Source organism: Streptomyces sp. NPDC100445 (assembly GCF_044759735.1).
GTDB lineage: Bacteria > Actinomycetota > Actinomycetes > Streptomycetales > Streptomycetaceae > Streptomyces.
This window is the reverse complement of record NZ_JBIVZV010000012.1, coordinates 68445-125173: the sequence shown is the minus strand read 5'-3', so window position 1 is coordinate 125173 and position 56729 is coordinate 68445. Positions and strand designations below refer to the sequence as shown.

Annotated in this window: 48 protein-coding genes and 2 pseudogenes (1 of these 50 only partly in view); 16 read left to right on the top strand and 34 right to left on the bottom strand. The window is 72.6% G+C overall.

Going from position 1 to position 56729, the window contains the following annotated elements:
• The 4 genes from ACIQVT_RS26510 to ACIQVT_RS26495 form a co-directional block, all read left to right on the top strand.
• Positions 1-1033: the 3' portion of a nitrate- and nitrite sensing domain-containing protein gene (locus tag ACIQVT_RS26510; RefSeq protein WP_403759009.1), read on the top strand. Its footprint begins 2309 nt before the window's first position; 1033 of the gene's 3342 nt are visible here — the last part of the coding sequence; its start codon lies beyond the left edge, outside the window; it ends in the stop codon at positions 1031-1033.
• Between the two features lie 10 nt (positions 1034-1043).
• Entirely contained in the window at positions 1044-1457 is a 414-nt protein-coding gene (locus tag ACIQVT_RS26505; RefSeq protein WP_030948713.1) for a roadblock/LC7 domain-containing protein, read from the top strand.
• A 96-nt stretch (positions 1458-1553) separates the two neighbouring features.
• Positions 1554-2117, top strand: coding sequence for a DUF742 domain-containing protein (locus tag ACIQVT_RS26500; RefSeq protein ID WP_403759006.1), 564 nt, complete (start codon positions 1554-1556; stop codon positions 2115-2117).
• Complete coding sequence (locus ACIQVT_RS26495) at positions 2098-2679, top strand: ATP/GTP-binding protein (RefSeq protein ID WP_029183992.1); 582 nt, start codon at positions 2098-2100, stop codon at positions 2677-2679. Before ACIQVT_RS26500 ends, ACIQVT_RS26495 begins: the two co-directional genes overlap by 20 nt.
• 148 nt (positions 2680-2827) lie before the next feature.
• Here ACIQVT_RS26495 and ACIQVT_RS26490 read toward each other — a convergent pair whose 3' ends face one another.
• The 4 genes from ACIQVT_RS26490 to ACIQVT_RS26475 all read right to left on the bottom strand — a co-directional run bounded on the left by ACIQVT_RS26490 (position 2828) and on the right by ACIQVT_RS26475 (position 7662).
• A complete protein-coding gene (locus ACIQVT_RS26490; RefSeq protein ID WP_403759003.1) occupies positions 2828-3022 on the bottom strand; it encodes an acyl-CoA carboxylase subunit epsilon in 195 nt (64 codons plus the stop codon).
• Between the two features lie 57 nt (positions 3023-3079).
• Positions 3080-4675 carry an acyl-CoA carboxylase subunit beta gene (locus ACIQVT_RS26485; RefSeq protein ID WP_403759000.1) on the bottom strand — a complete coding sequence of 532 codons (1596 nt, stop codon included), beginning with the start codon at positions 4673-4675 and terminating at the stop codon, positions 3080-3082.
• 154 nt (positions 4676-4829) lie between these two features.
• Entirely contained in the window at positions 4830-7139 is a 2310-nt protein-coding gene (locus ACIQVT_RS26480) for a polysaccharide lyase 8 family protein (protein WP_403759464.1), read from the bottom strand.
• A 25-nt stretch (positions 7140-7164) separates the two neighbouring features.
• Positions 7165-7662 (bottom strand): hypothetical protein, encoded by a 498-nt coding sequence (locus tag ACIQVT_RS26475; RefSeq protein WP_403758997.1) that lies wholly within the window; start codon positions 7660-7662, stop codon positions 7165-7167.
• Positions 7663-7878: 216 nt separating this feature from the next.
• On the opposite strand from ACIQVT_RS26475, the gene ACIQVT_RS26470 reads away from it, so the two are divergent.
• Positions 7879-8490 carry a YceI family protein gene (locus ACIQVT_RS26470; RefSeq protein ID WP_403758994.1) on the top strand — a complete coding sequence of 204 codons (612 nt, stop codon included), beginning with the start codon at positions 7879-7881 and terminating at the stop codon, positions 8488-8490.
• Between the two features lie 136 nt (positions 8491-8626).
• Here the strand turns inward: ACIQVT_RS26470 and ACIQVT_RS26465 are convergent, their stop codons facing one another.
• The gene (locus ACIQVT_RS26465) at positions 8627-9046 is read right to left on the bottom strand and encodes an ATP-binding protein (RefSeq protein ID WP_403758991.1); all 420 of its coding nucleotides are present in this window, start codon (positions 9044-9046) and stop codon (positions 8627-8629) included.
• A 112-nt stretch (positions 9047-9158) separates the two neighbouring features.
• Here ACIQVT_RS26465 and ACIQVT_RS26460 point away from each other — a divergent pair, with 112 nt between their 5' ends.
• Positions 9159-9965 carry a helix-turn-helix domain-containing protein gene (locus ACIQVT_RS26460; protein WP_403758988.1) on the top strand — a complete coding sequence of 269 codons (807 nt, stop codon included), beginning with the start codon at positions 9159-9161 and terminating at the stop codon, positions 9963-9965.
• The gene (locus tag ACIQVT_RS26455; protein ID WP_403758985.1) at positions 9962-10204 is read left to right on the top strand and encodes a DUF397 domain-containing protein; all 243 of its coding nucleotides are present in this window, start codon (positions 9962-9964) and stop codon (positions 10202-10204) included. Before ACIQVT_RS26460 ends, ACIQVT_RS26455 begins: the two co-directional genes overlap by 4 nt.
• 5 nt (positions 10205-10209) lie before the next feature.
• Here the strand turns inward: ACIQVT_RS26455 and ACIQVT_RS26450 are convergent, their stop codons facing one another.
• Positions 10210-10803, bottom strand: coding sequence for an NAD(P)H-dependent oxidoreductase (locus ACIQVT_RS26450; RefSeq protein WP_403758982.1), 594 nt, complete (start codon positions 10801-10803; stop codon positions 10210-10212).
• A gap of 116 nt (positions 10804-10919) precedes the next feature.
• On the opposite strand from ACIQVT_RS26450, the gene ACIQVT_RS26445 reads away from it, so the two are divergent.
• Both ACIQVT_RS26445 and ACIQVT_RS26440 read left to right on the top strand, forming a co-directional pair.
• Positions 10920-11357, top strand: coding sequence for an SgcJ/EcaC family oxidoreductase (locus ACIQVT_RS26445; RefSeq protein WP_403758977.1), 438 nt, complete (start codon positions 10920-10922; stop codon positions 11355-11357).
• Positions 11358-11424: 67 nt separating this feature from the next.
• A pseudogene (locus ACIQVT_RS26440) lies at positions 11425-12017 on the top strand (transposase).
• 21 nt (positions 12018-12038) lie between these two features.
• Here the strand turns inward: ACIQVT_RS26440 and ACIQVT_RS26435 are convergent.
• Complete coding sequence (locus ACIQVT_RS26435; protein ID WP_403758974.1) at positions 12039-12512, bottom strand: MarR family transcriptional regulator; 474 nt, start codon at positions 12510-12512, stop codon at positions 12039-12041.
• Between the two features lie 70 nt (positions 12513-12582).
• Between ACIQVT_RS26435 and ACIQVT_RS26430 the strand changes: the two genes are divergently transcribed.
• Positions 12583-13455 carry an alpha/beta fold hydrolase gene (locus ACIQVT_RS26430; RefSeq protein WP_403758971.1) on the top strand — a complete coding sequence of 291 codons (873 nt, stop codon included), beginning with the start codon at positions 12583-12585 and terminating at the stop codon, positions 13453-13455.
• An 85-nt stretch (positions 13456-13540) separates the two neighbouring features.
• On the opposite strand, the gene ACIQVT_RS26425 is transcribed toward ACIQVT_RS26430, so the two are convergent.
• Both ACIQVT_RS26425 and ACIQVT_RS26420 read right to left on the bottom strand, forming a co-directional pair.
• The gene (locus ACIQVT_RS26425; protein WP_403758968.1) at positions 13541-14929 is read right to left on the bottom strand and encodes a hypothetical protein; all 1389 of its coding nucleotides are present in this window, start codon (positions 14927-14929) and stop codon (positions 13541-13543) included.
• 65 nt (positions 14930-14994) lie between these two features.
• On the bottom strand, positions 14995-18006 hold the full coding sequence (locus tag ACIQVT_RS26420; RefSeq protein WP_403758965.1) for a glycoside hydrolase family 3 protein: 3012 nt from the start codon (positions 18004-18006) through the stop codon (positions 14995-14997).
• Between the two features lie 124 nt (positions 18007-18130).
• Between ACIQVT_RS26420 and ACIQVT_RS26415 the strand changes: the two genes are divergently transcribed.
• Both ACIQVT_RS26415 and ACIQVT_RS26410 read left to right on the top strand, forming a co-directional pair.
• On the top strand, positions 18131-19996 hold the full coding sequence (locus ACIQVT_RS26415; RefSeq protein ID WP_403758962.1) for a ricin-type beta-trefoil lectin domain protein: 1866 nt from the start codon (positions 18131-18133) through the stop codon (positions 19994-19996).
• A gap of 100 nt (positions 19997-20096) precedes the next feature.
• Positions 20097-20702 (top strand): GPP34 family phosphoprotein, encoded by a 606-nt coding sequence (locus ACIQVT_RS26410; RefSeq protein WP_403758959.1) that lies wholly within the window; start codon positions 20097-20099, stop codon positions 20700-20702.
• A 21-nt stretch (positions 20703-20723) separates the two neighbouring features.
• On the opposite strand, the gene cimA is transcribed toward ACIQVT_RS26410, so the two are convergent.
• From cimA to ACIQVT_RS26350, 12 genes are all read right to left on the bottom strand, one after another.
• Positions 20724-22334 carry a citramalate synthase gene (gene cimA, locus ACIQVT_RS26405; protein WP_403758956.1) on the bottom strand — a complete coding sequence of 537 codons (1611 nt, stop codon included), beginning with the start codon at positions 22332-22334 and terminating at the stop codon, positions 20724-20726.
• A gap of 286 nt (positions 22335-22620) precedes the next feature.
• Complete coding sequence (locus ACIQVT_RS26400) at positions 22621-23928, bottom strand: MFS transporter (RefSeq protein WP_403758953.1); 1308 nt, start codon at positions 23926-23928, stop codon at positions 22621-22623.
• A 38-nt stretch (positions 23929-23966) separates the two neighbouring features.
• Entirely contained in the window at positions 23967-24584 is a 618-nt protein-coding gene (locus ACIQVT_RS26395) for a TetR/AcrR family transcriptional regulator (protein WP_403758950.1), read from the bottom strand.
• Between the two features lie 133 nt (positions 24585-24717).
• Entirely contained in the window at positions 24718-25761 is a 1044-nt protein-coding gene (locus tag ACIQVT_RS26390; protein ID WP_403758947.1) for an agmatine/peptidylarginine deiminase, read from the bottom strand.
• Between the two features lie 15 nt (positions 25762-25776).
• On the bottom strand, positions 25777-27501 hold the full coding sequence (locus tag ACIQVT_RS26385) for an urease subunit alpha (protein WP_403758945.1): 1725 nt from the start codon (positions 27499-27501) through the stop codon (positions 25777-25779).
• On the bottom strand, positions 27498-28208 hold the full coding sequence (gene ureA / locus ACIQVT_RS26380; protein ID WP_403758942.1) for an urease subunit gamma: 711 nt from the start codon (positions 28206-28208) through the stop codon (positions 27498-27500). Before ureA ends, ACIQVT_RS26385 begins: the two co-directional genes overlap by 4 nt.
• Positions 28209-28386: 178 nt before the next feature.
• Positions 28387-29475 carry a branched-chain amino acid aminotransferase gene (locus tag ACIQVT_RS26375; protein WP_403758939.1) on the bottom strand — a complete coding sequence of 363 codons (1089 nt, stop codon included), beginning with the start codon at positions 29473-29475 and terminating at the stop codon, positions 28387-28389.
• Between the two features lie 240 nt (positions 29476-29715).
• Positions 29716-30759: a 3-isopropylmalate dehydrogenase gene (locus ACIQVT_RS26370; protein ID WP_403758936.1), complete on the bottom strand. Its 1044-nt coding sequence runs from the start codon at positions 30757-30759 to the stop codon at positions 29716-29718.
• A gap of 125 nt (positions 30760-30884) precedes the next feature.
• On the bottom strand, positions 30885-31013 hold the full coding sequence (locus tag ACIQVT_RS26365; protein WP_121786747.1) for a hypothetical protein: 129 nt from the start codon (positions 31011-31013) through the stop codon (positions 30885-30887).
• Between the two features lie 329 nt (positions 31014-31342).
• Entirely contained in the window at positions 31343-31876 is a 534-nt protein-coding gene (locus ACIQVT_RS26360; protein ID WP_403758932.1) for a GNAT family N-acetyltransferase, read from the bottom strand.
• Between the two features lie 92 nt (positions 31877-31968).
• Positions 31969-33600 (bottom strand): L-glutamate gamma-semialdehyde dehydrogenase, encoded by a 1632-nt coding sequence (pruA, locus tag ACIQVT_RS26355; protein WP_403758929.1) that lies wholly within the window; start codon positions 33598-33600, stop codon positions 31969-31971.
• Positions 33601-33639: 39 nt separating this feature from the next.
• Positions 33640-34566: a proline dehydrogenase family protein gene (locus tag ACIQVT_RS26350; protein WP_403758926.1), complete on the bottom strand. Its 927-nt coding sequence runs from the start codon at positions 34564-34566 to the stop codon at positions 33640-33642.
• 163 nt (positions 34567-34729) lie between these two features.
• On the opposite strand from ACIQVT_RS26350, the gene ACIQVT_RS26345 reads away from it, so the two are divergent.
• A complete protein-coding gene (locus ACIQVT_RS26345) occupies positions 34730-36040 on the top strand; it encodes a PucR family transcriptional regulator (protein ID WP_403758923.1) in 1311 nt (436 codons plus the stop codon).
• A 31-nt stretch (positions 36041-36071) separates the two neighbouring features.
• Here the strand turns inward: ACIQVT_RS26345 and ACIQVT_RS26340 are convergent, their stop codons facing one another.
• Complete coding sequence (locus tag ACIQVT_RS26340; RefSeq protein ID WP_403758920.1) at positions 36072-36656, bottom strand: TetR/AcrR family transcriptional regulator; 585 nt, start codon at positions 36654-36656, stop codon at positions 36072-36074.
• Between the two features lie 96 nt (positions 36657-36752).
• Here ACIQVT_RS26340 and ACIQVT_RS26335 point away from each other — a divergent pair, with 96 nt between their 5' ends.
• Entirely contained in the window at positions 36753-38285 is a 1533-nt protein-coding gene (locus tag ACIQVT_RS26335) for an MFS transporter (RefSeq protein WP_403758916.1), read from the top strand.
• A gap of 66 nt (positions 38286-38351) precedes the next feature.
• On the opposite strand, the gene serA is transcribed toward ACIQVT_RS26335, so the two are convergent.
• The 6 genes from serA to ACIQVT_RS26305 all read right to left on the bottom strand — a co-directional run bounded on the left by serA (position 38352) and on the right by ACIQVT_RS26305 (position 48415).
• Complete coding sequence (gene serA / locus ACIQVT_RS26330) at positions 38352-39953, bottom strand: phosphoglycerate dehydrogenase (RefSeq protein WP_403758913.1); 1602 nt, start codon at positions 39951-39953, stop codon at positions 38352-38354.
• A gap of 225 nt (positions 39954-40178) precedes the next feature.
• Positions 40179-41177: a ketol-acid reductoisomerase gene (gene ilvC / locus ACIQVT_RS26325; RefSeq protein ID WP_403758910.1), complete on the bottom strand. Its 999-nt coding sequence runs from the start codon at positions 41175-41177 to the stop codon at positions 40179-40181.
• Positions 41178-41297: 120 nt separating this feature from the next.
• On the bottom strand, positions 41298-41822 hold the full coding sequence (gene ilvN, locus ACIQVT_RS26320; RefSeq protein WP_403758907.1) for an acetolactate synthase small subunit: 525 nt from the start codon (positions 41820-41822) through the stop codon (positions 41298-41300).
• A 28-nt stretch (positions 41823-41850) separates the two neighbouring features.
• Entirely contained in the window at positions 41851-43701 is a 1851-nt protein-coding gene (locus tag ACIQVT_RS26315) for an acetolactate synthase large subunit (protein ID WP_403758902.1), read from the bottom strand.
• 367 nt (positions 43702-44068) lie between these two features.
• A complete protein-coding gene (locus ACIQVT_RS26310; protein ID WP_403758898.1) occupies positions 44069-47053 on the bottom strand; it encodes a putative bifunctional diguanylate cyclase/phosphodiesterase in 2985 nt (994 codons plus the stop codon).
• 384 nt (positions 47054-47437) lie between these two features.
• Positions 47438-48415, bottom strand: coding sequence for a 2-hydroxyacid dehydrogenase (locus ACIQVT_RS26305; protein WP_403758895.1), 978 nt, complete (start codon positions 48413-48415; stop codon positions 47438-47440).
• A 75-nt stretch (positions 48416-48490) separates the two neighbouring features.
• On the opposite strand from ACIQVT_RS26305, the gene ACIQVT_RS26300 reads away from it, so the two are divergent.
• Positions 48491-49489, top strand: a complete 999-nt coding sequence (locus ACIQVT_RS26300) for an aldo/keto reductase (protein ID WP_403759463.1) — start codon at positions 48491-48493, stop codon at positions 49487-49489.
• A gap of 65 nt (positions 49490-49554) precedes the next feature.
• On the top strand, positions 49555-50748 hold the full coding sequence (locus tag ACIQVT_RS26295; protein ID WP_403758892.1) for a PQQ-dependent sugar dehydrogenase: 1194 nt from the start codon (positions 49555-49557) through the stop codon (positions 50746-50748).
• A 192-nt stretch (positions 50749-50940) separates the two neighbouring features.
• On the opposite strand, the gene ACIQVT_RS26290 is transcribed toward ACIQVT_RS26295, so the two are convergent.
• The 6 genes and pseudogenes from ACIQVT_RS26290 to ACIQVT_RS26265 form a co-directional block, all read right to left on the bottom strand.
• Positions 50941-51210: a DUF6191 domain-containing protein gene (locus ACIQVT_RS26290; protein WP_403758889.1), complete on the bottom strand. Its 270-nt coding sequence runs from the start codon at positions 51208-51210 to the stop codon at positions 50941-50943.
• 38 nt (positions 51211-51248) lie between these two features.
• Entirely contained in the window at positions 51249-54293 is a 3045-nt protein-coding gene (locus tag ACIQVT_RS26285; protein ID WP_403758886.1) for an AAA family ATPase, read from the bottom strand.
• A 161-nt stretch (positions 54294-54454) separates the two neighbouring features.
• Positions 54455-54712, bottom strand: coding sequence for a hypothetical protein (locus ACIQVT_RS26280; protein ID WP_403758883.1), 258 nt, complete (start codon positions 54710-54712; stop codon positions 54455-54457).
• Positions 54713-54827: 115 nt separating this feature from the next.
• Entirely contained in the window at positions 54828-55433 is a 606-nt protein-coding gene (locus ACIQVT_RS26275; RefSeq protein ID WP_403758880.1) for a hypothetical protein, read from the bottom strand.
• Positions 55434-55468: 35 nt separating this feature from the next.
• Positions 55469-56044: a GNAT family N-acetyltransferase gene (locus ACIQVT_RS26270; RefSeq protein ID WP_403758877.1), complete on the bottom strand. Its 576-nt coding sequence runs from the start codon at positions 56042-56044 to the stop codon at positions 55469-55471.
• 463 nt (positions 56045-56507) lie between these two features.
• Positions 56508-56729, bottom strand: a pseudogene (locus ACIQVT_RS26265) (hypothetical protein); the annotation flags it as partial.

Genomic DNA, 56729 nt, shown 5'->3' with positions numbered 1-56729 from the left:
CCTGATGCGGGACGGGCGCCGCGCCGCCCTGGAGGCCCAGCCCCACGAGGAGCGCCCCGCCCAGCCGCAGCAGGAGGCGGCCGGTCTCGGGGAGCAGCGCTTCGAGGAGCAGCAGGCCTACCGGGAGCAGCCGCAGCGCTCGCCGTACGAGGAGTCCGGGTACGAGGAGCGGCAGCAGGCCGCCTACCCGGAGCAGCCGTACCAGGACCAGCAGCAGCCGTTCCAGGACCAGCAGTCGTACCAGGACCAGCCTTACCGGGAACAGCCGTACCAGGAGACGTACTCGGGGTCGTACGAGAAGCCGTACGACGAGCAGTACTACGCGCCGGACGGTGAGCGGCAGCAGGGCGACGGCTTCTCCCCGAACGGTGGCTACGCGGAGCCCGCGTCCGGCTATGCGGAACCGACTCAGGCCCCGTCCTACCAGGACGACTGGCCCGCGCAGGAGGGCTACCAGAACGGTTATCCGGCCCAGTACGCTCCGGAAACGGAAGCTCCGCAGGCGGCTGACGCGGGTGAGCGTGACCGCGTAGGCTTCGACCGTCCGGACACGGCCTCTTCCGCCGCGCCCCCGCTGACCGACGCCGGGCTGCCCCGCCGCGGCGGTTCGCCGGCGGGCGGCGCCCAGGGCGCCGGCCCCGCGAACGGTACGGCGCGGGTGCGGCAGGAGACGCCGGCTCCCGCGGCGGCCGACGCTCCGGGGGCTCCGGCGGCGGGCGGTCCCGGCGACTGGCGCTCGGCGAACGACGAGCGCTGGCAGCAGGCCGCGCAGCTGCGCAAGCCCAAGGCAGGTGGGGTCACCGCCTCCGGTCTGCCGCGTCGGGTGCCCAAGGCCAACCTGGTCGAGGGTGCCGCCGAGAACACCCCCCAGGGAGGCCCACAGGTCTCCCGCGCCCCGGAGGACGTCCGGGGCAGGCTGAGCAACCTGCGCCGGGGCGTCCAGCGTGGACGCAGCGCAGGCAGTGAAACGAACGGCCAGGCAACCACCGATCAGCACGGTGGCCCTGACAGCACCTACGACCAGGAGCGTTAGTGTGAGCCCGATGAGCCAGGCGGCACAGAACCTGAACTGGTTGATCACCAACTTCGTGGACAACACCCCTGGGGTGTCCCACACGGTGGTGGTCTCCGCCGACGGACTCCTTCTGGCGATGTCCGAAGGCTTTCCCCGCGACCGTGCCGACCAGCTCGCCGCCGTCGCCTCCGGTCTGACCTCGCTGACCGCCGGTGCCTCGCGCATCTTCGAGGGCGGCAGCGTGAACCAGACGGTTGTGGAGATGGAGCGGGGATTCCTGTTCCTCATGTCCATCTCCGACGGATCGTCGCTCGCGGTCCTGGCCCATCCGGAGGCGGACATCGGCCTCATCGGGTACGAGATGGCCCTGCTGGTGGACCGCGCGGGCACGGTCCTGACCCCGGATCTCCGCGCGGAGCTCCAGGGCAGCCTTCTCAACTAGTAATCGGACGGTGCGTTTGCGTGTCCCGGGGCCGTAAGGTTTCGGGACGCGGCTCCACAGTTTTTCGGGCGCCCGGCGCAGTAGGAGGAGGAGAAAGTGGCAACACCCCCAGGCAGTTCGTCTTCGGGCAACTGGTCGTACGGCCCTGCCCAGGGTCAGGGCGACGGCTCGGCGAACCGGTACAACTTCCCCTCCACCCCCAGCCACCGGCAGCCGTACGCCCCCCAGGGCCCGGGCCCGTCCCCGTACGACCAGCCGCCGGCCCCGCGCATCCAGCCGGTGCAGCCGCAGCGGCGCCCCGAGCCGGCCCCGGCGGCCAACAACCCCCTGGTGCGTCCGTACGCCATGACCGGCGGCCGGACCCGCCCGCGCTACCAGCTCGCCATCGAGGCACTGGTGCACACCACCGCCGCTCCGCACCAGATGCAGGGCCAGTTGCCCGAGCATCAGCGGATCTGCAACCTGTGCCGGGAGATCAAGTCGGTGGCCGAGGTCTCGGCCCTGCTGACGATCCCCCTCGGCGTGGCCAGGATTCTCGTCGCCGACTTGGCGGAGGCGGGCCTGGTCGCCATCCATCAGCCCGGCGGCGACGAGAACGCCGGTGGCCAGCCAGACGTGACACTGCTCGAAAGGGTGCTCAGTGGACTTCGCAAGCTCTAGCGGCGGTCCTTCCCGCTCCACCACCTCCGCGAAGATCGTGGTGGCGGGCGGCTTCGGCGTGGGCAAGACCACGTTCGTCGGTGCTGTCTCGGAGATCAACCCGCTGCGCACAGAGGCCGTCATGACGTCCGCTTCGGCCGGCATCGACGATCTCACCCACACCGGGGACAAGACCACCACCACGGTGGCCATGGACTTCGGCCGTATCACCCTGGACCAGGACCTGATCCTGTACCTGTTCGGCACGCCCGGACAGGACCGGTTCTGGTTCATGTGGGACGACCTGGTCCGCGGCGCGATCGGCGCCATCGTCCTCGTGGACACCCGGCGCCTCGCCGACTGCTTCCCCGCGGTCGACTATTTCGAGAACAGCGGCCTGCCGTTCGTCATCGCCCTCAACGGCTTCGACGGCAACCAGCCCTACTCGCCGGACGAGGTCCGCGAGGCCCTCCAGATCGGCCCCGACACCCCGATCATCACGACCGACGCCCGCCACCGCGCGGACGCCAAGTCGGCGCTCATCACGCTGGTCGAGCACGCGCTGATGGCGCGCCTGCGGTAGCGCTGCCGCTCGGTCGGTGGACAGAAGAAGGGGGGTGCCCTCTCCGATGTGGAGAGGGCACCCCCCTTCTTCTGTCGTTCGCATGTCGCCTCCGCACGCCGAAGGGGGCCCGCCCGGATGGGTGGGCCCCCTTCGGGGACGTACGGGCTCAGTGCCAGCTGTGCGGGGCGTGGAAGCCGGGTTCGCGTTCCAGGCGGCGCCAGCCGGCCCGGGCGCGGGCGCGGTGGGTGCGGGCCGACGGCTCGGAGCGGGCGGCGGCGCGGGCCATGAGGACGGCCGTGATGGCGGCGACCTCCTCGGGCTCGGCGTGGCCCTTCTCGACACGGATGTCAGGAGTGCTCATGGATGTCAGTCTCCGGGAGGAAGGGGTCCGCGGGGTCGCCGCGGCGGGTCCGCTGGGTCACTGCGGGGGGTTGCCGTGCTTGCGCGAGGGCAGGTCGGCGTGCTTGGTGTGCAGCATCGCCAGGGACCTGATCAGGACCTCGCGGGTCTCCGCGGGGTCGATGACGTCGTCGACCAGGCCGCGCTCGGCCGCGTAGTAGGGGTGCATCAGCTCGGCCTTGTACTCCTTGACCATCTTCTGACGCATGGCCTCGGGGTCCTCGGCCTCCGCGATCTGCCGGCGGAAGATCACGTTGGCGGCGCCTTCCGCGCCCATCACGGCGATCTCGTTCGTCGGCCAGGCGTAGGTGAGGTCGGCGCCGATCGACTGGGAGTCCATGACGATGTAGGCACCTCCGTACGCCTTGCGCAGGATCAGCGAGATCCTCGGCACGGTCGCGTTGCAGTAGGCGTACAGCAGCTTCGCGCCGTGCCGGATGATCCCGCCGTGCTCCTGGTCGACGCCGGGGAGGAACCCGGGGACGTCCAGGAACGTGACGATCGGGATATTGAAAGCGTCACACATCTGGACGAAACGCGCAGCCTTTTCGCTGGCCTCGATGTCCAGTACGCCCGCGAGGACCTGGGGCTGGTTGGCGATGATGCCGACGACCTGGCCGTCGAGGCGGGCGAGGGCGCAGATGATGTTGCGGGCCCAGCGCTCGTGGACCTCCAGGTACTCGCCGTCGTCGACGATCTCCTCGATGACCTTGGCCATGTCGTACGGCCGGTTGCCGTCGGCGGGGACCAGGTCGAGCAGGACGTCGCCGCGGCGGTCCTGCGGGTCGGAGGAGTCGACCCGGGGCGGGTTCTCGCGGTTGTTCTGCGGGAGGAGCGAGAGGAGGTAGCGCACCTCCGCGATGCAGGTCTCCTCGTCGTCGTACGCGAAGTGGCAGACGCCGGAGGTCTCCGCGTGGACGTCGGCGCCGCCCAGGCCGTTCTGGGTGATCTCCTCGCCCGTCACCGCCTTGACCACGTCGGGGCCGGTGATGAACATCTGGGAGGTCTCGCGGACCATGAAGACGAAGTCCGTCAGGGCGGGGCTGTAGGCCGCGCCGCCGGCGCACGGGCCGAGCATCACGCTGATCTGCGGGATGACGCCGGACGCCTTGGTGTTGCGCTGGAAGATGCCGCCGTAGCCGGCGAGCGCGCTGACGCCCTCCTGGATGCGGGCTCCGGCGCCGTCGTTCAGGGAGACCAGCGGGGCACCGGCCGCGATGGCCATGTCCATGATCTTGTGGATCTTGGTGGCGTGGGCCTCGCCGAGGGCGCCGCCGAAGATCCGGAAGTCGTGGGCGTAGACGAAGACCGTGCGGCCCTCCACCGTGCCCCAGCCGGTGATGACACCGTCGCTGTACGGCTTCTTGGCCTCCAGGCCGAAGCCGGTCGCCCGGTGCCGGCGCAGCTGCTCGACCTCCTGGAAGGACCCGGGGTCGAGGAGCAGCTCGATCCGCTCCCGCGCCGTCAGCTTGCCCTTGGCGTGCTGCGCCTCGGTCGCCCTCTCGCTGGGGCCGGCGACGGCCTGCGCACGAATCTCGTGCAGCTCGGCGACCCGTCCGCGCGCGTCCGTCGGCTCGCCGGTCGGCTCACCCGTCGTCTCTTCCAAAACGGTCATGTAGTGACCATACGAAGGAGTCCAAGGAAAGCGAGCCGTTGACTCTGTACAGTCTCCGGACCGTTTTCCTGGTACGAGTGAACAGAACCATCGCCGCGTGCAGCCTTTCCGACTGCTCAGGAGGCCGGACAGTTGTAGGTCTGCCACAAAGACGTCACCTGAGAGCCACCTCACATTCGTGGGTGGCACATGCCATCCCCGGAGTGACACGGAGCCTCAGACGGCCGTCCGCCGAAAGGACCTCGACGCCCTCGCCGGCCCGCAGGACGGCCCGTACCGGACGGTCCCAGACGAGTTCCAGCGGCACTCCGGTGCGGGGCGGCTCGCTGATGTGGAGGGTGGCCGTGCGGCCCCGGCGGACGGCGAGCACGCTCGCCCCGGCGGAGACGGTCAGCTCCCCCACCGTACCGGCTCGCCAGAAGGTGGCCGCGGTCAGCCCGAGACGGGGCACGGCGACGGCCTGGCGGACGGGGTCGTTGGCGAGGACGGACAGCCACCGGTGCGGGCCGGCGGCGCGGGCGGCGGTCTCGTCGCGGGAGGCGCCGGGCAGGACGACGTAGGCGTGGCGGGCGCCGGCCGGGTCGGTGCCGTGGTCGAGCCACAGGGTCTGCCAGCGCCGGGTGCGCCGCTCGTCGTCGCTGGTGGTGTTGATGTCGGACCAGGCGCCGGTGCGGTCCTCGCGCAGGGTGCGCAGGGAGGGTCCGTGGAGCAGGATCCAGCCGCCGTGGTCCTGAAGGTGCGCCCAGTTCCGACCGCGCACGAACCGCTGTGTGCCCCCCTCGCCCAGATTGCGGTTGTCCACGACCGTCTCGACCGGGACGCCGTCGGCGCAGCTGATCCCGGCGCCGAGGCAGACGACGGCGTCGGGCAGGAAGAACCAGGACTTTCGGACCTCCAGGGTGGAGCCGAGGCCCTTGAGGTGCTGTCCGACGGCCGCGTGCGTGCCGTCGGTGGTGCCGCCGACCCAGCGGACGTCCGGCCGGGGGGCGCCCCACTCGCCGCCGGCCCGGTCGGCGAGCCGCCGGGTCGACACGGTGGTGCCGGGCAGCCGGTACGGGTCGACGGTGGGCCAGTACCAGTCCGTGTACTGGTCGCCGGCGCCCCGCGGCCACCAGGAGAGCATGCCGGAGCCGGTGTGCCAGCCGCGCGGGTTCTCGCCGTTGCCGCACTCGTAGTGCGCGATGCGGTCGCTCGCCATGGCGAGGGCGGCGGTGAAGCGGGGGGCGCGGTGGACGGCGCGGTCCATGGCCGGGAACAGGCGGTGGCCGAGGGGTTCGGGGGTGGCGGGGCCGGGGGCTCGGGCGATGGCGTGCAGCCGCGCGAGGTCGGCCACCCCGAACTGGGGAGATGTCAGCAGCGGGGTGACGGTGTCCCGCCGGATCCAGCCCCGGACCAGACCGTGCCACCGTTCCCGTTCGGCCTCGCCCGCGCCGCCCGCGAGGAGGGCGACGGCGGCGATCAGGGCGTGCCCGTGGTAGTGGTCGCTGCGCATGATCCCCAGGTCGTCGCCGCGCGGCAGGCCGCGGCTGACGGCGCGGCCGTTGACGCAGTCCATCACGAGCCCGTCGTGGATCAGGGGGGCGTAGGCGTGTTCGACAGCGTCCAGGACGTTCCGCCGGGCGGGGTCCGTCACCTCCCAGTCCGAGCCGGCGAGCAGCGCGAACAGCCGCGCCAGGCCGTCCAGCAGGACCTGCCCGTAGGTGCCCGTGTAGGCGACCGAGGTGTGCTGGACGAAGGAGCCGTCGGCGTAGAGGCCGTCGCCCCGGGTGACGTACGGGAAGACCGGCGAGAGCGCGTCCCGGGCGAGGGAGATCCGGCCGGGGTCCCGGCCGAGGACGCCGCGCAGGGCGACCGAACGGCACAGGTCGACGCGGTTGGCGCCGGTGGAGGTGCCGGAGTAGTCGGTGAGCAGGCGGTCCGGCAGGAAGTGGTCGACGGCCGCGCAGGCCGCCGCGACACGGTCCGGGCCGAGCGGGTCGTGCAGGGCGGCCGCGATGTCCATCAGGAGGCGTGGGCTGCCGATCTGCCATTCCCACCAGTTGCCGTAGGGGGTGGTGCCGGGGTGGTAGACGGTGGCGGAGAGGTGGTCGAGGCCGCGGAGCACGTCGGCGAGGAGGCCGGGGTCGCCGGTGGAGCCGGTGCCGTCCTGTGCGTGGGCCTGCGCCATGGTCCACAGGCGGCCGTACGAGAAGGTGATGCCGGACGGCGGGTCGAAGGGGTGGCCGGGCCAGAGGGAATCCGGGGCGGGAGCCATGGTGGCCCGGAAGTCCCGCGCCCGCGCGCCGAGTTCCGCGAGCCGGGAGGCGTACGGCTCGGCGCCCGGGTCGTACCCCGTGCCGAGCGCGATGCCGAGCCAGCGGCGGCGCAGGTCGTCGTACGGGTCGCCGACCGCCGCCCGCGCGCCGGGCGCGGGGGCGGCGGCGAGGGCGGCGGCCAGCAGCAGTGCGCGCCGGGTCATGCCCATGGGGCCGGTCACCGCCCTCACCCGCTCAGCAGCCGCCGCAGTTGTAGTACAGCGCGTCCCAGTGGCTGCCCTCGTCGGCGTAGACGTTGCCGGAGCCGGACTGCCACTGCGGATAGCCGTCGCCGCGCAGCCCGATGTAGGTGAAGTTGTTCTTGATGTACGACGTCACGCACGTGTTCTTGCCGTAGTCGAGCTTGTAGCCGTTCCAGTGCGAGTAGGTGCCGGAGGCGTGGCCGGTCTCGGTGCCGCCGGTGATGTTGAGGGCGCAGCCGCTGGCCCCCTTGAGGGTCTGGGCGCCCTGGGCGGTGGCGAGGTTGAGCTGGTCGAAGGACGTACAGGTCGCGTTGTTCCGGTCGGAGCAGTTGCCGGAGGACGACCAGGTGATGCCGGCGCTGCGGAACATCTGGGTGGCGGTCGCCTGGCTGATCTTCGTGACGGCGAACGCGTCGCTCGCGGTGCCGAGGACGGCAACGCCGGGGGCGACGACGAGGGCGAGCGCGGTCAGGGCGGAGCGGACCTTCATGGGGGTGCCTTCCTGCGGTGGGCCGTTGCTTCCTGGGGGGCGGCATGTGCAGGTGGTGCAGCCAGATGGTGCCCGAGCGCTCCGGACCGCGCCAGAGGGCGTACACCCTCGCTCATCGCGTTCCGGCGAACACTTAGCGAAGAAGTTGAATTCTCAACGGAATGGGTCTACCTTCGGGGTAGTCAGTTAGTTCAATCTTCAACTAAGGAGTTCGTCATGGGTATCTTCAGCCGCAAGGCCACCGCCACCATCGCCGCGCCTGCCCCGCAGGCCACCGCCGGCGCCGACCTCACCGCGCTGAGCGGCGACTACACGATCGACCCGAGCCACAGCACGATCGGCTTCGTCGCCCGGCACGCCATGATCACCAACGTCAAGGGCGGCTTCCAGGACTTCACCGGCACCCTGCACCTGGACGGCGCCGACCCGTCCAGGTCCACCGCCACGCTCGACATCCGGATGGAGAGCATCGAGACCGGCAACGCCGACCGCGACGGCCACCTGAAGTCGGCCGACTTCTTCAAGATCGAGGAGTTCCCGGTCATGACCTTCCGCTCCACCAAGGCGGAGGCGCTGGGCGGCGACGACTACCGCGTCACCGGTGACCTCTCCCTGCTCGGCGTCACCAGGTCGATCACCCTCGACCTGGAGTTCAACGGCTCCGCCACGGACCCGTTCGGCAACGAGCGCGTCGGCTTCGAGGGCAGGACCGAACTGCTGCGCTCCGAGTGGGGCCTCACCTGGAACGCGGCACTGGAGACCGGCGGCGTCCTGGTGTCCGACAAGATCAAGCTGGCCTTCGACATCTCGGCCATCAAGAACGCCTGAACCTCCGGCGGCCCAGCCGACTTCGGAGCACTCGCCCCCTGAGCGCGCCCGCCCTCCACTCCCCCCAAGGAGAGGGCGGGCGCTCCGGCATGCCCGGCGACCGGAGCGTCCGCCCGGAAATCACGCGGCCCCCGGCTCAGGCGCGGCCGACCCGCACCTCGAACTCGCACCACACGACCTTGCCCGGGTGGCGCTCCCCCACCCCCCACTTGTCCGCCAGCGCCGCCACGAGCAGCAGTCCCCGGCCGCCCTCCGACTCCGGGTCCGCCTCACGCAGCCGGACGATGCCCGGGCCGCTGTCGTGCACCTCCATCCGCAGCCGGTCCTCACCGCGCGCGAGGTCGAACCGGACGGAGAAACCCCTGCCGGGTGGCACGCCGTGCAGCAGCGCGTTGGTCGCCAGCTCGCTCACGCACAGCAGCACGTCCTCCGCCCGCCGCCGCAGCCGCCAGTCCGTCAGCACCGCCCGGCTGAACTGCCGCGCCGACCCGACCGACCTGCGGTCCTTCCGGAAGAACGCCACGCGTGTCTCGAGGGGTTGTGTTTCCTGGTTCATGCGACGAGGGTCACGGTGCGTGACTACAGTGGGCCACTGGGTGAGGTCGTAGAGACGGGTTGTACGGCTCCACTACGAGGACGACCGTGGGGCACGGGGGAATGGCAGACGCATGCCCAAGAAAGTCAGTACCTGGCAGGCGGTCGGCGCGCTGGTCGCGCACTACCGGAAGAAGGCGCACCTCTCGCAGGAGGCGTTAGCCGAGCACGTCCACCTCCACGTCGACACCGTGGCCTCCATCGAGCAGGGACGGCTGGCCCTCCAACCGTACCGCGCCGAGCAGTTCGACGAGGTGCTGGAGACGGGCGGGGCGCTGACGGTCCTCCTGGAGAAACTGCCCGTCCGGGACCGGATCGTGCAGTTCGCGCAGGGGCTGGTGGATTATGAGCAGGAGGCGGTGAGCATCCTCTCGTACCAGAGCCTGGTGGTTCCGGGACTCCTTCAGACCAGGGACTACTGCCGCGCCGTATTCGACTACCGCTATCCGGCGCTCGGTAGCGAGACCGCCGAGCAGTGGGTGAGCGCTCGCATGGAACGGCAGTTGATCTGGCAGCGGGAACGGCCACCTGTCGGGCACTTCGTCCTGGAGGAGAGCATCCTGCGGCGAGGAGTCGGCGGTCCTGTAGTGATGCGAGAGCAAATCCGGCAGATCCTGGAGTACACCGAGCCCGTCAACATGAGCTTCCAGATCATGCCTGAGAACCGGACGCCGCACGCTTGTCTCGACGGACCCGTGGTGCTGCTGGAGACGCCCGAGTACGAGCGCCTGGTCTACCTTGAGGTGCAGCGCGCCAGTTTTCTGATCGTTGATCCCGATGAGGTCAGCGACTATCACCTCCAGTATGGAATGCTGCGGTCACAGGCCCTCTCACCGGACGAGAGCGTGCGCCTGCTGAACGGACTGCTAGGAGAGTCATGAACACCGCAGCATTGGCGTGGTTCAAGTCCAGCTACAGCGGCAGCCAGGGCGGCGACTGCCTCGAAGTCGCCTGCTCCTGGCGCAAGTCGAGCTACAGCAGCAACGAGGGCGGCAACTGCGTCGAGGTGGCCGCCCACCCCGCCGCCGTTCACGTCCGCGACTCCAAGGCCACCGCCGGTCCGGTCCTCACCCTCTCGCCCGCCACCTGGAGCGAGTTCCTGGGCGGCATCGCCCGCTGAGGCGGTCAGGCCAGCAGCGCGGCGGCTTCCCGGCGTGCCCGGCGCAGCCAGGACGCACGCGTTTCGTCGGCCGAGTCGGTGACCGTACGGAAGACGACTCGGCGGACGTCGGTGACACCCACGTACGGCAGGACGCAGGCCGCCCAGATCCTTTGCAGCGGGTCGCCGAACTCGCTCTCCTCGCGGTCGGCGGGAGTGTCGGAGGTGTTCAGGACGAGCGCCCGGCCGGCCTTCAGCAGCCCGGCGGGCTCTCCGTCCGCGGTGCCCAGCTTGTACGCGACACCGGGCGCCAGCACCCGCTGCACCCAGCCGGTGAGGACGGCGGGCGGCATGCCCCACCAGTTCGGATGGATCAGCACCAGGGCGTCGAGGGTGGCCACCTCGGACCGGTGCAGCTCCACCTGCGCGTCCCGGGCGGTGCCGGCCGAGAGGACCGTCCCCGTCTCGTCGGCGGTCAGCGCCGGGGCGAAGCCCTCGGCGTAGAGGTCGTGCGCGAGCACGTGGCACCCGCGGTCGCCGAGTTCCGCCACGACGGCATCGAAGACGGCGTGGTTGAAGCTGCCCGGACGCGGGTGCGCCAGGTAGACCCCGATGCGCATGGTCCCTCCCCTGATCAACGCCTTATCCTCCCCGATCGGCGCGCCGCCCGCCAGGTGATCGATTCCTCCCTTGGACCGGTCACTCTCTTGATCTCAACTGTGCTTGAGGTTGCAGCATGGTCCGCATGACCACGGAATCCACGGTGTACGCCGCAGACATCGAAGCCGTCAAGCAGGTCGTTGCCTCTGTCGAGCACTCCCAGCAGCGTAAGGACCCCGACGCATTCCTCGCCCTCTTCCACCCCGACGCGGTGTGGACCACGGCCCACGGAAAGGTTCTGATCGGCCTCGGCGCGATATCGGAGTTCACGCGCAAGGTGCTCCCCGCGGCCGACTGGGACGGCAAGGTCAGCTACGAGGTGGTCCACGTGCTCTTCATCCGCCCCGATGTCGCGGCGGTCAAGGTTCGTCAGCGCTACCTGAGCCCGGACGACGAGAGCGAGGGCGCCCCGCTGTACGTGATGACCAAGCAGGACGACGGCCGCTGGCTGCTGACCGCCTGCCAGAACACGGAAGTCGTCGCCGCGCGCTCACCGACCGCCTATGACCACTGACCCCTTGGAATCGGTCATCTGGGCCGCGTATCGAAAGTGGGTCTTGACCTACGAATGATCGTGTTTCATGGGGCCGAGAGATCTCACGGATGAACAGTGGGCAACGTTGGAGCCGTTGTTACCGGCGGGGACGAAGGTGGGGCGGCCGCCCGTCCGGCCACGGCGGCAGCTGATCGACGGCATACGGTTCCGGGTCCGGACCGGTGTTCCGTGGCGGGATGTGCCCGTCGAGTACGGGCCGTGGGGCCGGATCTACGACTTGTTCCGCCGGTGGCAGCGGGACGGCACCTGGCAGCGGGTCCTCACCCGGCTCCAGTGCCTGGCCGACGCGAAGGGCGCGACCACGTGGGACCTGAGTGTCGACTCCACGGTCTGCCGCGCCCATCAGCATGCGGATTCAAGAACCGCGCCTACCTGCGTGGACGAGGTATCCGCCGCACCATCCCGGACAGGGCCGACCATGCGCGGCACCGCAAGCAGCGCGGCTCCCGCGGCGGTCGGCCGCCGAAGTTCGACCCGGTCGACTACCGCGATCGCCACGCGGTCGAGTGCGGCATTGATCGCCTCAAAAGGCACCGCGCCGTGGCCACGAGATACGACAGACTCTCGGTTCGTTACGAGGCAACCCTCCTCGTCGCGGCCATCAACGAGTGGCTGTGACCAGCACGTGCGAAATACGGCCTAGACCGCTGCCTTCCGCATCCCAGCCAGAAAGTCCCTGATCGCAGCGAGTTCCCGCTCGTCGTATGCCCGCAGCAGGTCCACCACCCGATCGATGAGCGGTCCGAAGTGGGACCAGCCGAGGGCGACCGCCCGCTCGTCCACTTCGATGGTGACCTTGCGGCGGTCCCGCGCATCGCGCACCCGTCGCACATGCCCTGCCCGTTCCAGCCGGTCGACCAGTGCTGTGGTTCCCGCGGAGTTCAGCCCGAGGTTGGAGCCAAGGCGTCCGGCCGTGGTCTCCTCGCCGGCGCGGGCGGCGTCCATCAGGGCGATCAGCGCACGCACGTCGGTGGGGTGCATGCCGTTGCGCTGGGCGAACCGCGCACTGTGCTTCCCCAGGTCGACGACCACCGCGCGCAGCAGGTGGACGATCTCCATCTCAGGCCCCGACTCGACTGGTTCGACGAGTTCCTCACGCCCCTGGTCGGACATGGACCACCTCCACGTACCATCTCGCTCAACAAGTATCTTGCTGAGCGAGATGATAGAGGGGTCGCCGTTCATGAACGCTCGCGATACGTACGACGCCGACAACTTCCTCATGGCCTACGACAAGGTCATGGCCAAGTGGCCTGCCGCTCGCGAGACGGCGACTGTTCCCACCCCCTTCGGCACGACACACGTCAACGTGTGCGGCCCGGCCGACGGGCCCTCACTCGTCCTCCTGCCGGGCGGAGGGGGCGCGACCTCCGCGTCCTGGTACGCACAGGCTGCCGAACTGTCCCGCACCCACCGGGTGTTCGCCGTTGACCTGATCGGTGCCCCCGGACGCAGCACTCCCGACGGCGACCGCCGCCCCCATACGGTCGCCCACCTGTCGGCCTGGCTGGACGCGCTCCTCGACGGTCTCGGAGTGGCCGAGACTGACCTGGGCGGGCACTCGTACGGAGCCTGGATCGCGCTGCATCACGCCATACGCACGCCCGACCGGGTACGCCGCCTGGTCCTTTTCGACCCGACCCAGTGCTTCGCCGGGTTCAGCCCGTCCTACCTGCTGCACGCGCTGCCGTCACTGTTGCGGCCCACACCCCGCCGGGTCCGCGCCTTCCTGGAGTGGGAGACCAAGGGCTTTGCCCTCGATCCCGACTGGCTCGCCCTTCAAGAAGCAGCCGCTGGTTTCCCCTCCGTCCGGCCCGTAACCGGGCCGCGCCCGGCGCCGGACGCACTGCGCGGCCTGGGCCTGCCGGTCCTGTTGCTCCTCGCCGGAAGCGGCAGAACCCATGACCCCTCCAAGGTGGCCGCCCGCGCCGAGGCGCTCCTGCCACGCGTCGCAACGACCGTGCTGCCGGATGCGTCCCATCACGCGCTTCCGCACGCCATCCCGCCCGGGGCGAGCCGTCGCCTCTCCGACTTCCTGGAACGGTCCGGTGGCTGAGTCTCAGCCCGCCCCGGGCACCACACCCTGAATATCAACCCTCATTCAGCTCCGCTGACAGCACTTTCGGATGTCGATACACGGCCTAGAAGCCGCCGCCGAAGTCCCCTCCCCCGCCGCCACCACCGAAGTCCCCGCCTCCGCCGCCGTCGAAGCCGCCGCCGTCGCCGAAGCCGCCGCCGAAGTCACCGGGGTCGAAGTCGGTGCCGGAGACGTCGCCGCCCTGGTAGCCGCCGCCGTCGAACCCGCCGCCGCCGAAGTCGCCGTAGCCGGTGCCGTAGTCGGCGGCGTACGCGGGGCCGGCCATCATGCCGCCCAGCACGGTGCCGACGAGCAGGCCGGGCAGCAGGCCGCCACCGAAGTAGCCGCCCGCCCAGGGGCCGTAGGCCGGGCCCGCGTCCCAGTAGGGGCGGCGGCCGTACTCGGTGTCGACCTCGCGGACGGCGGGGTCCAGGCCGTCGGCCAGCCGGGTGGCGTCGGCCGCGCACACCGGGACCTGGCGGGGCGCGCCGCCGGGCGGGGTCCAGGTGGCGTCGGTGACCGAGGGGCCGTGGCGGGGGTCGAAGAAGCACGGCGGGCGGCGTTCGGGCAGGGGCCGGCCCTCGCGGCGGGCGGCCAGCCGGGCGAGGGAGAACCGGCCGTCCTCCAGGGCCTCGGTGACCGTCCGGACGTCCTCCGGGCGCCCGGCGGCGGCCATCCGCTGCTTCGCGGTCTCGTAGGCGTCCAGGGCGCTCGCGTAGTCGGCGCGCATCGCGTCGTCGGCGCCCGGTTCGGAGGGCTGGAAGTCCAGGCGGTCCAGTTCCTCGCCGAAGGCGGTGATGTCCTCGTCCACGACGACCCGGAGCCGGTCCAGCGCGGCCCGGCGCGCCTCCTCGCGGCGGCGGCGGTTGCGGCGGACCAGGGCGTAGGCGCCCGCGCCGCCGGCGACCACCAGCGCGCCGGCCGTGATCAGCCCGGTGTCGGAGACGCCACCGCCGTCCGTGCCGCCCCAGCTCTGGGGGGCGTGGCCGCCGATGTTGGCCAGGGCGCGGTCGGTGAAGTCGGTCAGCTGGGCCTTGGCGTCCTCGCCCTGGACGCTGGCGACGAGGTTCTCGCGGGCCGTCACCGACATGACGGACACGTCGGCGCGGGCGTCGAAGCGGTCGCCGAGGCGGACGCCGTAGAGGCCGGTGACGCCGGTCGCGGCGCGCAGGTGGGAGAAGAGTTTGTCGGTGCGGTAGCCCGCCGGGAGGACGGCGACGAACACGGGTTTGTCCGCGTGCTCGATCCGGCGGGCGAGGGTGTCGGCGTCCGCCGCGGACAGCTGGTCCCTGGCCGCCGGGTCGACGTAGACCGGGCTGTCGCGCAGGGCCCGGCCGATCGTGGAGATGTCGGTGTCCGCCCTGGCCCCGGGCGCGAACGTGGTCGCCACCACCAGGGCCAGGACGGCCAGCAGCAGGGCGGGGAGGCTTCGGGTCCGCAGCACGGCCTTCATACTCCGACAAGTACCCCGAAAGCACCCGAGGCCTCCCCGCACCTTTCATTCGTACCGCTGTGGCCTCACGCGGCGCGGTAGGCCTCCGCCAGTTTCTCCACCGCCTTCCCGTACCTGCCGGTCAGCAGCAGGTGGTCGGCGTCGGCGAACGGCGCGGCCACGGCCTGGGTGAGGTGACCGTCCGCCTTCCGCTGGACGAGCAGCCGGGCCGCGTCGACCAGGGCGCGGCCGGACCGGTCGTCGCCGTGGCGTTCGGCCGCCGCCGCGCGGGCGGCGAGCCCCCGCAGGGTGGCCGTGCCGCCGCCGGGGACGGGGGTGCGGGTGGTCAGGCCCCAGCCGTAGGGGTACTGCGGGTCGTACGACGCGTCACCGACGTTGATCGGCAGCTGCGCCTCCGACTTCGGCCAGGTCACCGGGAGCTGTCCGGTGAAGGGGCGGCGGCCGTAGAGCACGTCGGCGACACCCTCGCCCTCGGTGCCGGGCAGCCAGGAGGCGACCAGGGCGTCGATCCGGTCCAGCCGGTCGCCGAGGAGCTGCGGGCGGCCGGAGACGACCAGCACCACGCACTTCATGGCCGCGCATACCCTGTCCACGGCCGCCCGGTCGGCGGCGGACAGCCGCAGGTCGTGGCCGTTGCCGACGTCGCCGACGCCCTCCGCGTACGGGGTCTCGCCGACGACGACCACACCTACGTCGTAGCCGCCGGTCGGGGCCGAGGCGTCCTTGGAGTAGGTGACGTCCCCGCCCGCCGCGCGCATGCCCTGGAGGATGGTCGTGCCGGGCACGGTGTTCCCGGAGGCGCCCTGCCAGGTGAGGGTCCAGCCGCCGGTCTGGTTGCCGATGTCGTCGGCGTTGGCCCCGGCGACGTACACCCTCTGTGTCTTCCGCAGCGGCAGCAGCCCGCCCGCGTTCTTCAGCAGCACCTGCGACTCGGCGGCGGCCCGGCGGGCGACCTCCCGGTGCGCGGGCGAGCCGATGGCGGCGGCGCCGGACGTGTCGGCGTAGGGGTGCTCGAAGAGACCCAGCCTGAACTTCTGGGTCAGGATGCGGGAGACGGCGTCGTCGATGCGGGCGGTGCCGACCCGGCCGGCCCGTACCTCGTCGGCGAGGGTGGTGGTGAACTCCTTGTAGGAGTACGGCACCATCATCATGTCCAGGCCCGCCTCGACGGACGTGCGGACGTGGGACGCGTAGTTGCCGGGGAGCTGGTCGATGGCGTTCCAGTCGCTGATGACGAAGCCGTCGAAGCCCAGCCGGTCCTTGAGCACCCCGTCGATCATGTCGCCGCGGGCGTGCATCTTCACCGCGCCCTTGCCGTCGCCGGCGATGTCCAGGGAGGAGTACGACGGCATGACCGTGCCGACGCCACGCTCGACGGCGGTGCGGTACGGCGCGAGGTGGATGTCCGCCAGCTGCTCACGGGTGACGTGGGTGACGCCCTGGTCGGTGGTGTACGTCCCGGTGGTCGAGGAGCCGTACGCGGTGCCGCCGTCGGCCACGAAGTGCTTGGCCGTGGCGAGGACCTTGTCGTTCCGCTTCAGGTCGCTCCCGTCGGCGCGGCCCTGGAGGCCCTGGACGACGGTCTCCATGGACTCGACCAGCGCGGGGTCCTCGCCGAAGGACTCGTAGGCGCGGCCCCAGCGTTCGTCGCGGCTCACGCACAGGCAGGGCGCGAAGTCCCAGGGGATGCCGGTGGCGCGGACCTCGGCGGCGGTCACCGCGCCCGTCCGCCCGGCGAGCCGCGGGTCGCGGGTCGCGCCGATGCCGATGTTGTGCGGCATGATCGTGGCGCCGGACAGGTTGTTGTGGCCGTGCACCGCGTCGACGCCGTAGACCAGCGGGATCTGGAAGCGGGTCGCCCGCGCGCGCAGCTGGAAGCCGTCGATCATCCGGGCCCAGGCCGCGGGGGTGTTGGGCGTGGGCGTGGAGCCGCCGCCGGAGAGCAGGGAGCCGAGGGCGTAGGCGGCGACGTCGCCTCCCTGGCCCACCGCGCCGCGTTCGGCCTGCGTCATCTGGCCGACCTTCTCGGCGAGGGACATCCGGCCCAGCAGGTCCTCGACCCGCTCGCGCACCGGCAGCCGCTTGTCGAGGTAGGGCAGTCCGTGGGCGTCCACGACGATCTGCGGGGTCTCGGCGGGGGCCTTCGCGCCGGTGACGGTGAGCTTCAGGGGTACGGTCTCGGCGGGTTCGGCGGTCCGGTCCCGGCGGGTGGGCACCTCGACGGTCCGGGCGGTGCCGGACGCGGTGCCGGCCGGGAAGGTGAGGGTGCCGGAGACGGGCGGGTAGTCGGCGCCGGGGTCCGCGGTGCCGCCGCCGGTGGCGTAGGCGACGGTGACCGGGGCGGTGAGGGGCCCGGCGCCGGTGGTGGCCACGGTGACCTTCACCTTGGCGGTGGCGCCCTCCTTCACCGGGTAGACGGGCGCGTCGGTGGTGACGGCGGCGTTCAGCGACGGGTCGGCGGTGCCGTACAGCTCCACGTCGTCCAGGGCGAAGTCGCCCTTGGTGCCGGCCGGGAGGGTGACGGAGTAGCCCCACATCTCCTTGAGGCCGAGGACGTGGTCGATGCCGCCGACGGGCTGGTAGTCGGTGCGGTAGACGAAGTCGGAGAAGGGCAGCTCGACCTGTCTCCAGCCGGTGAAGTCGTCGGTGAAGGAGGTCGTCCACAGCTCGGAGGCCTCGCCGTGGGCGCCGCCGTCCTTGATCTCGAAGACGGTCTTCTTCCCGTTGTTCCGGCCGTCCCACCAGAAGCGGAGGCCCCGGTGGGCGGACCAGTCGTGGGCGGGCGCGGTGGCGGCGAAGTCGTGGGTGAAGCCGCCGTAGCCGCTGATGTCGTAGGTGCCGGTGAGGACCTTGCCGCCCTCGGGGGCGTCGGCGCGGTCGGTGAGCCGGAGGGTGGGCGGGTCGTCGGCGTCGCCGCCCCAGGTGAAGATGCCCTCGGCGGGCTGGGAGGCGAAGGGGACCTCGCCCTCGAAGCGGTCGACGGGGACGGGGGCCGGTTCGTCCGCGGCACGGGCGGTCGCCCAGGGCAGCAGACCCGCCAGGAGTGCGGCGGAGGCGAGCAGGGCGGTTCTTCGCATTTACCTTCCCTCGGCTCTCTGGTTCACTCAGGACTTAGATCACGCCGTGAGTTAACTAGGGGCCCCCAGCCCCGTCAAGACGGCCCGTCAGCTCCTTCGCCCCCTACAGGAAGAGCGACGCACCATGAGGAGAACCCCCCGCACCGTCCGGCTGCTGCTCGCCGGACTGCTCTCCGCCGCCGGTGTCACCGCGGCCGTGCCCCCCGCGCACGCCGCCGGTGAACAGGTCACGGCCTGGCTCACCACCACCGACGACTCGGGCGGGCGGCACGTCGTCCGCGGCCTGGCGCCCCAGACCCCGTTCGCCTTCCAGTCCGGGTCGGGCGGCGCCGGCGAGAACATCACCGTGGACGAGAACACCCGCTACCAGACCTTCACCGGCGGCGGCGCCTCGTTCACGGACACCGCGGCCTGGCTGATGAACAGCAGCGGAGCACTGTCCCAGGCGACCCGGGACGCGACCATGCGCAAGCTGTTCTCCCCCACGGACGGCATCGGCCTGTCGTTCCTGCGCAACCCGATGGGCGCCTCCGACCTCGCCCGCTACGGCTACACCTACGACGACGTGCCCGCCGGGCAGAGCGACCCGGCGCTGGCGAAGTTCACCCTCGCCCACGACCTGGCCGACGTCGTCCCGCTCACCCGACAGGCCCTCCAGCTGAACCCGTCGCTGACCGTCATGGCCTCCCCGTGGACGGCACCGGCCTGGATGAAGGACAGCGGCTCGCTCAACGGCGGCTGGCTCAAGTCCGAGGACTACGGGGCCTACGCCTCGTACTTCGTGAAGTACCTCCAGGGCTACCGCGACCAGGGCGTCAACGTCTCCTACGTCACCGCGCAGAACGAGCCGACCTGCTGTTCCGGCTACCCGTCGATGAGCTGGAACGCCGACGGCCTCGCCTACTTCACCAAGAACGAACTGCTGCCCAAGCTCCAGACCGCGGGCCTCACCACCAAGGTGCTCGCCCACGACTGGAACTGGGACGTGTACGACTCCTACGCCGCCCAGACCGTGACCGACCCGGCCGTGCGCAACCACCCCAACTTCGGCGGCATCGCCTGGCACGGCTACGGCGGCGACGTCACCAAGCAGACGGCCGTGCACGACCAGTACCCCACGCTGGACGCCTTCGGCACCGAGCACTCCGGCGGCACCTGGATCGCCGACCAGCAGCGCGAGGACATGACCGACATCATCGGCTACACCCGCAACTGGGCGAAGTCGGTGACCAAGTGGTCCCTCGCCGTCGACCAGAACATGGGCCCGCACAACGGCGGCTGCGGCACCTGCACCGGACTGATCACCGTGCACGACGGGGACGGCGCGAGCGGCACCGTGGACTACACCGTCGAGTACTACACCATGGGCCACCTGACGAAGTTCGTCCGTCCCGGCGCCCAGCGGATCGCCTCCACCGCCTCCACCACGGTGCCCAACGTGGCCTGGCGCAACCCCGACGGCAGCAAGGCGCTGATCGCCTACAACGGCTCCCCCTCGGCCCGCACGGTGACGGTGAACTGGGGCTCCCAGCACGCCACCTACTCGCTGCCCGGCCGCACCTCGGCCACCTTCACCTGGACCGGCGGCCAGTCCGGCGGCGGCAACCGCAGCGGCGCCTTCACCGGGCTCGCCGGCAAGTGCCTGGACGTGGCGGGCGGTTCGAACACCAACGGCACGGCGGTGCAGCTCTACGACTGCAACGGCTCCGCCGCCCAGCAGTGGACGGTGACGGCCGACGGCGCGGTGCAGGCGCTCGGCAAGTGCCTCGACGTCACCTCGGCGTCGACGGCCGACGGGGCCAAGGTCCAGCTCTACGACTGCAACGGCAGCGGCGCCCAGCGCTGGTCGTACGACGCGGCCACCGGCGACGTGGTGAACACGGCGGCCGGCAAGTGCCTCGACGTCACCGACAACTCGTCGGCGAACGGCGCCCGGGCCCAGATCTGGTCCTGCACCGGGGCCGCCAACCAGAAGTGGACCCTGCGCTGAGGCGGACCCGGGGCCGGCCGGCCGCCACCGCGCGGGACTCCGCCCGACGGGAACGGTGCGCCGCGCCGCGAATGGGCCGCCCGCGGCCCATCGTGGAGGCATGACCACACCTCAGGACCTCTTCCTCGTCACGCTGGACGTCCCCGGCGAGCGCCCCGTCGAGCAGGGCGACCTGTCACTGGCGCTCGCCGGGGCCGAGCTGATCGACCTCCTCGGCGTCCGGGCCCTCACCCTGGACGGCGAACACATCGTCCCCGGACCGGTGCTGACCACGGGTGACCGGATGCTGGACGAGGCCGGGGCGGCCCTCCGGCGGGAAGGGCCGCCCGAGACCGTCGCGGACTGGCTGTGGCGGCGCGGGGAGGGCCTGGCCGTCGCCTACCACGACACCCTGGAGGCCGCGGGACAGCTCGACGGGAGGAGCGGCCACCGCTGGCTGCCGCGCCGCGCCGGGGCCACCGCCCCGACCGACACCGCGGCCCGCCGCCACGCGAGCGACCGCTGGGAGTCCCGCGACCCCGTCCTCACCGGCCTCACCTCCACCCTGGGCCTCCAGGACGACCGGCCGGCCGGGGAGGGACCCGACGACGAGGCGGTCGTCACCGTGCTCGCCGCGGTCGGCGACGCGGTCACGGAGCTGGAGGCCGTGCGCGAGCGGCGCCGCATCGAGAACATCGCCTTCGACAACATCTGGCGGGCGCCCTGAACGGGTCCGGCGCGGGCCGGGCTACTCCGCCGGCGCCACGCCCGCCCGCAGCAGGCCGTACGTGTACGCGTCCTCCAGCGCCTGCCAGGAGGCGGCGATGACGTTCTCGGCCACGCCCACCGTCGACCACTCGCCCGAGCCGTCGGAGGTGGAGATCAGCACCCGGGTGGTGGACTGGGTGCCGTGCTTGCCCTCCAGGATGCGGACCTTGTAGTCGACCAGCTCCAGCCGGGCCAGCTGGGGGTAGATCCGCTCCAGGGCGACGCGCAGGGCCCGGTCCAGGGCGTTGACCGGGCCGTTGCCCTCGGCCGTGGCGACGATCCGCTCGCTCTTGGCCCACAGCTTGACCGTGGCCTCGTTGGCATGGGTGCCGTCGGGCCGGTCCTCGACGATCGCCCGCCAGGACTCGACGTCGAAGTACTTCAGCGGCCGGCCCTCGACCTCGGTGCGCAGCAGCAGCTCGAACGAGGCGTCCGCCGCCTCGTAGGTATAGCCCTCGAGTTCGCGCTCCTTGACCCGCTCGACCACCCGGCCGACCAGTTCCCGGTCGCCGCCCAGGTCGATGCCGAGTTCCCGGCCCTTCAGCTCGATGGAGGCGCGGCCCGCCATGTCGGAGACCAGCATGCGCATGGTGTTGCCGACCAGCGCGGGGTCGATGTGCTGGTACAGGTCCGGGTCGACCTTGATCGCGGAGGCGTGCAGGCCGGCCTTGTGCGCGAACGCCGATACGCCGACGTAGGGCTGGTGGGTGGAGGGCGTGAGGTTGACGACCTCGGCGATGGCGTGCGAGATGCGGGTGGTCTCGCGGAGCTTGCCGTCGGGCAGCACCTGCTTGCCGTACTTCAGCTCCAGGGCCGCGACGACCGGGAAGAGGTTGGCGTTGCCGACGCGCTCGCCGTAGCCGTTGGCCGTGCACTGCACGTGGGTGGCGCCCGCGTCGACGGCGGCCAGGGTGTTGGCGACCGCGCAGCCGGTGTCGTCCTGGGCGTGGATGCCGAGCCGGGCGCCGGTGTCGGCGAGGACGGTGGCGACGACCGCGTGCACCTGGGCGGGGAGCATGCCGCCGTTGGTGTCGCAGAGGATGACGACGTCGGCGCCGGCCTCGGCGGCCGTCCGGACGACCGCCTTCGCGTACTCGGGTGCGGCGCGGTAGCCGTCGAAGAAGTGCTCGCAGTCGACGAACACGCGGCGGCCCTGGTCACGCAGATAGGACACGGTGTCGCGGACCATCGCCAGGTTCTCGTCCAGCGTCGTGCGCAGGGCCAGCTCCACATGCCGGTCGTGCGCCTTGGCCACCAGGGTGATCACCGGGACGCCGGAGTCCAGCAGCGCCTTGACCTGCGGGTCCTCGGCGGCCGTGGTGCCGGCGCGGCGGGTGGCACCGAAGGCGACCAGCTGGGCGTGGCGGAAGTCGATCTCCTCGCGGGCCCGGGCGAAGAACTCGGTGTCGCGGGGGTTGGCGCCCGGCCAGCCGCCCTCGACGAAGCCCACACCGAAGTCGTCCAGGTGCCGGGCGATCGCGAGCTTGTCCGCGACGGTGAGGTTGATGCCCTCGCGCTGCGCGCCGTCGCGCAGCGTGGTGTCGAAGACGTGGAACGAGTCGTCGAGCCTGCTGGTAGCCGTCTCGGTCATTATCTCAAGGCTCCTGTTGTGGATCTTCGGTCTTTACCGGAATGACCGGCTCCACCGTTCCTCCCATGGTCCCTCGCGCTCCGCCACCGGCTGCGGGTGGGCCGGAAAACGAAAAAACCCCTCGCGGGTGCGAGAGGTATGCGCGCGGGTCGAGGACGACGGTGGCCACCCGCACCTGGTCGTACGAGGTGGTCACTGCGGACCGGCGCGCCTGCTGCCCATAATCACGGCGAACGAGAGCACGGGGGCAGTCTGGCACAGCCGCGCCCCCGGCTCACCGGCCGTCTCAGGATGCGGGCGCCCAGCTGGACTCCTCCGCGTCCTCGGCCGCCACCCGGGCCAGGTCCAGGTCCTTCGTCTCGCGCATACGGGCGTAGACCACCAGGGACACCGCGGCGCAGCCGGCCACGTACCAGGAGAAGCCCGACTCGGCGCCGGCCTTCTTGAACCACAGCGCGACGTACTCGGCGGTGCCGCCGAACAGGGCGTTGGCCAGGGCGTACGGCAGGGCCACACCGAGCGCGCGCACCCCCGTCGGGAACAGCTCCGCCTTCACACAGGCGTTGATGGAGGTGTAGCCGGTGACCACGGTCAGCGCGAGCAGGGAGAGACCGAGGGCGGACCAGTAGCCGTGCGCGTGCCGCAGCAGCGCCATGACCGGGACCGTGAGGACCGTCGAGCCGACCGCGAAGGTGATCAGCAGCGGGCGGCGGCCGATCCGGTCGGACAGGGCGCCGGCGAGCGGCTGGAGACAGGCGAACACGATCAGCGCGGTGAACGAGACCAGGGTCGCGGTCTGCTTCGACAGGCCCGCCGAGTTGGACAGGTACTTCGTCAGGTAGGTGGTGTACGTGTAGTACGCCACCGTGCCGCCCATCGTCAGGGCCATGACCAGGAACGCCTCCCGGCGGTGGAGCCACAGGGCGCGCAGCGTGCCGCGCTCCTGGGAGCGGGCCGCGTCCTCCTCGTAGACCTCGGTCTCCAGCATGCTGCGGCGCAGGTAGAAGACGACGGCCGCGCCGAGCGCGCCGACGGCGAACGGGATCCGCCAGCCGTAGTCGTGCAGGGCGTCGTCGGACAGGGTGCGCTGGAGCACGATCAGCAGGCCGAGGCCGGCGATCTGGCCGGCGGTCATCGAGACGTACTGGAAGCTGGAGGCGAACCCGCGCCGCCGCGGGTCCGACGCCTCGGTCAGGTAGGTGGCGCTCGCCGCGTACTCGCCGCCCACCGACAGGCCCTGGAGCAGGCGGGCGACCAGCAGGACCAGGGCGCCGCCGTAGCCGGCGACCGCGTAGGTGGGGGCGACGGCGACGAGGACCGCCGAGGCCGACATCAGCGTGACGGTCAGGGTCAGCGCCGCCTTGCGGCCCCTGCGGTCACCGATCCTGCCGAGCAGCCAACCGCCCACGGGGCGCATGAAGAACCCCACGGCGAAGATGCCGGCGGTGTTCATCAGCTGCGCGGTGGGGTTGCCGCTGGGGAAGAAGGCGCCCGCGAAGTACGGGGCGAAGCTCGCGTACACGAACCAGTCGAACCACTCGACCATGTTGCCCGCCGAGCCGACCCAGATCTTCTTCCAGTGTTGTCGTCCCATGCGCCCTTACCTGCCCGGCGGGAAAGGGAACGATTCCTTCAGCGGCCGTCGGCCAGGAGCGTGCCGGCGACGAACTCCCGTACGTGCGCGAGCACCTGGTCCCGGTCGGTGCCCCGCAGCCCGATGGCGACGTGGATGGAGAACCCGTCGAGCAGCGCCCGCAGCCGCGCCGCGAAACGGTCCGCGTCGACGGTGCGGAACTCGCCGCGCGAGACGCCCTCGGCGATCAGCGCCACCAGGTCGCGGTGCCAGGCGCCCTCGATGGCGGCCTGCCGGGCGCGGGCGTCGTCGTCGGCGTTCTGCGAGCGGTTCCACACCTCCAGCCAGAGCGTCCAGTGCGGGTCGCGGTGGCCTTCGGGGACGTACAGGTCGACGTAGGCGGCCAGCCGGTCCCGCGCGGGGGCGGACCGGGTGAGCAGCCGGCCGCGCTCGGCGCCGAGCCGGCCCTCGCTCCACTCCAGCGTCCGCAGCAGCAGCTCGTCCTTGGAACCGAAGTAGTAGAGCAGGTGCCCGCTGCTCATCCCGACCTCCCGGCCGAGCGCGGCCATGGTCAGCTTCTCCAGCCCCCGCTCGGCGATCATGCCCATGGCCACGGCGAGCACGTCCTCACGGGGCGGCGCGGGCGTACGGCGACGGGGGGACGGGGGTGTGCTCATGCCGGGACCGCCCCCGTGGCGCGCGAGGGGCGTTCGGGCCGCCGCGGCCGCGGGCGCGGCGGCGGACTGGGACGGCGGCCGCGGGCCGCGCACACCTGGACGTTCACCCGTACGTTCTACCCGACGCCGGCCGTCAGCGGGTCCTCGGCTGCTGCTGCGTGACGCAGTGGATGCCGCCGCCGCCCGCGAAGATCGTGCGGGCGTCGACCAGGGTGACCGTCCGCTCGGGGAACAGGCGGCGGAAGATGCCGGCGGCGATCTCGTCGCGCGGGTCGTCGAAACCGCACAGCACCACACCGCCGTTGCACAGGTAGTGGTTGATGTAGGAGTAGTCGGCCCAGTGGCCGTCGGCCTCCAGCACGGTCGGGGCGGGCACCTCCACGACCTCCAGGCGGCGGCCCCGGGCGTCGGTCGCCGACCTCAGCCGGCCGATGACCTCGCGGGTGACCTCGTGGTCCGGGTGGGCCGGGTCCGGCTGGTGGTGGGCGACCACGACCCCGGGCCGGGCGAACGCGGCGACGATGTCGACGTGGCCCAGGGTGCCGAAGCCGTGGGGAGGGTAGTCGCCGGTCAGGCCGCGCGGCAGCCAGAGAGCCTTGCGGGTGCCGAGGTGCGCGTGGATCTCCGCCTCCACCTCCGCCCGGGACCAGTGCGGGTTGCGCTCGGGACCCAGCTGCACGGTCTCGGTGAGCAGCACGGTGCCCTCGCCGTCGACGTGGATCGCGCCGCCCTCGTTGACCAGCCGGGAGGCGTACGTCCTGGCGCCCGCGAGGCCGGCGACGTACGCGCCGATCTTCGCGTCGTGCTCCCAGCGGGCCCACTCCTGCGCGCCCCAGCCGTTGAACGTCCAGTCCACGGCGGCCAGCGCGCCCCGGCCGTCGGTGAGGAAGGTCGGCCCGATGTCCCGCATCCAGGCGTCGTCCAGCTCCCGTTCGACGGTGTCGATGCCGGGGCCGAGCAGCGCCCGCGCCTCGGCGGACCGGCCGGGCCCGCACACCACCGTGACCGGCTCGAAGCGGCGGACGGCGCGGGCGACCGACGCCCAGGCGATCCGGGAGGCCGCGAGGTCGTCGGGGTCGTCGAAGGTGGGGTTGGGGCCCGGCCACGCCATCCAGGTGCGCTCGTGCGGGGCCCACTCGGCGGGCATGCGGAAGCCGTCGGCGGCGGGGGTGGTCATGTGGGGTACCGGGTCCTAGAGGAAGTAGAGGCGGTTGAGGGAGACGGAGTCGGCGGGTTCCGAACGCAGCGGGTCGCCGTCGAGGGTGACGAGACCGGTGCGCTCGTCGACGTCGACCGCGCCGGTGCGGGCGTTCAGGCGCAGGTCGGCGGGGCCGATGCCGCGGGTGCCGCGCACGGCGACCCGCCTGCGGCGGGTGGGCATGAGGTCCGCGCCCGCCTCGGCGGCGGCCCGGGAGACGAACGCGACCGAGATGTCCGCGGGCGTGGCGCCGTACGCGCCGAACTGCGGGCCCAGCACCAGGGGTTCGCAGGTGTCGGTGGCCGCGTTGGGGTCGCCGGTCACGCCGTACGCCGGGAAGCCGGACTTCAGGACCAGTTGCGGCTTGGCCCCGAAGTACTCCGGGCGCCACAGCACGAGGTCGGCGAGCTTGCCGACCTCGATGGAGCCGATCTCGTGGGACAGCCCGTGCGCGATGGCCGGGTTGATGGTCAGCTTCGCGATGTAGCGCAGGACGCGGGCGTTGTCGTCGCCGTCGCCGTCCCCCTCCAGCGGGCCCAGCTCGGCCTTCATCTTGCCGGCCATGGCGAACGTGCGGCGGACCGTCTCCCCGGCCCGGCCCATGCCCTGCGCGTCGGAGGAGGTGATGCCGATGGCGCCCAGGTCGTGCAGCACGTCCTCGGCGCCCATCGTGCCCGCCCGGATGCGGTCGCGGGCCATCGCGGCGTCGCCGGGCAGGTCGGGCTTGAGGTCGTGGACGGAGACGATCATGCCGTAGTGCTCGGCGACCGCGTCCCGGCCGAAGGGCAGGGTGGGGTTGGTGGAGGAGCCGATGACGTTCGGGACACCCGCCATCTTCAGCACGTTGGGCACGTGTCCGCCGCCGCAGCCCTCGATGTGGAAGGCGTGGATCGTGCGGCCCTCCAGCACGCGCAGGGTGTCCTCCACCGACAGGCACTCGTTCAGCCCGTCGCTGTGCAGGGCCACCTGGACGTCGTGCTCCTCGGCGACGCGCAGCGCGGTGTCCAGCGCCCGGGTGTGGGCGCCCATGTCCTCGTGCACCTTGAAGCCGCAGGCCCCGCCCTCGGCCAGCGCCTCCACCAGCGGCGCCTCGGAGGAGGACGAACCACGGCCCAGGAACCCGATGTTGACCGGCCAGGCGTCGAACGCGCCGAACGCGTGGCGCAGCGCCCAGGGAGAGTTGACGCCGACGCCCCACACCGGGCCGAACTCCTGGCCGATGATCGTGGTCACGCCGGAGGCGAGGGAGGCCTCCATGATGCGCGGCGACAGCAGGTGGACGTGGGTGTCGACGGCCCCGGCGGTCGCGATCAGCCCCTCACCGGAGACGATCGAGGTGCCGGTGCCGACGACGACGTCCACGCCGTCGAGGGTGTCCGGGTTGCCGGCCCGCCCGATGGCGCAGATCCGCCCCTCACGGATGCCGATCGACACCTTCCGGATGCCCTGCACCGCGTCGATCACGACGACGTTGCTGATCACGACGTCACAGGTGGCGCGGACGGCGGCGGCCTTCAGGTGCAGTCCGTCGCGGGCGGTCTTGCCGAACCCGGCGAGGAACTCGTCGCCGTACCGCTGGGAGTCGGACTCCACGCGGACGGTGAGGCCCGAGTCGCCGAGGCGTACGCGGTCACCGGCGCGGGGGCCGTGGGTGGCCGCGTAGGCGTGCGGGTCGATGTGGAGCGACCGGCTGACCTCACGTCCCTTCGAGCGGCTCATCGCCCGTCTCCTTCCGTTCCGGTGCCGGCCGTTCCGGTGCCGAGGTAGCCGCAGGCGGCGGCCCGGCGCAGGGCCTCCTCCCGGGCTCCGGGCGCGTCCAGCGGCCCGTCGACCAGGCCGGCGAAGCCGATCGCGATCCGTTCGCCGCCGATCGGCACGAGCCCGACCTCCTCGCTCTCGCCCGGCCCGAAGCGGACCGAGGACCCGGCGGGGACGGCGAGCCGCATGCCGTAGGCGCGGCGGCGGTCGAAGTCGAGGCGCGGGTTGGCCTCGAAGAAGTGGAAGTGGGAGGTGACGGAGACCGGCACGGCGGCGGTGTTGGTGACCCGGAGCCGGACGGCCGGCTCGGGGTCGGCGTGCTCCGGGCCGGGCAGCAGGGCGCCGGGTGCGCGCTCGCCCGAACCGCCGCCGATGGGGTCGGGGACCACCGCGAGCCGGGAGCCGTCGTCGAAGACGGCCTCGACCATCACCTCGGTGACGACGTCGGCGACGCCCGGCAGCACGTCGTCGGGGCCGAGCACCGACCGGGCCGCCTCGACGGCCTCGGCGAGCCGCCGGCCGTCCCGGGCTGCCTCGCAGACGGTGTCCGCGATCAGCGCGGTGGCCTCCGGCACGTTCAGCCTGAGGCCGCGCGAGCGGCGGGCCCGGGCCAGTTCGGCGGCGCCGAACAGCAGCAGCCGGTCACGTTCCGTCGGGGTGAGTCTCACGCCGTCGCACCTCCTTGGCTTCCCTGGTTAGAGCATCACTCTAAACGTCGGGTCGGCCGAAGAGAAGTGTCGGCAGACGTTGGCGGCACGCGTCACATCGAGCGGCGTTCAAAAACGCCGAGGGCCGCCCCGGACGTGAACCCGTCCGGGGCGGCCCTCTTTCCGTGCGCGGTGGGCGTCAGCCGACGCGGTGCATCCAGCCGTGCTTGTCCTCGGTCAGCCCGCGCTGGATGCCGAGCAGGGCCTCGCGCAGCCGCTGGGTGACCGGGCCCGGCGTGCCGTCGCCGTGGGTCCACTCGTCCGTGCGGGTCTTGGCGTGGCCGATCGGGGTGACCACGGCCGCCGTGCCGCAGGCGAAGACCTCGGTGAGGGCGCCGGAGGCGGCGTCCGCGCGCCACTGCTCCAGCGTGACCACGCCCTCCTCGGCGGTGTAGCCGAGGTCGCGGGCGACCTGGAGGAGGGAGTCGCGGGTGATGCCCTCCAGGATGGAGCCGGTGAGGGACGGGGTGACGATCCGGTCGCCGTAGACGAAGGCGACGTTCATGCTGCCGCTCTCCTCCACCTTGGTGCGGGTGACCGCGTCGAGGTAGACGACCTGGTGGCAGCCGTGCGCGGCGGCCTCGGCCTGCGGCAGCAGGGACGCGGCGTAGTTGCCGCCGGTCTTGGCGTCGCCGGTGCCGCCCGGGACGGCGCGGACGTGGTCCTCGGACACCCAGATGGTGACCGGCTTCACCCCGCCGGCGAAGTAGGCGCCGGACGGGGAGGCGATCAGCATGAACAGGTACTCGTTGGCCGGGTGCACGCCGAGCGCGGCCTCCGTGGCGAACATGAACGGCCGCAGGTACAGCGCCTCCTCACCGCCGTGCGGCGGCACCCAGTCCGCGTCCTGGGTGAGCAGCGCGTCCAGCGCGCCGATGAACAGCTCCTCGGGCAGCTCGGCCATGGCCATGCGGCGGGCGGAGCCGCGGAAGCGGCGGGCGTTGGCCTCGGGGCGGAACAGCGCGATCGAGCCGTCGGGCTGCCGGTAGGCCTTCAGGCCCTCGAAGATCTCCTGCCCGTAGTGCAGGACGTGGGTGGAGGGGTCCAGGGAGATCGGGCCGTACGGGACGAGCTGGGCGTCGTGCCAGCCGCGCCCCTCGGTCCACCGGATCGTCACCATGTGGTCGGTGAAGTGGCGGCCGAACCCCGGGTTGGCCAGGATCGCCTCGCGTTCCGCGGCGGCGAGCGGGCTGGCGGAGGGCTTGAGCTCGATCGTGGGCGTCGTCATGAGTGGTTGTCCTTCACCGGTTGTAGTGACGGGCCGCGCTCACGCCTGTACTGCGGGTCGTCAGTGCTAGGACGTCCGAGCATTCCCTCATATCGCGGCTCCGCGTTCGATTATCGCGCGGGGGCGGCGGCCGACGGAATCGGGGTGAAGCGGTCCAGGGATCGATGGTGGCACCCGGCGAGGCACAAAAGAAGCCGCCGGGTGCGGTAGCGACCCGGCGGCTTGGTGGAGCGCGGCGGGTCAGCCGGCTACGCGTACGGCGAGCGCGTCGCCGATCTCGGAGGTGCTGCGGGCGGGCAGGGAGCCCCGCTCGGTGAGATCGGCGGCGACCGCGGCCTCGATGCGGTCCGCCTCGGCGTCGTGGCCGAGGTGGCGCAGCAGCAGGCCGACGGAGAGGACGGTGGCGGTCGGGTCGGCCTTGCCCTGTCCGGCGATGTCCGGGGCCGAGCCGTGGACCGGCTCGAACATGGACGGGAACTCACGGCTGGGGTTGATGTTGCCGGAGGCGGCCACGCCGATGCCGCCGGAGACGGCGGCGGCGAGGTCGGTGATGATGTCGCCGAAGAGGTTGTCGGTGACGATGACGTCGAACCGGCCCGGGTCGGTGACCAGGTAGATCGTGGCCGCGTCGACATGGATGTAGTCGGTGGTGACCTCGGGGAACTCCTCGGCCACGCGCTGGAAGACGCTGGTCCACAGGTGTCCGGCGAAGGTCAGCACGTTGTTCTTGTGGACCAGCGTGAGCTTCCTGCGCGGGCGGGCCTGGGCGCGGGCGAAGGCGTCGCGGACGACGCGCTCGACGCCGTAGGCGGTGTTGACGGACACCTCGGTGGCCACCTCGTGCGCGGTGCCCTTGCGGATGGTGCCGCCGTTGCCGGTGTACGGGCCCTCGGTGCCCTCGCGGACCACGACGAAGTCGATCTCCGGCTGGCCGGCGAGCGGGGTGGCGACGCCGGGGAGCAGCTTCGACGGACGCAGGTTGACGTGGTGGTCGAAGGCGAAGCGGAGCTTGAGCAGGAAGCCGCGCTCCAGGACGCCGGACGGCACCGACGGGTCGCCGATGGCGCCGAGCAGGATGGCGTCGTGCCGCTTCAGCGCGTCCAGGTCGGCGTCGGTGAGGGTCTCACCGGTGGCGTGGTAGCGCTGGGCACCGAAGTCGTACTCCTCGGTCTCCAGCTTCACGTCCTGCGGCAGGACGGCGGAGAGGACCTTGAGACCCTCGGCCACGACCTCCTGGCCGATGCCGTCACCGGGGATCACTGCGAGATTGAGGCTGCGAGACATGCGGGAACCCTACTCCTCGTCCCAGTTGATGACATGCGCTGTCCGACATACGGACAGGGACGCTTTCCCCCCGCCCGGCGGACCCGGCGGGGGGCGGGTGCGGCTCCCGGCTGGTGGGGTCCGGCTCAGTGGCCGGTCGCGCCGCCGTTGTCCCGGCGGTCCAGGGCGCGCTGGAGGGCGGCGGCGGCGTTCTTGCGGTCGGACTCGCTCGTGCGGGGCACGTGGCGGACGCGGCGGACGGTCGTCTCGGCCATGGCAATCGACTCCTTCGGCGGAACGCGGAGTACGGCGGTGAGGGGGTACGGCTCCCCCGTCGCCCGAAGGGCACGGAGGGGACCCCCAAGAAGGGGCTGCGCAACGACGGCCGCAGGGATTGCCTGCACGGGGCCCGGCTCACGACCGCCACTCGCTGGATCGAGCGGGACGATCGGCTCCTTCCACGCTAAGGGAGCCGTCCGCGTCTGTCTGCATCATTACTCGGACTTCCTACTATCTGAGACGGCGGACCGGCTCCCCCCGTCCTGAGCTGGGCGTTCGCCTGTTCGGTGGCTACTCCCCCCGGGTGCGCGCGGGCGGCCCCGCGTCAGGCGACGTCCCCGTCGCGCCAGTCGAGGACCAGTTCCCCGGCCGGGTCGGGCGGCCCGGCGAGCGCGGGCCAGAGGTACAGGCTCCCCTCCTCCTCGGGCAGCCGTACGATCCCGTCCGGCGAGAGCGCGTGCACCTGTCCGGGCCACCGCAGCCATCCCCGCGCGGCGTACAGCGCGGCGCCCGCGTCGCCGGCGCAGAGCGCGCCGAGGTCGTACGCCCGGCCGATCACCCGCTCCAGCTCCGCCATCACCCGGCCGCCGAGCCCGGTCCGCCGCGCGCCGGCCCGTACGGCGACGGCCTCCACGTACCCGGTGCGCAGCCAGCGCCCCCGGTGCCGCGTCCGGCGCATCACGACCGAGCCGTGCGCGACGAGCCCGGCGTCGTCCCGGACCAGCGCGTGCAGGCCGCCCAGCCCGTGGTCCCAGTCCTCGTCGTCGAGGTTCCCGTCGAAGGCGTCGTCCAACAGGGCGCGCAGCTCGCGGAGTTCGGCGGGGGTCAGCTCGGCGGTGTGGACGAGGCGAGGAGTCATGACGCCAGTGTCGCGCCCGGCCTCCCGGGCACGGGAACGGCCCGGGCGGCCCGACGTGGTGTCGGGCCTCCCGGGCCGGGTCCGCGGGGCGGTCAGCCCATGTGCGGGTAGGCGTAGTCGGTCGGCGGGACCAGGGTCTCCTTGATGGCCCGGGTCAGGGTCCAGCGCTGGAGGTTCTGCGGCGCGCCGGCCTTGTCGTTGGTGCCGGAGGCGCGGCCGCCGCCGAAGGGCTGCTGGCCGACGACGGCGCCGGTCGACTTGTCGTTGATGTAGAAGTTGCCCGCGGCGAAGCGGAGCCTCTCCATCGTGTACGCCGCCGCCGCGCGGTCGTTGGCGATGACCGAGCCGGTCAGGGCGTAGTCCGACGCCGACTCCATCTGGGTCAGCATCTCCTCGTAGGCGTCGTCCTCGTAGACGTGCACGGCGAGGATCGGGCCGAAGTACTCGGTGGTGAACACCTCGTTCTCCGGGTCGGTGCACTCGATGACGGTCGGGCGGACGAAGTAGCCGACCGAGTCGTCGTAGCTGCCGCCGGCCACGATGGTGCAGGACGGGTCCTGCTTGGCGCGGTCGATGGCCGCCTTGTTCTTGGCGAAGGACCGCTCGTCGATGACCGCGCCCATGAAGTTGGACAGGTCGGTGACGTCACCCATGGTCAGGTAGTCGACCTCGGCGGCGAACTCCTCCTTGAAGCCCGAGTTCCAGATGGAGGTCGGGATGTAGGCGCGGGAGGTGGCGCTGCACTTCTGGCCCTGGTACTCGAAGGCACCGCGGGTCAGCGCGGTCTTCAGGATCGCGCGGTCGGCGCTCGGGTGGGCGACCAGGAAGTCCTTGCCGCCGGTCTCGCCGACCAGACGCGGGTAGGAGCGGTACTTCTCGATGTTGTTGCCGACCGTCTTCCACAGGTACCGGAAGGTCTTGGTCGAACCGGTGAAGTGGATGCCCGCGAGGTCCCGGTGCTCCAGGGCGACCTTGGAGACCTCGATGCCGTCGCCGGTGACGAGGTTGATGACGCCCTTGGGCAGCCCCGCCTCCTCCAGCAGCTGCATGAGGAGCACGGCCGCGTGGGTCTGCGTCGGGGACGGCTTCCAGAGCACCACGTTGCCCATCAGGGCCGGCGCGGTGGGCAGGTTCGCCGCGATCGCCGAGAAGTTGAACGGGGTGATCGCGTAGACGAAGCCCTCCAGCGGGCGGTGGTCCAGGCGGTTCCAGACGCCCGGGGAGTTCGCCGGGGGCTGCTCGGCGAGGATCTGGCGGGCGTAGTGCACGTTGAAGCGCCAGAAGTCGACCAGCTCACAGGGGCTGTCGATCTCCGCCTGCTGGGCGGTCTTGGACTGGCCCAGCATCGTGGAGGCGGCGATCGTCTCGCGCCAGGGGCCGGCCAGCAGCTCGGCGGCGCGCAGGATGATCGCGGCGCGGTCGTCGAAGGCCATCGCGCGCCAGGCCGGGGCGGCGGCCAGGGCCGCGTCGATGGCGTCCTGGGCGTCCTGCCGGGTGGCGTTGCGCAGGGTGCCGATGACGGCCTTGTGGTTGTGCGGCTGGACGACCTGGATGGTCTCGCCGCCGCCCATCCGCTTCTCCCCGCCGATGGTCATCGGCAGGTCGATCGGGTTCTCGGCCAGCTCCTTGAGCTTGACCTCCAGGCGGGCGCGCTCGGGCGAGCCGGGGGCGTAGCCGTGCACCGGCTCGTTGACGGGGGTGGGGACCTGGGTCACAGCGTCCATGGGATCCGTAACTCCTTGTACGTGAGCGGGTGTTCGGGCTCAGCCCTTGCTGACCATCGAGCGCAGGAAGAAGCGCAGGTTGGCGGGCTTCTCGGCGAGGCGGCGCATGAAGTAGCCGTACCAGTCGGTGCCGTAGGCGGTGTAGACGCGCATGCGGTGGCCCTCGGCGGCGAGCCGCAGGTGCTCGTCGCCGCGGATGCCGTACAGCATCTGGAACTCGTACTCGTCGAGCTTGCGGCCGGCCTTGTGGGCCAGCTCCTGGGCGATGGCGATGAGGCGCGGGTCGTGGGACCCGATCATCGGGTAGCCCTCGCCCTCCATCAGCGTCCTGAGGATGCGCACGTAGGCCTTGTCGATCTCGTGCTTCTGCTGGTAGGCGACCTCGGCGGGCTCCTTGTAGGCGCCCTTCACCAAGCGCACGCGGCTGCCGGACTCCGCGAGGCGGCGGGCGTCGGCCTCGGTGCGGAAGAGGTAGGCCTGGATGACGCAGCCGGTCTGCGGGAAGTCCTTCCGCAGCTCCTCGTGGATGGCGAACATCGAGTCGAGGGTGGTGTGGTCCTCGGCGTCGAGCGTCACGGTCGTCCCGATGGCGGCGGCGGCCTCGACGACCGGCCGGACGTTGGCCAGGGCGAGCTCGTGGCCGCCCTCCAGCGCCTGACCGAACATGGAGAGCTTGACCGACATCTCCACCTTCTCGCCCAGCTCCAGCCGCTGGAGGTGGTCGATCAGCGCCAGGTAGGCGTCCCGGGCGGCGGCGGCCTGCTCCGGGGTGGTGATGTCCTCGCCGACGACGTCCATCGTCAGCTCCAGGCCCCGGGCCGTGAGGTCCTCGATGATGGGCACGATGTCGGCCACGGTCTCACCGGGGATGAAGCGGTCGACGACCTGCTTGGTCACCGGCGCCGCCGAGATCAGACGACGCATCCGGTCGCTGCGCGACGCGGCGAGAATCACGGGACCCAGCACGGGGCACCTCCACAGACAAGCACCGAAGCGGCCGCGGCCGACGATTCGGCAACGGCACGGAGAACCACCGTGAAACCTAAGGATCTCTTAGATCCTGGGCCATCGACAGCTGTCACGCATCCGTGCCCGGGTTCTCAGACAGATGTATGAGGGCGGCCCGGGAATGGGGGACAATGCCCGGGTGACGGCCGACGCTCCCTCCTTCCGAGGCACGGGCGACTACCAGGAGCTGGTGGACGAGATCTCCGAGCTGCTGGGCGTCCCGGCGACCCTGGAGAACCGCGACTTCGAGCTGATCGCGTTCGGCACGTACGACAGCGACGACGAGCTGGACCCGTCCGCGCTGGACCCGGTCCGCACCCGCTCGATCCTCACCCGGCGCTCCACGGCGGCCGTCCGGACCTGGTTCGAGGGCTTCGGCATCACCCGCGCGACCGCACCGGTGCGCATCCCGCCGAGCCCCGGGGCCGGCGTGTACCGCGGCCGGATCTGCCTGCCCGTACGCCACCGCAACGTCGTCCTCGGCTACGTGTGGCTGCTGGACGGCGACCCGGGGCCCACGGACGGCCAGCTGGCCGCGGCCCTCCGGGTGGCGGACCGGATCGGGGCACTGCTCGCCGACGAGGCGGAGGCCGGGGCGGGACTCAGCCGGGAGCTGCGCGCGGTGCTCACGGCGGAGCACGGCTGGCAGCGGGACATGGCGGTGGCCGACCTGCGCACCGCCCTGGGCCCGCGCGCGGACGGCCCGCACACCCTGGTCTGCGTGGCGCCCTGGCCCTCGGCCGACCCGGACGACGCCCCCGCCCCGCGCACGGTCCCGCACGTCGCCGCGCTGTGCACACTGCCCTGGGGGCCGACCGGGCTGAGCCTCGCGGTCCTGGTGCGGCTGCGGACGACGGACGTGCCGACGCCCGCGCTGACCACGGCGGCCCGGCTGCTCAAGGACGCCGAGGCGGCCGGGGCGGGAGGGGCCAGGGCCCGGGGCGCGGGCGCGCGGACGGCCGCCGCCGTCGCCGCGCGGAGCGCCGGGTCACCGGCCGCCGCCGGGACCGTGGCGGCGGCCGGGTCCGCCGCCGGGATCGGCGAGCCCCGCACCGGTCTCGCCGAGCTGGCCGCGGTCTGGCAGGAGGCGCGGGCCGCCGCGCGCGCCGCGCTGGCCGAGCCCCGGTTCGCGCCGGTCGCGGAGTGGGGGCGCATCGGCCCGTACCGGCTGCTGACCGCGCTGCCCCCCGAGGCCGCGCACGATCCCGTGGCCGGCCCGCTGCTCGCCCCCGCCCACCGGGAGCTGGCCCGCACCGCCGAGGTCTACCTGGACTGCGCCGGACAGGCCGGCCGCACCGCCGCCGAGCTGGGCGTCCACCGCCAGACGCTGTACTACCGCCTGTCCCGGGTCGAGCAGCTGACCGGGCTGGACCTGGACGACGGCGAGGACCGGCTGCTGCTGCACATGACGCTGAAGCGGGCGCGGCTGTGAGCACCGGGCAGGGTGCCGCCGGGCGTGCCGGTCAGTGCCGCGCGGCCCGCTCCACGACGCGCCGCAGTCCCTCGGTCAGCTGTTCCGGGGTGGTCGCCGAGGCGGGGTCGAAGAGCCACTGGACCATGAGGCCGTTGAGCAGCGTCTGGTAGAGGCGGCCCTCGCTGTCCGCGGTCTCCCGGTCGACCTCCGCCTCCGGGAGGCCGCTGAAGAGCGCCACCAGCCCCTCCCGGCCCTCCTCCTGCGCCTCGCCCAGCAGTTTGCGCACCTCGGCGACCCGCTCGTCCTGGAACATCAGCTCGAAGCTGAGCAGCCAGATCGCCCGTGACTCCGGGACGGTGCGCAGGATGGTCGCCCACATCTCCTGGAAGTGCTCCAGCGATCCCGGGGTGTGCGCCGCCTCCTTCCCGACCTCCGGTCCGAAGCCCTCCCCCACCCCTTCGAGCAGGGAGACGTACGCCCGGGTCAGCAACGCGTCCTTCGACCCGTAGTGGTAGCCGATCGAGGCCAGGTTCGTCCCCGACTCCCTGACGATGTCGCGCGCGGTCGTCCGCGCGAAGCCCTTCTCCAGCAGGCAGCGCCTGGCGCCTTCCAGCAGATCCTCACGGTGTCCCATGCCTCCACCCTACCCACGATCCATACAGTCGTCCTAGACGCATGACTTATACAATTGTTCTAGACAGACGTTTAATACGGCCGTACATTCCTCGGCATGACGAACTCGACGAGCACCACCGTCCAGGCCGGCGCCGAACGCGCCACCGTCCGCGCCGGGCGCCGCGAGTGGACCGCGCTCGGCGTCCTGATGCTGCCGCTGCTGCTGGTCTCGATGGACGTGTCGGTCCTCTACTTCGCGGCCCCCGCGATCAGCGCCGACCTGCACCCCACCGGCACCCAGCAACTGTGGATCTTCGACATCTACGGCTTCGTCCTGGCCGGCCTGCTGATGACGATGGGTTCCCTCGGCGACCGCTTCGGCAGCCGCCGGCTGCTCCTGGCGGGGGCCGCGGCCTTCGGCGGCGCCTCGCTGCTGGCGGCCTCCGCGGACACCGCCGGAACCCTCATCGCGGCCCGCGCGCTCCTCGGTGTCGGCGGCGCGACCCTCATGCCGTCCACCATGGCCCTGCTGCGCACGATGTTCACCGACCCGGCCCAGCGCGCCAAGGCGATCGGCCTGTGGTCCGGCGTGATGACCGGCGGGGTCGCCCTCGGCTCGGTGATGAGCGGTGTCCTGGTCGAGCACTTCCGGTGGGGCTCGGTCTTCCTGGTCAACCTGCCCGCGATGGCGCTGCTGCTGATCCTCGGCCCGGTCCTGCTGCCGGAGTCCCGCGACCCCCGGGCCGGCCGCTTCGACCTGCTGAGCGTGCCGCTGTCGATGGCCGCCGTGCTCCCCGTGGTCTACGGCCTCAAGGAGATCCCGTCCGAGGGCTGGCACGCGCGGTACGTCGTCTCGATCGCCGTCGGCCTGCTGTTCGGGGCGCTGTTCGTCCACCGCCAGCGCGCCGGCTCCTCCCCGCTGGTCCCGCCGGCCCTCCTCCGGGGCCGCGGCTTCACCCCGGCGCTGGTCCTCACCCTGGTGTCCGCGTTCGGGATGATGGGCTCGGCCATCTTCACCACGCAGTACCTCCAGTCGGTCCTCGGCAAGAGCCCGCTCGCGGCGGCGCTGTGGAGCCTGCTCCCCTCGGTGCTCATCGGGGCCGCCGGACCGCTCACCGTCGCCCTCGTCCAGCGCGGTGCCCACCGCGGGTACGTCGTCGCCGGCGGCTTCGCGGTCAGCGCGGCCGGATACGCCCTGCTCGGCCTCGCCGGCACCGACTCCCTGTGGCTGGTCCTGGCCGCGGCCGGCGTCCTCGCCTGCGGCGCCGTCACGGTGATGTCCCAGCTGACCGACCTGGCCATGGGCGGGGTCCCGGCCCGGCAGGCGGGCACGGCCTCGGCCCTGCTGGAGACCGCCACCGAGTTCGGCGGGGCCCTCGGCATGGCGGTCCTGGGCTCCATCGGCACGGCCGTCTACCGCCACACGATGCCCGACGCGGCCCCGGCCGGGGCCCGCGAGACGCTGGGCGGGGCCCTCACCACGGCCGCCCGGCTGCCCGCCCGGTCCGGCGCGTCCCTGCTCGCCACGGCCCGGGAGGCGTTCACCAGCGGGATGCACGGCGTGGCGGTCGCCGGCGCGGTACTGCTGGCACTGGCGGCGGTCGGCGCCGCCGTGACCCTGCGGACGACCGGGAGGGACGCCCGGTAGCGGAGAAACGCGGAACGCCGGGCGGTCCGACCCGAAGTCGGCCCGCCCGGCGTTCCTTCCGTGTGCTCAGACCAGGTTCACGGACCGGACCTCGGCCGCGCCGGTCTCCGCGGCCAGCTCGGCCAGCACGCCGGGGGCCACCGTGTCGTCCACGGTGAGCACCGCCAGTGCCTCGCCGCCCACCGCCGCCCGCGCGACCTGCATGCCGGCGATGTTGATACCGGCCTCGCCGAGGACCCGGCCGACGGTGCCGACGACACCGGGACGGTCCTCGTAGCGCAGGACGACCATGTGGTCGGCGAGGGCCAGGTCGACGTCGTACTCGCCGACCGCGACGATCTTCTGCACGTGCTTGGGGCCGGCGAGCGTGCCGGAGACCGACACCTCCTCGCCGGTGCCCAGCGTGCCGCGCACGGTCACCACGTTGCGGTGTTCGGCCGACTCGGAGCTGGTGGTCAGGCGGACCTCGACCCCGCGCTCCTGCGCGAACAGCGGCGCGTTGACGTACGACACCGTCTCGTCGACCACGTCCTCGAAGACGCCCTTCAGCGCCGACAGTTCCAGCACCTTCACGTCGTGCTGTGTGATCTCGCCGTAGACCTCCACGTCGAGACGGACGGCGACCTCGCCGGCCAGCGCGGTGAAGATGCGGCCCAGCCGCTCGGCGAGCGGCAGCCCCGGCTTGACGTCCTCGGCGATGACCCCGCCCTGGACGTTCACCGCGTCCGGCACCAGCTCACCGGCGAGCGCGAGCCGCACCGAACGGGCGACCGCGATACCGGCCTTCTCCTGGGCCTCGTCGGTGGAGGCGCCGAGGTGCGGGGTGCACACGACCTGGTCCAGCTCGAACAGCGGGGAGTCGGTGCAGGGCTCCTTCGCGTACACGTCGAGGCCGGCGCCGGCGACCCGGCCCTCCTTCAGCGCCGCGTACAGCGCCGCCTCGTCGACGATGCCGCCGCGCGCGGCGTTGACGACGCGCACGCTCGGCTTGACCTTGCGCAGCGCCTCGTCGCCGATCAGACCGAGGGTCTCGGGCGTCTTGGGCAGGTGGACGGTGATGAAGTCGGAGACCTCCAGCAGCTCGTCCAGCGTCAGCACCCTGACGCCCATCTGCGCGGCCCGCGCGGGCTGCACGTAGGGGTCGTAGGCGACGACCTTCATGCCGAAGGCCGACATGCGCTGCGCGACGAGGGCGCCGATGCGGCCCAGGCCCACGACGCCCAGCGTCTTCTCGGCCAGCTCCACGCCCGTGTACTTGCTGCGCTTCCACTCGCCGTTCTTCAGGGCGGTGTTGGCCTGCGGGATGTGGCGGGCGGTGGCGAGGATGAGACCGCAGGCCAGCTCGGCGGCGGTCACGATGTTGGAGGTGGGGGCGTTGACGACCATCACGCCGGCCTTGGTGGCGGCGGAGACGTCGACGTTGTCCAGGCCGACGCCGGCCCGCGCGACGACCTTCAGCTTCTTCGCGGCGGCGATGGCCTCGGCGTCGACCTTGGTGGCCGAGCGGATGAGGATCGCGTCCACGTCGGCGATGGCCGGAAGCAGCTCGGAGCGGTCCGCCCCGTTGCAGTGCCGGATCTCGAAGTCCGGGCCGAGTGCGTCGACAGTGGCGGGCGACAGCTCTTCAGCGATGAGTACCGTGGCTTTTTGACTGGGGTACGAGCTCACGTGAGTCCTCACAAGTGCGATGCGGACGGCCGTCCCGACGGCCGCAGGCGGTGGAGAGGCTAGCCGCGGAAGACGCACGACGCTGTGGGCCTGACGCGTGTTGTCCAGAAGTGTAGTGGCGTGGCGGAGATCGCATTGCGCCTGAGCGGAAGGATCACCCGTCCGTGGCTGGACAGGGTGGACAACAGAGGCCGGAGCGCTTCGCCCCGGCCCCCGTCGCGAGGCTCACGCCTCCTCGTTCACCCAGCTCATCAGCTTGCGCAGCTTCTTGCCCGTGGTCTCCAGCAGGTGCTCGGAGTCCTGCTGCTTGTACTCGTTGTACTTCTTCAGGCCGCCGTGGTACTCGTCCATCCACGCCCGGGCGAAGGTGCCGTCCTGGATCTCGGCGAGGACCTTCTTCATCTCGGCCTTGGTGGCGTCGGTGATGATGCGCGGGCCGGTGACGTAGTCGCCCCACTCGGCGGTCTCGGAGATGGACCAGCGCATCTTCTCCAGGCCGCCCTCGTACATGAGGTCCACGATCAGCTTCAGCTCGTGCAGGCACTCGAAGTAGGCGATCTCCGGCTGGTAGCCGGCCTCGGTCAGGGTCTCGAAGCCCGCCTTGACCAGGGCCGCGGTGCCACCGCAGAGGACGGCCTGCTCGCCGAAGAGGTCGGTCTCGGTCTCCTCGGTGAACGTCGTCTTGATGACGCCGGCGCGGGTGCCGCCGATGCCCTTGGCGTACGACAGGGCGAGCGCGAAGGCGTTGCCGGAGGCGTCCTGCTCGACGGCGGCGATGCACGGCACGCCGCGGCCCTCCTCGTACTGGCGGCGGACCAGGTGGCCCGGGCCCTTCGGGGCGACCATGCAGACGTCCACGCCCGCCGGGGGCTTGATGAAGCCGTAGCGGATGTTCAGGCCGTGGCCGAAGAACAGCGCGTCGCCGTCCTTCAGGTTCGGGGCGATGGACTCGTCGTACACCTGGGCCTGGAGCGGGTCCGGGACCAGGATCATGATGACGTCGGCCTCGGCGGCGGCCTCGGCGGGGGTCACCACGCGCAGGCCCTGCTCCTCGGCCTTGGCCTTGGACTTGGAGCCCTCGTGCAGGCCGACACGCACGTCGACACCGGAGTCACGCAGGGACAGCGCGTGGGCGTGACCCTGGCTGCCGTAACCGATGACCGCGACCTTGCGGCCCTGGATGATGGACAGGTCGGCGTCGGCGTCGTAGAACAGCTCGGCCACTTTGGGTTCTCTCCTTGTGTGCGGGTGATGCTTACCACCGTATGACGGTGGGCGGGACGGAGGTTTCGGGGTCTCGGCATACGGGCGGCGGCGGGAGACGCCGGCCGCCCGTCTCCCGGCCTACGCGGTCCGGTCGAGGGAGCGCAGCGAGCGGTCCGTGATCGAACGGGCGCCGCGGCCGATCGCGATCGTGCCGGACTGGACCAGCTCCTTGATGCCGTACGGCTCCAGCATCTTGAGCATGGCGGACAGCTTCTCGCCGCTTCCGGTGGCCTCGATGGTCACGGCCTCCGGGGAGACGTCCACGGTCTTGGCGCGGAACAGCTGGACGATCTCCACGACCTGGGAGCGGGTCTCGTTGTCGGCGCGGACCTTCACCAGGACGAGTTCGCGCTGGACGGCCTGTCCCGGCTCCAGTTCGACGATCTTCAGCACGTTGACGAGCTTGTTGAGCTGCTTGGTGACCTGCTCCAGCGGCAGTTCCTCGACGCCCACCACGATGGTGATGCGGGAGATGTCGGGGTGCTCGGTGACCCCGACCGCGAGGGAGTCGATGTTGAAGCCGCGGCGGGAGAACAGGGCGGCGATGCGGGCGAGGATGCCCGGCGTGTTCTCCACCAGGACGGAGAGCGTGTGCTTGGACATGGTGTGTGCTCTTCCTTGCCAGTCGTCGTCAGTCGTCTTCGTTGTCGCCGAAGTCGGGGCGGACGTCCCGGGCGGCCATGATCTCGTCGTTGGAGGTGCCGGCGGCGACCATCGGCCAGACCATCGCGTCCTCGTGGACGATGAAGTCGACGACGACCGGGCGGTCGTTGATGGCGTTCGCCTCCGCGATGACCCGGTCCAGGTCCTCGGGGCTCTCGCAGCGCAGGCCCACGCAGCCCATCGCCTCGGACAGCTTCACGAAGTCCGGCACCCGCGTGCCCCGGGCCTGCGGGTTGACGTCGTCGGGCCCGCTGTGCAGCACGGTGTTGGAGTAGCGCTGGTTGTAGAACAGGGTCTGCCACTGGCGGACCATCCCCAGGGCGCCGTTGTTGATGACGGCGACCTTGATCGGGATGTTGTTCAGGGCGCAGGTGGTCAGTTCCTGGTTGGTCATCTGGAAGCAGCCGTCGCCGTCGATCGCCCAGACCGTCCGGTCCGGCACGCCGGCCTTGGCGCCCATGGCCGCCGGGACGGCGTAGCCCATCGTTCCGGCGCCGCCGGAGTTCAGCCAGGTGGCGGGCCGCTCGTACTGGACGAAGTGGGCGGCCCACATCTGGTGCTGGCCGACGCCCGCCGCGAAGACCGTGCCCTCCGGCGCCAGTCGCCCGATCCGCTCGATCACCTGCTGCGGGGAGAGCGAGCCGTCCTCGGGCAGGTCGTAGCCGAGCGGGTAGGTGTCGCGCCAGCGGTTCAGGTCGCTCCACCAGGCGGTGTAGTCCCCCCGGTGGCCGTCGCTGTGCTCCTTCTGCACCGCCTGGACCAGGTCGGCGATGACCTCGCGGGCGTCCCCGACGATCGGCACGTCGGCCTCGCGGTTCTTGCCGATCTCCGCCGGGTCGATGTCGGCGTGGACGATCTTGGCGTACGGCGCGAAGCTGTCCAGCCTGCCGGTGACGCGGTCGTCGAAGCGGGCGCCGAGGGCCACGATCAGGTCGGCCTTCTGGAGCGCGGTGACCGCGGTGACGCTGCCGTGCATGCCGGGCATGCCCACGTGCAGCGGATGGCTGTCGGGGAACGCGCCGAGCGCCATCAGGGTCGTGGTGACCGGCGCGCCGGTCAGCTCGGCGAGGACCTTCAGCTCGGCCGTGGCCCCGGCCTTGAGGACACCGCCGCCGACGTACAGCACGGGGCGCCTGGCGGCGGTGATCAGCTTGGCCGCCTCGCGGATCTGCTTGGCGTGCGGCTTGGTCACCGGACGGTAGCCGGGCAGGTCCATGGTGGGCGGCCAGCTGAAGACCGTCTTCGCCTGGAGGGCGTCCTTGGCGATGTCGACCAGGACCGGGCCCGGGCGGCCGGTGGAGGCGATGTGGAACGCCTGCGCGATGACCCGCGGGATGTCCTCGGCCTTGGTGACGAGGAAGTTGTGCTTGGTGATCGGCATGGTGATGCCGACGATGTCCGCCTCCTGGAAGGCGTCGGTGCCGATCGCCTTGGAGGCGACCTGGCCGGTGATCGCCACGAGCGGCACCGAGTCCATGTGCGCGTCGGCGATGGGGGTGACCAGGTTGGTCGCGCCCGGTCCCGAGGTGGCCATGCACACGCCGACCTTGCCCGTGGCCTGCGCGTAACCGGTGGCCGCGTGGCCGGCGCCCTGCTCGTGCCGGACCAGGACGTGACGCACCCGGGTGGAGTCCATCAGCGGGTCGTAGGCGGGGAGGATCGCGCCGCCGGGAATGCCGAAGACCGTGTCCGCGCCGACCTCCTCGAGGGAGCGGATGAGGGACTGCGCACCCGTGACGTGCTCGACGGGGGTGGAGTGCTGTCCTCCGGAACGGGGCCGCGGCTGCGGATGATGGGCCCCGGTGGCCTGCTCGGTCATCGGCATTCTCTTCTCGATGCTGAGGGTTTGTGCGGGTTCGGGCGGATTTCGGGCGTCGCACGAACGGTGCTCGTGCAACAAAAAACCCCTCGTGCCGCAAGGCAAGCGAGGGGAGCGCGCCGGGTGTGGTCGCTGGGGATTCCGGATCGTCCTCCGGTGGGTCCCAGCTCAGCCGACGCGCTGTCCAAGTACGAGAATTCGGGTGCGCATGGCACTGACCCTCCCCCCGGCACGCACCACGTGTCAAGTACGTGGGACGTGAGTCTCAGCATGTGAACGGAGGTGCGGCCGCCGCGCACGGCGACCGCACCTCCCGGGCACACCCTCGTACCCCGTCCCGCGTCCCGTCCGCCCGCGGGGGCCGCGCTCATCCCCGGGGCACGGCGGTGGGCTCCCGCACACCGCCGGCGAACACCGGCTCGGCCGGCGCGTGCGGCACCGGGTAGTGGCCCGAGGAGAGCGCCCGGCGCAACCGGTACTCGTCCAGCGGGCCGGCGAACGCCATGCCCTGGCCGTGAGTGCAGCCCATCGCGCGCAAGGCCACCACCTGCTCCGGCAGGTCCACGCCCTCGGCGACCGACTGGAGCCCGAGGTCCCCGGCGATCCGCAGCAGACCGCTGGTGATCTTGTGCAGCCGCGCGGACTCGACCACGCCCTCGACCAGACCGCGGTCGAGCTTGAGGATGTCCACGGGCAGTCTGCGCAGCGCCGTGATGGCCGCGTAGCCGCTGCCGAGGCCGTCCAGCGCGATGCGCACCCCGAGCCGGCTGAGCGCGGTCAGCCGGCGCTCCAGCTCGTCCAGCGGGACCCGGGGGTCGGTGTCGGACAGCTCCAGGACCAGCGCGCCGGGCGGCAGCCCGTGCCGGGTGAGCAGGGCCTCCACCGAGCCGAGCGGCGTGGAGCGGTCGAGCAGCCGGCGGGCGCTCATCCGGACGGCCACCGGGACCGCGGCCCCGGTGCCGGCCCGTTCGGCGGCCTGCTCCACGGCCTCGTGCAGCACCCAGCGGTCCAGCTCGGCCACCTTGTCGCCGTCCTCGGCCACCCGCAGGAACTCCGCCGGGGTGAACAGCACCCCTTGCGAGGAGCGCCAGCGCGCCTGCGCGGAGACCGAGGTGATCCGGCCGTTCTGGAGGCACACCACCGGCTGGTGCAGCAGTGCGAACTCACCGTCGTGCAGCGCGGCGCGCAGCCGGGTGGCCAGCTCCGCCTTGCGGACGACGTCCTGCTGCATCTGCGGTCTGTACAGCTCGACCCGGCCCTTCCCGGCGGACTTCGCGCGGTACATCGCCAGGTCGGCGTTGCGCAGCAGTTCACCCGCGCCGAGGCCCGGTTCGGCGAAGGCGACACCGATGGAGGCGTTGACGCGGACATCGTTGCCGCCGATGACGTACGGCTGGGAGAGGGTCATCCGGAGGCGGTCGGCCAGCTCCAGGATGTTCCGCTCCCGGGCCACCCGGTCGCGGGTGCCGTCCCCGACGATCAGGGCCGCGAACTCGTCGCCGCCGAGCCGGGAGGCGGTGTCCCCCTGGCGGACGGCGTCCTGGAGCCGGCGGGCGGCCTGCACGAGCAGTTCGTCCCCGGCCTGGTGGCCGATGGTGTCGTTGACGGCCTTGAAGCCGTCCAGGTCGATGAAGAGCACCGCCGTACCGCGCAGGGCGGCGCCCCGGTCGGTGGCGCGTCGGCCGGACAGCGCCTGCTGGACCCGCTTGGTGAACAGCGCCCGGTTGGGCAGGTCGGTCAGCGGGTCGTGCTCGGCGTTGTGCTGGAGCTGGGCCTGGAGGCGCACCCGCTCGGTCACGTCCCGGCTGTTGAAGATCAGCCCGCCGTGGTGCCGGTTGACGGTGGACTCGACGTTGAGCCAGCCGCCGGTGCCCGACCGGAACCGGCACTCGATGCGCGTGGTGGGTTCGTCGACCGGGCTGGCGGCGAGGAAGCGGCGCACCTCGTGCACCACACAGCCCAGGTCCTCCGGGTGGATCAGGCCCGCCAGCTCGCTGCCGACCAGGTCCTCGGCGGGCCGGCCGTACACCCCGGCGGCGGCCGGCGAGACGTACCGCAGGATGCCGTTGGGCGCGGCGATCATGATGACGTCGCTGGAGCCCTGCACCAGGGAGCGGAAGTGGTTCTCCTTCTGCGCGAGTTCCTGGGTGAGGGTGATGTTGTCCAGCAGCATGATGCCCTGCCGGATGACCAGGGCCAGCACCACGCAGCCCGCGGTGATCAGCACCACGTGGTCGGGCCTGCGGCCGTTGAGCACGTTGTACAGGATGCCCAGCGTGCAGACGGCCGCGGCCAGGTACGGCGTGAGCGCGGCCAGGGAACCGGTGAGCGGCCGGCCGGCCGGGTACCGGCAGTGCTCGCCGCCCGGCAGGTGCGGGGTCGTCGGCTGGTGGGCCGCGGTCCGCTGCCCGGGCAGGTGTTCGTGGGCGGCGGAGCGCTGTCCGGGCACGTGCTCGTGGACCACGCGGGTGTGCCCGTCCGGCGCGCGGGTCCCCGGGGCGCCCGGCGTCCGGGGGGTGGCCCAGGGCGCGTAGGCGAGCACCAGGGAACCGGCGAACCAGCCGGCGTCCAGCAGCTGCCCGGAGCGGTAACTGCTGTGCAGCAGCGGCGAGGTGAACAGCGCGTCGCACATGACGGTCAGCGCCAGCGCGCCGATCGCGGTGTTCACCGCCGTACGGTTGCCCGGGGCGCGGCGGAAGTGCAGCGCGAGGACCATGCTCACGAGCGCGATGTCCAGCAGCGGGTACGCCAGCGACAGCGCGGCGTGCGCCACGCTGGACCCGTCGAACCTGGCCGTCTGGGCGAGCGCAAGGCTCCACGAGAGGGTGAGCAGGGAACCGCCGATCAGCCAGGCGTCCAGGCCCAGGCAGATCCAGCCCGCCCGGTTGACCGGCCGCTTGGCGAGGACCAGCAGACCCACGATGGCGGGCGGCGCGAAGCACAGGAAGAACAGGTCGGCGTAGCTGGGGCTGGGCACGTCCACGTCCAGGACGACCTCGTACCACCCCCAGACGGCGTTGCCCAGCGCCGTCATCGTGGCGGACAGGGCGAACAGCAGCCAGGCGGACCGGAAGCGCACGCGGGTGCCGCGGGCGTAGAGGAAGCAGGAGACCGCGGCGGTACCGGCCGCCGCGCTGAGCCCGAAGTCGCCCATGACGTCGGCGACGGCCTTGGTGCCCCAGCCGGCCGCGGCGCCGACGGCGTACGCCGCGCAGACCAGGGCGAGGACGAGCTGCTCCACCAGGCGGGCGTTCTCCCCGGGGGCCGGCCGCCGGGGCGGTGGCGCCTGGTACGGGTGCGGTGCGCGCACGGCTTCGTGAAGGGTGCTCGCCACCGAGGGCGGGGCGCTCACCGGGGACTCCCGCTGCGCGCCGCTCCCGGGTCCCGACGGTCCCGGTGCGCCGGACGGGCGTGCCTGCGCCGGCCGCTGGGCCTGCGCTGCTGGTACGTGTGGTGGGTGTGGTGGCCGCGCCTGCGCGTGGTCGCGCGCCAGGTTCGCCGTCGGCGGCCCCGCCGCGTCGGATCGTTCGTCCATAGGCCGTGCATCGCCCGTCGCCCCCCTCACAAATCTGAAATGTCCATCCCCGGCGCCGAACGGTCAGCGGCGCAGCCCCTGTCGGGACGATACACCAGGATCGTCACTCAGGGACATAGTTCCTCTACGCTCCGTGACGACCAGCGGATATGCCGGTACGGCCCGCGTCCGAAAGGTTGCGGAGGGTGCCGGAAGCGGGGATTACCGCCCGTTTGATCCGGGGCCGGCCGCTCCCGTCGTCAGGATCACGTTGCGCAGCGGCCGGTGGTTCACGAACCGGGTCAACTGGTCGGCCAGCAGCCGTCCGGCGCGCGGCAGGAAGGCCGAGGACGGGCCGCCCACGTGCGGGCTGATCAGCACCCCCGGCGCCCGCCACAGCGGGTGGCCCGGCGGCAGCGGCTCGGGGTCGGTCACGTCCAGCGCGGCACCGATCCGGCCCGTCCCCACCTCGGCGAGCAGCGCCTCGGTGTCGACGACGGGACCGCGCGCGACGTTCACCAGCAGCGCCCCGTCCTTCATCCGGGCGAGGAAACCGGCGTCCACGAGCCCCCGGGTCTCCTCCGTCAGCGGCGTGCAGAGGATCACCACGTCCGCGTCCGGGAGCAGCGCGGGCAGATCGGTGATCGGGTGCACGGGACCGCGCGCCGTGGTGCGCTGGGAGCGCGCGACGCGCGCCACCCGCGCGACCTCGAAGGGCACGAGCCGGTCCTCGACGGCTTCGCCGATGGAGCCGTAGCCGACGATGAGGACGTTCCGGTCGGCGAGCGAGGGGTGGAAGGCGCTCTCCCAGTGCTCCCGCTGCTGGGCGCGGACGAAACCGGGGACGCCGCGCAGCGCGGCCAGGGTCAGGGTGAGGGCCAGTTCGGCCGTGCTCGTCTCGTGCACACCGCGCGCGTTGCACAGCTGGACGCCCGGTGGGATGTCCGGCAGCCGCGCCATGATGTCGTCGACCCCGGCCGTCAGCGTCTGGATGACCCGGACGTTGGTCAGCCGCGCCAGCGGGCCCACCCTGGTGGGCCACGGCTTCATGTACGGCACCACGTACACCGCGCACCGGGCGGGGTCGCCGGGAAACGGCTGCTCACCGTCCTCGCCCCCGTCCCAGAACAGGTACCGGGGCCCCTCGGGAAGCCCCTCGATCTCCTCGGGCGGAAGGGGCAGCCACACGTCTGAAGTCATGCCAGGAGGCTATGTCAGGCGCCCGTGCGCGCAGAGGTTAGGTTGGTGGCCGGGCAGAGGGAGGGTCACGAGCAGGTGGAGCGCAGGACGATCGGCGCGGGAACGCTCGCGGTGGGGGCCGTCGGACTCGGGTGCATGCCGATGAGCTGGGCGTACAGCGGCTCCCGGCGACGGGGTGACGAGTCGCTCAGAACCGTGCACCGGGCGCTCGACCTGGGCTGCGACCTCCTGGACACCGCCGACATGTACGGCCCGTTCACCAACGAGCTGCTGCTGGGCCGGGCGCTGAAGGAACGGCGCGGGGACGCCTTCGTGTCCACCAAGGCCGGTCTGCTGGTGGGCGAACAGCACATCGTGGCCAACGGCCGACCCGGCTACGTCAGACGGGCCTGCGACGCCTCGCTGCGCCGGCTCCAGACGGACGTGATCGACCTGTACCAGCTGCACCGCGCCGACCCCGAGGTGCCCGTCGAGGAGACCTGGGGCGCGATGGCGGACCTGGTCCGCGCCGGGAAGGTGCGGGCGCTGGGCCTGTGCGCGGTGGGCGTGCGCGGCGGACGCCGCTCCGGCACCGGGCCGTACGACGCCACGCTGCGCCAGCTGCGCCGGGTCCAGCAGGTGTTCCCGGTCAGCGCGGTGCAGGCGGAGCTGTCGGTGTGGTCGCCGCAGGCGCTGGGGGCACTGCTGCCGTGGTGCGAGGCGCGCGGCGTGGGGCTCCTGGCGGCCATGCCGCTCGGCAACGGCTTCCTGACCGGCACCCTCACACCGGGACAGGGCTTCGAACCGGACGACATCCGCGCGCGCCACCCCCGCTTCACGGCCGAGATGATGGCCGCCAACCAGCCGATCGTCGCCGGCCTGCGCCGGATCGCCCGCCGGTACGGTGAGGACGTCACCCCGGCCCAGGTCGCCCTGGCCTGGGTGCTGGCGCAGGGCCGCCACGTGATCGCCCTGCCGGGCACCAAACGGGAGCGGTGGGCGGCGCAGAACGCGGCGGCGGCCGGGCTGCGGCTGACCGCCGAGGACCTGGCGGAGGTCGCCCGGCTGCCGCCGGCGCAGGAGTCGTGGGACTGAGGTCGCCGCCATGGGCCACCGGGGAGCGGGAACCCGGGAGGCGCGGGCGGCAGGAAGGGGCGGACATGCCGCCGGACCACCGTGTCGAAGGGACCCAGATCGTGCGACGCCGAGCTGCGACGGCCGCGGTGGCCGTGGCCTCACTCATGCTGGCCGCCGGCTGCTCCACGGGGGGAGGCGGACCCCTCCCGGGTGCCGGGCGTACGGCCACCGGCGCGGCGACCGGTGCCGCCTCGCCGCGGGCCACCTCCCCCGCGCCCCCCGCCAAGGGCTCGGTGAAGGTGCTGCGCACGGTGGCCGAAGGGCTCAGGGCCCCGTGGGGACTGGCCCCGCTGCCCGGCGGCGACCTGCTCGTCTCCTCCCGCGACACGGGCACGATCGTCCGCATCGACGGCAGGACGGGCCGGAAGACCGAACTGGGCACGGTCTCCGGGGTCGCGCCCGCCGGGGAGGGCGGCCTGCTGGGCATCGCCCTCTCCCCCGACTACGCCTCGGACCACATGGTCTACGCCTACTTCACCTCCGCCTCCGACAACCGCGTCGTCCGCATGCGTTACGACGAGCGGCGACCGGCCGGTGAACAACTCGACGCCCCGGACACGGTGTTCAAGGGCATCCCCAAGGGCTTCATCCACAACGGCGGCCGGATCGCCTTCGGCCCGGACGGCATGCTGTACGCGGGTACGGGTGAGAGCGGGCGGCGGGGGCTGGCCCAGGACCGCAAGTCCCTCGGCGGGAAGATCCTGCGCATGACCCCGGACGGCGAACCGGCGCCCGGCAACCCGTTCCCCCACTCCGTCGTGTACTCCTATGGCCATCGCAATGTCCAGGGTCTGGCCTGGGACCGCGAACAGCGCCTGTTTGCCTCCGAGTTCGGCCAGGACACCTGGGACGAGCTGAACGCGATCCGGCCCGGCGGCGACTACGGCTGGCCGGTCGCCGAGGGCCGGTCCGCCAAGGCCGGGTTCATCGACCCGGTCGCCCAGTGGCACACCGACGACGCCTCCCCCAGCGGCATCGCCGCCGTCAACGGGGTGATCTGGATGGCGGCCCTGAAGGGTGAGCGGCTGTGGCGCATCCCGCTGCGCGGCACGGCGGCGTCGGCCGCCCCGCAGGCCTTCCTCACCGGCGCCTACGGCCGCCTCCGCACGGTCGCACCGGCGGGCGGCGACCGCGTCTGGCTGGTCACCAGCAACACGGACGGCCGCGGAACCCCGAAGAAGGGCGACGACCGAGTACTGGAAGTCCGAGTGAGGTAGCCCTCGGGGCGGGGGAAGAGGGGGCGGGGGAAGCGGGGCGGCGGGCGCCGGGTTGGCCGGTTCTGGTTCGGTGGGTTCCGGTGCGCGGGTGCGGGGCAGGGGGGCGTGGGTCCGGTCCGGCCGTTCTCGGTTCGGCCGGTTCGGGTCTGGCCGGAGCCGGCCGTCGGCGAGGTTCCGGTTCGGGGGCTCTGGTCAGGCGGGTTCTGGTCCGGCCGTGGGTTGCGCTGCGCCCTGGTCCGGTCCGGCCGTGGGTCCCGGTCCTGCCTGGTCCGGTGCGGCCTGGTCCGGCTCAGTGGGTGGCGGGTGCGGTAGGCGTATGCGGACCTTTCCCGATGCGAGATCGATGGGGCCCCGGACGGGGTCGGCGTCACCGACGTCCTCGCGGGTCAGCGCGAGCCGGTTCTGCTCGTCCCGGGTGTGCCTGCGGCCGGGCGCGAACAGGTCGTCGAAGGCGTCGAACACGGTGTCCCCTCACTGCCGGTCCTCGCCCGGCGCGGGTGTCAGCCCCGGGCCTCCGCGGCGAGGGGCTCGTCGGTGAACAGCCCCAGCCGGTGCGCCACCGCCGCCGCCTCGCCCCGGCCCGAGACACCGAGCTTGCCGAGGATGTGGGAGACGTGGACGCTCGCGGTCTTCGGGGAGATGAACAGTTCCTGCGCGATCTGGCGGTTGGTGCGGCCGGCCGCGACCAGGCCCAGGACGTCCCGCTCCCGGTTGGTGAGGCCGAGCGCGGCGACCGGGTCGGCCGGGGCGGCAGCCCGCCGGGGCGCGCAGGTCAGGCCGAGGCGGGCCCGCTGGGCGAGCCGGGCGACGGCGTCGGCCAGCGGGCGGGCCTCCAGGTGGGCGGCGACCGCGGCGGCCAGCCGGAGCAGTTCCACCGCGCGGTCCCGCTCGTCGTCGCCGCCCTCGGCCAGCAGCGCCCCGGCGAGGCGCAGACGGACCCGGCCGAGGTCGTAGGGCCGGTCGAGGCACTCGAACGCGGTGACCACCGGCGACCAGATGTCCGCGGTGTCCCGGCCCCCGGCCCGCAGCAGTTCGGCGCCGGTCCACCGGCTGTAGGCCTCCCAGAGGGGAACGCAGGTGGCGAGGGTGCCCGCGGCCGCGGCGAGGCGGTCGAGGAACTCGGCGCGGCCGGGCTGGGCGGCGGGCAGGGTGCGGGCGTCGGCCTCGGCGGTGGCGGCGGCCAGCAGCAGCGGCCAGCCGTAGCGGTGGGTACCGGGCGGCAGGCCGGCGTCCAGCGCGAGGAGCAGCGCGGCGCGGGCGTCGGCGATCCGGCCTTCTGCGGCCGCGAGACCCACGGTGATCCGGGCCAGCGGCAGGGACTGCTGGGGTATCGGGTCATGGGTGCCGTACCGGGTGCGGGCCGCGGTGTGCTGCCGGGCGGCCTCGGCGAGGTCTCCGCGGGCCAGGGCGAGGTGGGCCAGGCGCAGGGCGCCCGCGCCGCGGGGCTTGGCGCTGTGGCCGACCCGGGTCGCGTGCGCGGCGGCGTCGGCCGCCTCCGGCCACCGGCCCAGCGAGTACAGCGCGTCGGACAGGTTGCCCCACACCCAGGCCTCGGAGTCCAGCAGGCCGTACCGGCGGCAGAAGTCGGCACCCTCGTGCAGCAGGGGGACGGCCTCCCGGTCCCGGCCGATGCCCTGCAACGCGGACGGCAGGTTGACGTACGCGCGGCCCGCGACCGGGTGCATGCCCTCCGCCCGGGTCTCCCGCAGGACCTGGCGCATCTGAGCCAGGCCCGTCTCGGGGTCGCCGGAGTCCACGATCAGGCCGCCCAGGGTGAGGCGGGCGTGCAGTTCGGTCTCCCGGGCGCCCACCATCCGCGCGTACTCCACGGCCCGTTCGGCGGCGGCGAAGGCCGCGGGGCCGGGCCGGTGCTGCATGGACCAGTTGGCGGCGACCGCCAGCACCTCGGCGTGCACCTCTGAGGGCGGCAGGCCGCGCACCAGGTCCTGGGCGGTGGCCAGTTCGTGCCGGCCGTCGCCGCGCGCCTGGGCCTGCACCAGCCGGGAGCGCTGCACCCAGAACCAGGCGGCGCGCAGCGGGTCCGGCTCGTCGTCCAGGAGGCGCAGCGCCCGCTTGGTGATCTTCAGGGCGCGTTCCCGCTCGCCGCCGAAGCGGCCGGCGACGGCGGCCTCGGCCATCAGGTCGAGGTAGCGCAGCGGGGTGGTGGCCGGGTCGCAGCCGCACGGGGGGTAGGCCTCGGTGCAGTCGACGGGGCGCAGGGCGCGGCGCACCTCCCGGGGGGCGCCGTCCCACAGCTCCATCGCCCGCTCCAGCAGGCCCAGCTGCTCGGTGTAGGCGTGCCGGCGGCGGGCCACGACGGAGGCGGCCAGGACGGCGGGCAGGGCCTTCGCGGCGTCACGGGCGTGGTACCAGTAGCTGGCCAGGCGCATCACCCGGGCGTCGGCGGGGACGAGTCCGGGGTCGGCCTCCAGGGCCTCGGCGTAGCGGCGGTTGAGCCGGGAGCGTTCGCCGGGCAGCAGGTCGTCGGCGACGGCCTCGCGGACCAGGGAGTGCCGGAAGCGGTAGCCGTCGCCGGCCCGGGTGACGGTGAGGATGTTGGCGCCGACGGCGGCCCGCAGCGCCTCGATGAGGTCGTCCTCGGGGAGCTGGACCACGGCGGCGATCAGCCGGTACTCCACCGTGGAACCGCCCTCGGCGACGACGCGAGTGACCCGCTGGGCGCTCTCGGGCAGGGTCTCGACCCGGACCAGCAGCAGGTCGCGCAGGGAGTCGGTGAGGCCGGCGCAGTCGCCCCGGCGGCCGGCGACGGCGAGTTCCTCGATGAAGAAGGCGTTGCCGTCGGAGCGTTCGTAGATCTCGTCGACCTGGTCGGGGTCGGGTTCGGCGGCGAGGATGCCGGCGATCTGACGGCAGGCCTCCTCGCGGGTGAAGCGGGCCAGTTCGATACGGCGGACGGTGCGCAGCCGGTCCAGCTCGGCGAGCAGGGGGCGCAGCGGGTGGCGGCGGTGGATGTCGTCGGAGCGGTAGGTGGCGAGGACGAGGAGGCGGCCGGCGCGCAGGGTGCGGAAGAGGTAGGCGAGGAGGTGGCGGGTGGAGGCGTCGGCCCAGTGCAGGTCCTCCAGGACGAGGACGACGGTGTGCGCGGCGGCGACCCGCTCCAGCAGCCGGGCGGTCAGCTCGAACAGGCGGGCCATGCCCTGCTCGTCGTGGCGGCCGGCACCGGCCTCGCCGAGGTCGGGGAGCAGGCGGGCCAGCTCCTCCTCCTGGCCCGCCGCGGCGGCGGCGAACTCCTCGGGCAGGGCGTCGCGCAGGGCGCGCAGCGCCGTGGAGAAGGGGGCGAACGGCAGTCCGTCGGCGCCGACCTCCACGCAGCCGCCGACGGCGACGACGACCTCGCGGCGGGCTGCGGCCGTGGCGAACTCCTCGACCAGGCGCGTCTTGCCCACGCCCGCCTCGCCGCCGAGCAGCAGCGCCTGCGGCTCGGCCGCGGCGGCACGGGCGAGCGCGTCTTTCAGCGTGTCCAGCTCGTCGGTGCGGCCGACGAACACGGGACTGACGAACCAGGTCTCCACGGGCCCGAGCATCGCACGGGGCCGGTGCGGCCTGGCACCGGTTTTCCACAACCCCGGTGCGATGGTCGTACCGGGGGGTGTCGGTGGCGTACCGACGGCCGCAAGAGCCGTGCCACCGGGACGCGGGGGCCGTGGGCGGCCGACCCCCGTGCGGCCGCCCACCGCCTCCGCGGTCACGCGGTGCGCGGCAGCCAGTTCCGGCGGGGCCGCTCGGTATGGGACTCGGCGGCCGGGGTGTCGTGGCGGGCGGCGCGGCGGGTGCGGACGGCCTCGCGGGCCAGGCGGTCCCGCTGCGCCTCACGGCGCAGTTCGGCGGAGCGGATGCGGTGCAGTTCCAGCTCGTACATGGTGGGCCTCTCGGTGTTGACGGTGTCGTGCGCCGCGTCTCCGCGACGACCTCCACCCTCGTCCCCCAGGGGTCCGCGCGGCATCGGGGAAGTTCCGCATCTTCGGCCGGCCGGGCGGGCCGTACACGCGCGTAAGGGGCCTTAGGCCGCCCGTGCGGTGCGCACGGGCGACCTAAGGCCCCTGGTCCCACGCGGTGGTTCAGCCGGCGGAGGGCAGGCCGAGCAGCGCGTCGGAGTACTTCAGGACGGCCAGGAGCAGACCGATGACGCCGAGCGAGACGCCCGCCCAGGCGACCGACCTGATCCAGGCCGCCTGCGGGCGGCCGGGGGCGCCGAACGCGGGCCGGGCCAGCACCACGACGCCGGTGACCAGCGCGGTCAGCGCGAACAGGCCCGCCCACAGGGCGGTGGTGTGCCAGGCGTCGCCGTAGACCTCCTTGATCTGGCGGGACACGGTCGCCGTGGAGGAGGTCCGCAGCTGGCCGACGAGCTGCTCGCGGGCGGCGGCGACGGTGCCGATCCAGCCGCCGCTGAGCGAGACCAGGCCGAGCGCGGCGGAGACGACGGCGCCGGCGCCCAGGCCGACCCCGGAGGCCGTCCGGTCGGCGGCCTCCACCTCCCGCGCCTCGTCGCCGTCCTCCTCGGAGGGCGCCGTGTCCGGGTCCGGCACCTCGGCACCCCGCTCCCCGGCCTCCTGGTCCGTGGGGGTCCCCGCCGCTCCGGCGGTTCCGGCCGCCGCCGTCGTCTCGTCGTCCGCGCGCGCCCCGGTGCCGGGCTCGGCGCCTTCCGTTGTCTTCGTTGCCATGCCCGGCACCGTACGGACGCCGTCTGAGAGGTCTCTTAACGTCCGCTGTGCGGGGTGCGCTCGCGGGCCGCCCGCCACTCGGGTGCCAGCACTGCCCAGATCTCGGTGCTGGTGCGCACGCCACGGTGCGGGTAGTTCTCGCGGAGGACGCCCTCACGGCTCATGCCGAGCCGCCGGGCCACGCCGATGCTCGGCTCGTTGGCGCAGGACACGTGCCACTCCACCCGGTGCATGCCGCGCTCCTCGAAGGCCCAGTCGAGCAGCAACCGCATGCCCCGCGTGACCAGGCCGCGCCCGGCCGCCGAGGGCTCCAGCCAGCAGCCGGCCTCGCACACTCCGCTCGGGGTGTCCCAGACGCGGAACAGCAGCCCGCCCACGAGCCGGCCGTCCAGCCAGATGCCGTGCACGCTCCCGGCGTCGGCGGCGCGCTTGTCCGCGTAGGACGTCAGCCAGGACCGGGCGCCGTCCAGGTCGGACACCACGTCCGGCAGGCCGACGTGCCGGCCGATGAACTCCCGTCCCCGGTCGATGTGGGCGAGGAGTTCCCCGGCGTGCCAGACCTCCAGGGGCCGCAGCTCGGCTCCGTCGTCACCCAGGGATGTCGCGTACATCGCGGCGCCGCTCCTCCCGCAGTTCCTCCGTCGAGACCGCTCAGAGCCTCTCACGGGCGGCGCGGCGACACGGTACCCGGGGCGGCCGGCACGGGGCCGCTCCCGCGGGGTGGGAGTGATCGTCGGCGGGTGCGCGGGCCGCGCCGGGCCGTCGGTCGGACCGTGCGGGCGAGCAGCAACCGCAGCTCCCCCGGGTGCGGCCCCCGACGGCCGGGGCCAGGGCAGGTGCCACCTCCGCCGGGACGTCAGTCGAACTGGTCGCCCACGGCCATGACCATCGTCCCGGCGATCAGCAGCCACAGCGCCCTGCCTGGCTCCCGCGGCCTCTGCGAGGGCGGGTGTTCCGCAGCAGCGCGGCGGCCGCTCCCGCCGGGGCCGGCAGACCAGCGCCGACGGCCGCCCACCGGGCCCCCGCGCGTCCTCGACGTACCCCGACCCGCCGTCCCTGGCCTCCGCCGGGACGTCAGTCGAACTGGTCGCCCACGGCCATGACCATCGCCCCGGCGATCAGTAGCCACAGCGCGCCCTGCCTGGCTCCCGCGGCCTCTGCGAAGGCGGGTGTTCCGCAGCAGCGCGGCGGCCGCCCCCGCCGGGGCCGGCAGACCAGCGCCGACGGCCGCCCACCGGGCCCCCGCGCGTCCTCGACGTACCCCGACCCGCCGTCCCTGGCCTCCGCCGGGAACGT

Excerpts from the sequence above, each read along its gene's own strand:
- ACIQVT_RS26370 (WP_403758936.1), bottom strand. The coding sequence starts at position 30,759 with ATGTCTCGCAGCCTCAATCTCGCAGTGATCCCCGGTGACGGCATCGGC.
- ACIQVT_RS26295 (WP_403758892.1), top strand. The coding sequence starts at position 49,555 with ATGCCGCCGGACCACCGTGTCGAAGGGACCCAGATCGTGCGACGCCGA.
- ACIQVT_RS26480 (WP_403759464.1), bottom strand. The coding sequence starts at position 7,139 with ATGGGCATGACCCGGCGCGCACTGCTGCTGGCCGCCGCCCTCGCCGCC.
- ACIQVT_RS26430 (WP_403758971.1), top strand. The coding sequence starts at position 12,583 with ATGAACGCTCGCGATACGTACGACGCCGACAACTTCCTCATGGCCTAC.
- ACIQVT_RS26345 (WP_403758923.1), top strand. The coding sequence starts at position 34,730 with ATGGGGGACAATGCCCGGGTGACGGCCGACGCTCCCTCCTTCCGAGGC.
- ACIQVT_RS26285 (WP_403758886.1), bottom strand. The coding sequence starts at position 54,293 with ATGCTCGGGCCCGTGGAGACCTGGTTCGTCAGTCCCGTGTTCGTCGGC.
- ACIQVT_RS26335 (WP_403758916.1), top strand. The coding sequence starts at position 36,753 with ATGACGAACTCGACGAGCACCACCGTCCAGGCCGGCGCCGAACGCGCC.
- ACIQVT_RS26445 (WP_403758977.1), top strand. The coding sequence starts at position 10,920 with ATGGTCCGCATGACCACGGAATCCACGGTGTACGCCGCAGACATCGAA.
- ilvN (WP_403758907.1), bottom strand. The coding sequence starts at position 41,822 with ATGTCCAAGCACACGCTCTCCGTCCTGGTGGAGAACACGCCGGGCATC.
- ACIQVT_RS26505 (WP_030948713.1), top strand. The coding sequence starts at position 1,044 with ATGAGCCAGGCGGCACAGAACCTGAACTGGTTGATCACCAACTTCGTG.
- ACIQVT_RS26455 (WP_403758985.1), top strand. The coding sequence starts at position 9,962 with ATGAACACCGCAGCATTGGCGTGGTTCAAGTCCAGCTACAGCGGCAGC.
- ACIQVT_RS26340 (WP_403758920.1), bottom strand. The coding sequence starts at position 36,656 with ATGGGACACCGTGAGGATCTGCTGGAAGGCGCCAGGCGCTGCCTGCTG.
- ACIQVT_RS26375 (WP_403758939.1), bottom strand. The coding sequence starts at position 29,475 with ATGACGACGCCCACGATCGAGCTCAAGCCCTCCGCCAGCCCGCTCGCC.
- ACIQVT_RS26395 (WP_403758950.1), bottom strand. The coding sequence starts at position 24,584 with ATGAGCACACCCCCGTCCCCCCGTCGCCGTACGCCCGCGCCGCCCCGT.
- ACIQVT_RS26410 (WP_403758959.1), top strand. The coding sequence starts at position 20,097 with ATGACCACACCTCAGGACCTCTTCCTCGTCACGCTGGACGTCCCCGGC.
- ACIQVT_RS26365 (WP_121786747.1), bottom strand. The coding sequence starts at position 31,013 with ATGGCCGAGACGACCGTCCGCCGCGTCCGCCACGTGCCCCGCACGAGC.
- ACIQVT_RS26470 (WP_403758994.1), top strand. The coding sequence starts at position 7,879 with ATGGGTATCTTCAGCCGCAAGGCCACCGCCACCATCGCCGCGCCTGCC.
- ACIQVT_RS26275 (WP_403758880.1), bottom strand. The coding sequence starts at position 55,433 with ATGGCAACGAAGACAACGGAAGGCGCCGAGCCCGGCACCGGGGCGCGC.
- ACIQVT_RS26385 (WP_403758945.1), bottom strand. The coding sequence starts at position 27,501 with ATGAGCCGCTCGAAGGGACGTGAGGTCAGCCGGTCGCTCCACATCGAC.
- ACIQVT_RS26490 (WP_403759003.1), bottom strand. The coding sequence starts at position 3,022 with ATGAGCACTCCTGACATCCGTGTCGAGAAGGGCCACGCCGAGCCCGAG.
- ACIQVT_RS26420 (WP_403758965.1), bottom strand. The coding sequence starts at position 18,006 with ATGCGAAGAACCGCCCTGCTCGCCTCCGCCGCACTCCTGGCGGGTCTG.
- ACIQVT_RS26400 (WP_403758953.1), bottom strand. The coding sequence starts at position 23,928 with ATGGGACGACAACACTGGAAGAAGATCTGGGTCGGCTCGGCGGGCAAC.
- ACIQVT_RS26460 (WP_403758988.1), top strand. The coding sequence starts at position 9,159 with ATGCCCAAGAAAGTCAGTACCTGGCAGGCGGTCGGCGCGCTGGTCGCG.
- ACIQVT_RS26465 (WP_403758991.1), bottom strand. The coding sequence starts at position 9,046 with ATGAACCAGGAAACACAACCCCTCGAGACACGCGTGGCGTTCTTCCGG.
- ACIQVT_RS26425 (WP_403758968.1), bottom strand. The coding sequence starts at position 14,929 with ATGAAGGCCGTGCTGCGGACCCGAAGCCTCCCCGCCCTGCTGCTGGCC.
- ACIQVT_RS26415 (WP_403758962.1), top strand. The coding sequence starts at position 18,131 with ATGAGGAGAACCCCCCGCACCGTCCGGCTGCTGCTCGCCGGACTGCTC.
- ACIQVT_RS26280 (WP_403758883.1), bottom strand. The coding sequence starts at position 54,712 with ATGCCGCGCGGACCCCTGGGGGACGAGGGTGGAGGTCGTCGCGGAGAC.
- pruA (WP_403758929.1), bottom strand. The coding sequence starts at position 33,600 with ATGGACGCTGTGACCCAGGTCCCCACCCCCGTCAACGAGCCGGTGCAC.
- ACIQVT_RS26475 (WP_403758997.1), bottom strand. The coding sequence starts at position 7,662 with ATGAAGGTCCGCTCCGCCCTGACCGCGCTCGCCCTCGTCGTCGCCCCC.
- ACIQVT_RS26270 (WP_403758877.1), bottom strand. The coding sequence starts at position 56,044 with ATGTACGCGACATCCCTGGGTGACGACGGAGCCGAGCTGCGGCCCCTG.
- ACIQVT_RS26485 (WP_403759000.1), bottom strand. The coding sequence starts at position 4,675 with ATGACCGTTTTGGAAGAGACGACGGGTGAGCCGACCGGCGAGCCGACG.
- ACIQVT_RS26390 (WP_403758947.1), bottom strand. The coding sequence starts at position 25,761 with ATGACCACCCCCGCCGCCGACGGCTTCCGCATGCCCGCCGAGTGGGCC.
- ACIQVT_RS26435 (WP_403758974.1), bottom strand. The coding sequence starts at position 12,512 with ATGTCCGACCAGGGGCGTGAGGAACTCGTCGAACCAGTCGAGTCGGGG.
- ACIQVT_RS26305 (WP_403758895.1), bottom strand. The coding sequence starts at position 48,415 with ATGACTTCAGACGTGTGGCTGCCCCTTCCGCCCGAGGAGATCGAGGGG.
- cimA (WP_403758956.1), bottom strand. The coding sequence starts at position 22,334 with ATGACCGAGACGGCTACCAGCAGGCTCGACGACTCGTTCCACGTCTTC.
- ACIQVT_RS26360 (WP_403758932.1), bottom strand. The coding sequence starts at position 31,876 with ATGACTCCTCGCCTCGTCCACACCGCCGAGCTGACCCCCGCCGAACTC.
- ACIQVT_RS26450 (WP_403758982.1), bottom strand. The coding sequence starts at position 10,803 with ATGCGCATCGGGGTCTACCTGGCGCACCCGCGTCCGGGCAGCTTCAAC.
- ACIQVT_RS26315 (WP_403758902.1), bottom strand. The coding sequence starts at position 43,701 with ATGACCGAGCAGGCCACCGGGGCCCATCATCCGCAGCCGCGGCCCCGT.